The organism is Duganella phyllosphaerae, assembly GCF_001758785.1.
In the GTDB taxonomy this organism is placed as follows: Bacteria; Pseudomonadota; Gammaproteobacteria; order Burkholderiales; family Burkholderiaceae_D; genus Rugamonas; species Rugamonas phyllosphaerae.
The window spans coordinates 1-46,523 of the sequence record NZ_LROM01000040.1 but is presented as its reverse complement, the minus strand read 5'-3'; the positions used below and the strand labels follow the sequence as shown (position 1 = coordinate 46,523).

General features: G+C 64.1%; 40 protein-coding genes and 2 tRNA genes. 26 read left to right on the top strand and 16 right to left on the bottom strand.

All coding sequences use genetic code 11. The features are described from left to right. The first annotated feature begins 148 nt into the window (after positions 1-148). The 4 genes from DUPY_RS02835 to DUPY_RS02820 all read left to right on the top strand — a co-directional run bounded on the left by DUPY_RS02835 (position 149) and on the right by DUPY_RS02820 (position 3,862). Positions 149-224, top strand: a tRNA-Glu gene (locus tag DUPY_RS02835). 63 nt (positions 225-287) lie between these two features. Continuing rightward, complete coding sequence (gene earP, locus DUPY_RS02830) at positions 288-1,427, top strand: elongation factor P maturation arginine rhamnosyltransferase EarP (RefSeq protein WP_070246202.1); 1,140 nt, start codon at positions 288-290, stop codon at positions 1,425-1,427. Positions 1,428-1,559: 132 nt separating this feature from the next. Next, complete coding sequence (locus DUPY_RS02825; protein WP_070246200.1) at positions 1,560-2,135, top strand: elongation factor P; 576 nt, start codon at positions 1,560-1,562, stop codon at positions 2,133-2,135. Between the two features lie 116 nt (positions 2,136-2,251). Beyond that, the gene (locus DUPY_RS02820) at positions 2,252-3,862 is read left to right on the top strand and encodes an amidase (protein ID WP_070246199.1); all 1,611 of its coding nucleotides are present in this window, start codon (positions 2,252-2,254) and stop codon (positions 3,860-3,862) included. A gap of 2 nt (positions 3,863-3,864) precedes the next feature. On the opposite strand, the gene DUPY_RS02815 is transcribed toward DUPY_RS02820, so the two are convergent. Then, positions 3,865-4,599 carry a hypothetical protein gene (locus DUPY_RS02815; protein ID WP_070246197.1) on the bottom strand — a complete coding sequence of 245 codons (735 nt, stop codon included), beginning with the start codon at positions 4,597-4,599 and terminating at the stop codon, positions 3,865-3,867. Positions 4,600-4,614: 15 nt separating this feature from the next. Next, on the bottom strand, positions 4,615-5,418 hold the full coding sequence (locus DUPY_RS02810) for an AraC family transcriptional regulator (protein WP_070246195.1): 804 nt from the start codon (positions 5,416-5,418) through the stop codon (positions 4,615-4,617). Positions 5,419-5,570: 152 nt separating this feature from the next. Here DUPY_RS02810 and DUPY_RS02805 point away from each other — a divergent pair, with 152 nt between their 5' ends. Further along, positions 5,571-6,725, top strand: a complete 1,155-nt coding sequence (locus tag DUPY_RS02805) for an MFS transporter (protein ID WP_275531532.1) — start codon at positions 5,571-5,573, stop codon at positions 6,723-6,725. A gap of 144 nt (positions 6,726-6,869) precedes the next feature. Here DUPY_RS02805 and dbpA read toward each other — a convergent pair whose 3' ends face one another. The 10 genes from dbpA to DUPY_RS02755 form a co-directional block, all read right to left on the bottom strand. Then, positions 6,870-8,315, bottom strand: a complete 1,446-nt coding sequence (dbpA, locus tag DUPY_RS02800) for an ATP-dependent RNA helicase DbpA (RefSeq protein ID WP_070246191.1) — start codon at positions 8,313-8,315, stop codon at positions 6,870-6,872. A gap of 100 nt (positions 8,316-8,415) precedes the next feature. Continuing rightward, the gene (locus DUPY_RS02795; RefSeq protein WP_070246190.1) at positions 8,416-8,640 is read right to left on the bottom strand and encodes a hypothetical protein; all 225 of its coding nucleotides are present in this window, start codon (positions 8,638-8,640) and stop codon (positions 8,416-8,418) included. Between the two features lie 132 nt (positions 8,641-8,772). Then, positions 8,773-10,446, bottom strand: coding sequence for an acid phosphatase (locus tag DUPY_RS02790; RefSeq protein ID WP_070246189.1), 1,674 nt, complete (start codon positions 10,444-10,446; stop codon positions 8,773-8,775). Between the two features lie 156 nt (positions 10,447-10,602). Then, positions 10,603-10,679: transfer RNA gene (locus tag DUPY_RS02785), tRNA-Met, on the bottom strand. Positions 10,680-10,753: 74 nt separating this feature from the next. After that, positions 10,754-11,923, bottom strand: a complete 1,170-nt coding sequence (locus DUPY_RS02780) for a 50S ribosomal protein L11 methyltransferase (RefSeq protein WP_070246187.1) — start codon at positions 11,921-11,923, stop codon at positions 10,754-10,756. Between the two features lie 261 nt (positions 11,924-12,184). Continuing rightward, positions 12,185-13,096: a hypothetical protein gene (locus DUPY_RS02775; RefSeq protein ID WP_070246185.1), complete on the bottom strand. Its 912-nt coding sequence runs from the start codon at positions 13,094-13,096 to the stop codon at positions 12,185-12,187. A 77-nt stretch (positions 13,097-13,173) separates the two neighbouring features. Beyond that, positions 13,174-13,383: a hypothetical protein gene (locus DUPY_RS02770; RefSeq protein ID WP_056153853.1), complete on the bottom strand. Its 210-nt coding sequence runs from the start codon at positions 13,381-13,383 to the stop codon at positions 13,174-13,176. A gap of 43 nt (positions 13,384-13,426) precedes the next feature. Then, a complete protein-coding gene (locus DUPY_RS02765; RefSeq protein WP_070246183.1) occupies positions 13,427-13,969 on the bottom strand; it encodes a putative metalloprotease CJM1_0395 family protein in 543 nt (180 codons plus the stop codon). 43 nt (positions 13,970-14,012) lie between these two features. Then, positions 14,013-17,846 (bottom strand): AAA family ATPase, encoded by a 3,834-nt coding sequence (locus DUPY_RS02760; RefSeq protein ID WP_070246182.1) that lies wholly within the window; start codon positions 17,844-17,846, stop codon positions 14,013-14,015. Beyond that, entirely contained in the window at positions 17,843-19,084 is a 1,242-nt protein-coding gene (locus DUPY_RS02755; RefSeq protein ID WP_070246180.1) for an exonuclease SbcCD subunit D C-terminal domain-containing protein, read from the bottom strand. The genes DUPY_RS02760 and DUPY_RS02755 overlap by 4 nt, the downstream gene beginning before the upstream one ends. A gap of 149 nt (positions 19,085-19,233) precedes the next feature. Between DUPY_RS02755 and DUPY_RS02750 the strand changes: the two genes are divergently transcribed. The 6 genes from DUPY_RS02750 (at position 19,234) to clpB (ending at position 29,428) form a co-directional block, all read left to right on the top strand. After that, entirely contained in the window at positions 19,234-20,223 is a 990-nt protein-coding gene (locus tag DUPY_RS02750; protein WP_070246178.1) for a DUF2804 domain-containing protein, read from the top strand. 32 nt (positions 20,224-20,255) lie between these two features. Further along, positions 20,256-22,754: a bifunctional acetate--CoA ligase family protein/GNAT family N-acetyltransferase gene (locus DUPY_RS02745; RefSeq protein WP_070246176.1), complete on the top strand. Its 2,499-nt coding sequence runs from the start codon at positions 20,256-20,258 to the stop codon at positions 22,752-22,754. 159 nt (positions 22,755-22,913) lie between these two features. Then, entirely contained in the window at positions 22,914-23,618 is a 705-nt protein-coding gene (locus DUPY_RS02740) for a hypothetical protein (protein WP_070246174.1), read from the top strand. Positions 23,619-23,716: 98 nt separating this feature from the next. Beyond that, positions 23,717-26,272 (top strand): DUF349 domain-containing protein, encoded by a 2,556-nt coding sequence (locus DUPY_RS02735; RefSeq protein WP_070246172.1) that lies wholly within the window; start codon positions 23,717-23,719, stop codon positions 26,270-26,272. After that, complete coding sequence (locus DUPY_RS02730; protein ID WP_070246170.1) at positions 26,269-26,742, top strand: molybdenum cofactor biosynthesis protein MoaE; 474 nt, start codon at positions 26,269-26,271, stop codon at positions 26,740-26,742. Before DUPY_RS02735 ends, DUPY_RS02730 begins: the two co-directional genes overlap by 4 nt. A gap of 88 nt (positions 26,743-26,830) precedes the next feature. Further along, positions 26,831-29,428, top strand: coding sequence for an ATP-dependent chaperone ClpB (gene clpB, locus DUPY_RS02725; protein WP_070246168.1), 2,598 nt, complete (start codon positions 26,831-26,833; stop codon positions 29,426-29,428). 141 nt (positions 29,429-29,569) lie between these two features. Here clpB and DUPY_RS02720 read toward each other — a convergent pair whose 3' ends face one another. Then, the gene (locus DUPY_RS02720; protein ID WP_070246166.1) at positions 29,570-30,355 is read right to left on the bottom strand and encodes a helix-turn-helix transcriptional regulator; all 786 of its coding nucleotides are present in this window, start codon (positions 30,353-30,355) and stop codon (positions 29,570-29,572) included. A gap of 107 nt (positions 30,356-30,462) precedes the next feature. Here DUPY_RS02720 and DUPY_RS02715 point away from each other — a divergent pair, with 107 nt between their 5' ends. Together DUPY_RS02715 and aceA are read left to right on the top strand one after the other, a co-directional pair. Next, positions 30,463-31,686 (top strand): MFS transporter, encoded by a 1,224-nt coding sequence (locus tag DUPY_RS02715; RefSeq protein WP_070246164.1) that lies wholly within the window; start codon positions 30,463-30,465, stop codon positions 31,684-31,686. Positions 31,687-32,052: 366 nt separating this feature from the next. Continuing rightward, positions 32,053-33,348: an isocitrate lyase gene (gene aceA / locus DUPY_RS02710; RefSeq protein ID WP_070246162.1), complete on the top strand. Its 1,296-nt coding sequence runs from the start codon at positions 32,053-32,055 to the stop codon at positions 33,346-33,348. A gap of 95 nt (positions 33,349-33,443) precedes the next feature. On the opposite strand, the gene DUPY_RS02705 is transcribed toward aceA, so the two are convergent. Further along, the gene (locus tag DUPY_RS02705; protein WP_070246160.1) at positions 33,444-33,644 is read right to left on the bottom strand and encodes a hypothetical protein; all 201 of its coding nucleotides are present in this window, start codon (positions 33,642-33,644) and stop codon (positions 33,444-33,446) included. A gap of 220 nt (positions 33,645-33,864) precedes the next feature. Here DUPY_RS02705 and DUPY_RS02700 point away from each other — a divergent pair, with 220 nt between their 5' ends. Both DUPY_RS02700 and DUPY_RS02695 read left to right on the top strand, forming a co-directional pair. Beyond that, the gene (locus tag DUPY_RS02700) at positions 33,865-34,998 is read left to right on the top strand and encodes a 23S rRNA (adenine(2030)-N(6))-methyltransferase RlmJ (RefSeq protein WP_229255218.1); all 1,134 of its coding nucleotides are present in this window, start codon (positions 33,865-33,867) and stop codon (positions 34,996-34,998) included. A 106-nt stretch (positions 34,999-35,104) separates the two neighbouring features. Next, positions 35,105-36,370, top strand: a complete 1,266-nt coding sequence (locus DUPY_RS02695) for an EAL and HDOD domain-containing protein (protein WP_070246157.1) — start codon at positions 35,105-35,107, stop codon at positions 36,368-36,370. Between the two features lie 176 nt (positions 36,371-36,546). On the opposite strand, the gene DUPY_RS02690 is transcribed toward DUPY_RS02695, so the two are convergent. Both DUPY_RS02690 and DUPY_RS02685 read right to left on the bottom strand, forming a co-directional pair. Then, on the bottom strand, positions 36,547-37,284 hold the full coding sequence (locus DUPY_RS02690; protein ID WP_070246156.1) for an SAM-dependent methyltransferase: 738 nt from the start codon (positions 37,282-37,284) through the stop codon (positions 36,547-36,549). Between the two features lie 14 nt (positions 37,285-37,298). Next, positions 37,299-37,919: a Maf-like protein gene (locus DUPY_RS02685; protein WP_070246154.1), complete on the bottom strand. Its 621-nt coding sequence runs from the start codon at positions 37,917-37,919 to the stop codon at positions 37,299-37,301. A 149-nt stretch (positions 37,920-38,068) separates the two neighbouring features. Between DUPY_RS02685 and DUPY_RS02680 the strand changes: the two genes are divergently transcribed. The 11 genes from DUPY_RS02680 to DUPY_RS02630 form a co-directional block, all read left to right on the top strand. Continuing rightward, entirely contained in the window at positions 38,069-38,560 is a 492-nt protein-coding gene (locus DUPY_RS02680; RefSeq protein ID WP_070246152.1) for a YceD family protein, read from the top strand. Between the two features lie 297 nt (positions 38,561-38,857). Continuing rightward, entirely contained in the window at positions 38,858-39,040 is a 183-nt protein-coding gene (rpmF, locus tag DUPY_RS02675; RefSeq protein ID WP_008449924.1) for a 50S ribosomal protein L32, read from the top strand. A gap of 179 nt (positions 39,041-39,219) precedes the next feature. Continuing rightward, positions 39,220-40,323, top strand: a complete 1,104-nt coding sequence (gene plsX / locus DUPY_RS02670) for a phosphate acyltransferase PlsX (protein ID WP_070246151.1) — start codon at positions 39,220-39,222, stop codon at positions 40,321-40,323. Between the two features lie 15 nt (positions 40,324-40,338). Next, a complete protein-coding gene (locus DUPY_RS02665) occupies positions 40,339-41,343 on the top strand; it encodes a beta-ketoacyl-ACP synthase III (protein WP_070246149.1) in 1,005 nt (334 codons plus the stop codon). Between the two features lie 91 nt (positions 41,344-41,434). Further along, positions 41,435-42,376, top strand: coding sequence for an ACP S-malonyltransferase (gene fabD, locus DUPY_RS02660; RefSeq protein ID WP_070246148.1), 942 nt, complete (start codon positions 41,435-41,437; stop codon positions 42,374-42,376). Positions 42,377-42,424: 48 nt separating this feature from the next. After that, complete coding sequence (gene fabG, locus DUPY_RS02655; protein ID WP_070246146.1) at positions 42,425-43,183, top strand: 3-oxoacyl-ACP reductase FabG; 759 nt, start codon at positions 42,425-42,427, stop codon at positions 43,181-43,183. Between the two features lie 133 nt (positions 43,184-43,316). Next, on the top strand, positions 43,317-43,556 hold the full coding sequence (gene acpP / locus DUPY_RS02650; protein WP_008449912.1) for an acyl carrier protein: 240 nt from the start codon (positions 43,317-43,319) through the stop codon (positions 43,554-43,556). 30 nt (positions 43,557-43,586) lie between these two features. Beyond that, entirely contained in the window at positions 43,587-44,834 is a 1,248-nt protein-coding gene (gene fabF, locus DUPY_RS02645; protein WP_070246144.1) for a beta-ketoacyl-ACP synthase II, read from the top strand. Between the two features lie 194 nt (positions 44,835-45,028). Continuing rightward, complete coding sequence (locus DUPY_RS27720) at positions 45,029-45,457, top strand: hypothetical protein (protein WP_141749398.1); 429 nt, start codon at positions 45,029-45,031, stop codon at positions 45,455-45,457. A gap of 71 nt (positions 45,458-45,528) precedes the next feature. Then, on the top strand, positions 45,529-46,131 hold the full coding sequence (gene rpoE / locus DUPY_RS02635) for an RNA polymerase sigma factor RpoE (RefSeq protein ID WP_071651573.1): 603 nt from the start codon (positions 45,529-45,531) through the stop codon (positions 46,129-46,131). A 73-nt stretch (positions 46,132-46,204) separates the two neighbouring features. Next, a partial coding sequence (locus DUPY_RS02630) for a sigma-E factor negative regulatory protein (RefSeq protein WP_141749397.1) occupies positions 46,205-46,523 on the top strand: 319 nt, incomplete at its 3' end.

Here is a 46,523-nt window from a genome sequence, read left to right as displayed (position 1 = left end):
GGACATCACCCTTTCACGGTGAGTACGGGGGTTCGAATCCCCCTGGGGACGCCAGATATTTCCAAGTAGTAGTATGTAATTGGCCAGTACGGACAGATTTCCGGATAGTTCGAAAAACCGTAGCAGTAGGTTTGTCGGACTAACCATTGTCCCCATCGTCTAGAGGCCTAGGACATCACCCTTTCACGGTGAGTACGGGGGTTCGAATCCCCCTGGGGACGCCAGACAGCAAGAAGAAAAAGCCGCCTCGTGCGGCTTTTTTCCATTTCGCCTTTAACTTCTCCACCATGACCATGCGCCTCGACCTGTTTTGCCGCGTTATCGACAACTATGGCGACATCGGCATCTGCTGGCGCCTGGCGCGCCAGTTGCACGCCGAGCATGGCATCGCCGTGCGGCTGTGGGTGGACGACCTGGCCAGTTTCCAGCGCCTGTGTCCCGACGTCGATACCAGCGCCGAAAACCAGGTAGTGCAGGGCGTGGCCGTGCGCCACTGGCGCGACCAGGATGGCATGTACACGCCGGAGGCTGTGGCCGATATCGTCATCGAATTTTTTGCCGTCGATCTGCCGCCGCACTACGTGGCCGCGATGGCGCAATGCACGCCGCGCCCGGTGTGGTTCAACTTCGAAGGTTTGACGGCGGAAGAGTGGGTGGAAGGCTGCCACCGCCTGACGTCGCCGCATCCGCAACTGCCGCTGACCAAGCACTTTTTCTTCCCTGGCTTTACGGACAAAACCGGCGGCCTGCTGCGCGAGGCGGCGCTGTTCGACGAGCGCCGCGCCTTCCTGGCCGATCCCGCGCTCGCCAGCGATTTTTTGCAGTCGCTCGGCGCCAGCCCGGCCGAATTGGCGGCCACGCGCGTGTCGGTGTTTTGCTATCCGTTTGCACCGGTGGCGCCGCTGTTCGAGGCGTGGCAGGGTGGCGCTGAAGCGATTACCTGTTTCGTGCCCGAGGGCGTGGCGACCCAGGCGGTGCAAGGCTTCCTTGGTGGCGATGCGGTTGCCGGGGCGGTGGCCACGCGGGGACACCTGACCGTGCGCGTGCTGCCGTTCGTGCAGCAGCCGGACTACGACAAGCTGCTGTGGGCGTGCGATGTCAACCTGGTGCGCGGCGAGGATTCCTGGGTGCGCGCGCAGTGGGCGGGCAAGCCGTTCGTGTGGCATATCTACCCGCAGGACGACAATTTGCACCACAAGAAACTGCGCGCCTTCTTGCAGCGTTACGCCGTGGGACTCGATGCCATCAGCGCTTTTACGCTGGCGTGGAATGGCGTACACCTTGACGCCGACTGGCCTGCCTTGTGGCGTGGCCTGCGCGCCGAGGCGCCGCAGATCGCCGCGCGGGCAGTCGCATGGGAGCGGGAGGTGACCGCGTACGGCGACTTGACCGGCAACCTGGTGGCTTTCGCGCAGTCGCTAAGATAGGCTCAGCCAGAAAAGCCGGGTATAATGCCGGGTTAATCTCTAGAACATTTTTTACCCTGATCAATCGTGAGCTGATGGCCCCGCGCCCGGCGCAGATGATTTTTACGCAACTTAAATTTTTAAGTAACTACTATGAAACCAGCAAAAGAAATTCGTGTCGGCAACATCATCATGGTCGATGCCAAGCCATTCATCGTGCTGCGCTCGGACGTCAACGGTTCGAGCCGCACCGGCTTCACCTACAAGTGGAAGATGAAAAATCTTCTGACCAACAGCCCGCTGGAAAACGTGTTCCGCGGCGACGACAAGTTCGACGTCGTGGTTCTGGACAAAAAGCCAGTGACCTACTCGTACTTCGCCGACCCGCTGTACGTCTTCATGGACGCTGACTACGAACAGTACGAAATCGAAGAAGAGAACCTGGGCGACGCACTGAACTACCTGAAAGACGGTATGGAATGCGAAGCGGTGTTCTACGATGGCAAAGCCATCTCGGTCGAACTGCCAACCACCATCCAGCGTCAGATCGTGTACTCGGAGCCTGCAGTCAAGGGCAATACCTCGGGTAACGTACTGAAAGAAGCGCGCATCGAAAACGCCATCGAATCGAAGCAGCACACGGTTCAAGTGCCGCTGTTCGTGAGCCAGGACGACGTCATCGAAATCGACACCCGCACCAACGAATACAAGAAAATCGTCCGCAACTGATCGACCCTGTCGAGCGACGATCACAAAAACGCCCTCCGGGGCGTTTTTTTTCGCCCATGCAGTTAATGCTTTGCTATATTAATGCAGCGCAGCAAATTTAATTGACAGGGGTGGGCATGGATCGCAGGCAGTTCGTTCGGATGGGCGCGGTATTGGGTTCTACTGTGAGTGCTGCTGCGGGAGCGGTAGCGGGCAGCGGCAACGCCTTGGCGGCAGCCAGGCCGGCCAGCGCCAGCATTCTCGAAGCTGGCGTGCGCGAGCAGCAGCAGCAGATGGAAGCCGGCAAGCTGACATCGCATGCACTGACCTCGCAGTACCTGGCGCGGATCCGCCACATCGACAAGGCCGGCCCGCGCATCAACGCCGTTATCGAGGTCAATCCCGAAGCGCTCAAGCTGGCGCTGGAGATGGACCGCGAGCGTACCGCCGGGCGCGTGCGCGGTCCGCTGCACGGCATCCCCGTCCTGCTGAAAGACAATATCGCCACCGGCGACCGCATGAGCACGACCGCCGGTTCGCTGGCGCTGGCCGGCGTGCGGGCCAAACGCGACGCCCACGTGGCTGCGCAGCTGCGCGCCGCCGGCGCCATCATCATTGGCAAGACCAACCTGAGCGAGTGGGCCAATATGCGCTCCACCCAGTCGGTGAGCGGCTGGAGCGCGCGGGGCGGCCTCACGCGCAACCCGTATGCGCTCGACCGCAATTGCAGCGGCTCGAGTTCCGGCTCCGGCGCGGCGATCGCCGCTGGCCTGGCCACGCTGGCCGTGGGCACCGAGACCGACGGCTCGATCGTCTCGCCGGCGTCGATCTGCGGCGTGGTGGGCATCAAGCCCACGCTGGGACTGGTGAGCCGCAGCGGCATCATCCCGATCGCCCATTCACAGGACACTGCCGGACCGATGGCGCGCACCGTGGCCGATGCGGCGGCGCTGTTGACCGCGCTGGCCGGTGTCGATCCGCGCGATGCGGCCACCCGTGATGCGAAACCGGTCAACTACCTGGCCGCGCTCGAGCAGGGCGGCTTGCAGGGCAAGCGCCTGGGCGTGGCGCGCAATTTCTTCGGCCACAGCGTGGAGGTCGATGCCGTCATCACCAAGGCGCTCGATGTCTTGAGCGCACAGGGCGCGGTGCTGGTGGATGTGGAAGTGCCCAACACCGACAAGTATGGCGACTCCGAGACCGAGGTGCTGCTGGTCGAATTCAAGACCGACCTGGCGGCGTACCTGAAGGAATATGCGCCGCATGCGAAGGTGGCCACCATGGCCGACGTGATCGCCTTCAACCGCGAGCACGCGAAAGAAGAGATGCCGTACTTCGGCCAGGAATACCTGGAACGGGCCCAGGCCAAGGACGGTCTCGACGCGCCGGCCTACCGTGCGGCGCTGGCCAACAACGACCGCTATGCGCGCGCCGAAGGCATCGACCAGGTGATGCAAGAGCATCGGCTCGACGCGCTGGTGGCGCCCACCGGCGGCGTGGCCTGGCTGACTGACTTCATCAACGGCGACCATTACGGCGGCAGCTTCTCGTCACCGGCGGCGGTAGCCGGCTACCCGCACATTACCGTGCCGGCAGGGCAGGTGCACGGCTTGCCGGTGGGGCTGTCGTTCGTGGGTGCGGCCTACAGCGAGGCGGCGCTGATCCGCATGGCGTATTCGTACGAACAGGCCACGCTGCACCGGCGCGCGCCGCAGTTCAAGGCCAGCGTGTCGCTGGCGGTGCGCTGATTCTATTTACCGAGCACGTGGCGCAGCGTCGGTTCGATGTTGCGGCGGTGAAGTTCGGCGACGATGTCTTCCAGCGTGGCGTGCTGCAGCAGCAGGCCTGATGGCGACGCCTGGCGCGTTGCTGCTGCTTGCGGTGCCGGCGCTGCTGCCGGCGCCTCGGCATCGAGCACCTGCAAGGCATGCTCGAACTGCTCGGCGGTGATGCTGTCGAGGCCATGCAGGAACGCCGCTTGGGCGCTGATCGGCGGCGGCATCTCCAGGCCCAGGTCCCCGGCCAGCGACGCGCCCATGGCGGGATTGATGAAGGCCGCCCACAAGCCGCTGCCCTGGTGCAGGCAGGGCGGCAGTTCCACCACGGTGGCGCCGGGCGCAGCATCCAGGTCGGCAAAGTAGGCCTGGTGCAGCAAGGCGTGCAAGCGGCGCAGTCGCGCCAACGGCACCGGCTGCGCAAACGACAGCCACAGGTTGTACTTGTCGGCGCCGTTGACGCTGACGGCCGGCGCCGGCAATTTCAGATCCTGCTGCAGCGCGTTGGCCACCTCGCACAGCAGCAGCCAGTGCTGCTCGTCCGGCAAACGCGGAAAATCGAGCACCAGTGCGCGCGCCATGCTGGTGTTGGTGGCCAGGTCGATGGCCAGCGTGGTGTTGGCGCGCAGGTGGTCTTCCAGCGCGGCGGTGGCCGGGTGCTGGCTGTCGGGGAGGTAGAGCCTTCTGAGCTCGGCGATGAGTTTTTCCATCGCTGCATTGTAGTGCTATTCGGCTTGGACCGGGGTGCGCCACTCGGTCAGATAATGCTGCGGCGTCCTGCCCAGGATGCGGCGGAACATGGCGGTAAACGCACTGGGGCTGGCATAGCCCAGCGCCGCCGCAATCGCCCCCACGCTGTGGCCTTGCGCGAGCCGCCCGAACGCCTCGGCCAGGTGCACCTGCTGCACCCACTGGCGGTAATGCAGGCCGGTCTCCTGCGGGAACAGCCGGATCAGGGTGCGTGCGCTGGCGCCCACGTCGGCGGCATGGTCCTCGATGGTGCGGGTGCTACCCGGATCGGCCACGATCGCTGCGCACACGGCCACCAGGCGCCGGTCGCGCGGCCACGGGATGGCAATCGGCACCGTCTCCGCTGCCTCCAGTTCGGACAGGATCAGCATGGCCAGGTGTTCGCCGCGGCCGGGCATCGGGTATTCGATCGGCTCTTCCAGCAGCGCCAGGATCAGCTGGCGCAGCAGGGCGGATACTTCGATCACGCGGCAGGCGTCGCCGTACTGGCGCACCGCGTCGGCCTCGATGTAGATGGTGCGCATGGTCACGGTACCGATCGAGGTCCAGTAGTGCACCACGCCGGGCGGGATGAACAGCGCGCGGCGCGGCGGCAGGATCCACACCCCGAGGTCGGTCGTCACGCGCATCAGGCCTGACGTGGCGTACAGCAGTTGCGCGCGCTCGTGGCTGTGCGGCCGGGCGGTCACGCCATGGCGTTCGTCGCGCGCCATGGCGGTGACCACGCGTGGTACGCGCTGGTAGTCGCGGTGGTCGCTGCTGCGTTCGGGGTGCGTCATTTGTCACTTTCTCGACGAAGATTGGAATATCCGGGATTCCCGACCATATTACACTGCCAGTTCTTGATAGAAAGGCTTTCCCCATGAACTCCACTGCTGCCACAGCCTTGGCGCCGCCCGCAAGCGCGCCTGCTACCCAGTCCCAGACCGTGATGCAAATCCTCGGCGCGGTCGCCTTTGCCCACCTGCTCAACGACCTGGTGCAGGCCATGCTGCCGTCGATCTACCCGATGCTCAAGGCCGAATTCGGCCTGTCGTTCACCCAGGTCGGCCTGATCACGCTGACCTTCCAGTGCACCGCTTCGCTGCTGCAGCCGTGGATCGGACTCTACACCGACCGCCGCCCCATGCCGTACCTGCTGCCGGCCGGAATGGTGTCCACCTTTATCGGCGTGCTGATGATGGCGGTGGCGCACAGCTTCCCGGCGCTGCTGGTATCGGCCGCGCTGATCGGCGTCGGTTCGTCGACGTTCCACCCGGAGGCCTCGCGCGTAGCGCGCACGGCGTCGGGCGGACGCTTCGGCTTTGCGCAGTCGCTGTTCCAGGTCGGGGGCAACGTGGGTTCCGCATTGGGACCTGTGCTGGCTGCCGCCATCATCATCGGCCGTGGCCAGGGCAATATCGGCTGGGTCGCGGTGCTGGTCGGCGTGGCGTTCGCGGTGCTGGTGTACGTGAGCCGCTGGCACAGCGCCCACCTGGCCAGCCTGCCGCGCAAGAAGGCGGTCGTGGCGCAGTCGCCGCTGCCGAAGGCGCGCGTGTATGCGGCGCTTGGTGTGCTGGCGCTGCTGGTCTTCTCCAAGTACATCTACATGTCGAGCCTGAGCAGCTACTACACGTTCTACCTGATCGATAAATTCGGCGTCTCGGTATCGTCGGCGCAGATGTATCTGTTCCTGTTCCTGGCGGCGGTGGCGGCCGGCACCTTCATGGGCGGCCCGATCGGCGACCGCATCGGCCGCAAGCGCGTGATCTGGATGTCGATCCTGGGCGCGGCGCCGTTCACGCTGGCGTTGCCATACGTCGATCTGTTCTGGACGGCCGTGCTGACGGTGGTGATCGGCTTCGTGATCTCGTCGGCGTTCTCGGCCATCGTGGTGTTTGCCCAGGAGCTCATGCCGGGCAAGGTGGGCATGGTGGCCGGGATCTTCTTCGGCCTGATGTTTGGCGTGAGCGGGATCGGTGCGGCGGCCATGGGTCACCTGGCGGACGTGGCGGGGATCGCGTACGTATATAAACTGTGTTCGTACCTGCCGCTGCTAGGTATCCTGACGGTGCTGCTGCCGCATGTCGAAGGGCAGAAGCGGTAAGGCGGAAAAATGAGATTCCCGCCTTCGCGGGAATGACGGAATTAATGCCGTGGGCCTTAAGCCGCGACCACGGATTTCATTGCGTCGGCCGTCAAGTCGTCATGTCGCATCGGCGGACCGCCGCGCAGGCGGGCATCCAATTGTTTAGACTTCGATAAACCGCATCTTGAAGTTGCGCCCCTTGATGGCGCCGAAGTCGCCACCCAGCGGGTTGTTCTTGCTCAGGCGGTCAAAGGCCTCGTACGCCACCCGGCGATCGAGCGCCACGTAGGTCTGGAACTCGAACACGTTGATCTTGCCCACCTGCTCCTTGCTCAGGCCAGCTTCGCCGGTGAGGGCGCCCAGCAGGTCGCCGGGGCGCAGCTTGTCCTTCTTGCCGCCGCTGATCACCAGCGTCATCATCGGCGCCGGGTCGACGCCGTAGTCGCCGCCGTCCAGGCTTTTCAGGTCGTACCATTCCACCGGCGCGCTCTGGTATTCCTCGATCAGCTTCACCCATTTCTTTTCGTTCGGCGCGCATAGCGAAAGCGCCAGGCCTTTTTCACCGCCTCGGCCGGTACGACCCACGCGGTGGATGTGCACTTCGGTGTCTTTCGAGACGTCGACGTTGATCACCGCTTCCAGGTTCGGGATGTCGAGGCCGCGCGCGGCGACGTCGGTGGCCACCAGCACCGAGCAGCTGCGGTTGGCGAACAGCACCAGGATCTCGTCGCGCTCGCGCTGTTCCAGTTCGCCGTACAGCGCCAGGGCCGTGAAGCCCTGCTCGCGCAGGTGCTCGGTCAATTCGCGGCACTGCACCTTGGTGTTGCAGAAGGCGATCGCCGACACCGGCTTGTAGTGGCCCAGCAGCGTGGCCACGGCCTGGTTGCGGTTGTCGAAGCCGATCTCGAAGAACAGCTGCTCGATCTGGCTGTTGTCGTGCTGCGCCTGCACCGTCACTTCGACCGGATCGACCAGGAAGGAATCGGTGGCGCGGCGGATGTCGTCCGGGTAGGTGGCCGAGAACAGCAAGGTCTGGCGGCGCTTCGGGCAGGCGCTGACGATGCCGGCGATTTCGTCGTAGAAGCCCATGTCGGTCATGCGGTCCGCTTCATCGAGCACCAGGGTTTCGACCTTGGACAGGTCGAGCGTGCTGCGGCCCAGGTGATCGCGCACGCGGCCCGGCGTGCCGACGATGATGTGGGCGCCGTGTTCGAGCGACGCGATTTGCGGACGCATCGGGGAGCCGCCGGTGAGCACCAGCACCTTGACGTTGCCGGTACTGCGCGCCAGGCGGCGCAGCTCATTGGCCACCTGGTCAGCCAGCTCGCGGGTAGGGCACAGCACCAGCGCCTGCACCGCGAACCACGCCGGATTGAGCTTGTTCAGGATGCCCAGGCCAAAGGCGGCGGTCTTGCCGCTGCCGGTCTTCGCTTGCGCGATCAGGTCGCGGCCAGCGAGCACCGACGGCAGGCTCTGGGCCTGGATGGTGGTCATCTCCTTGTAGCCGAGCGTGTCGAGGTTTTCCAGCAGCGCGGGAGTGAGCGCCAGGCTGGCGAAGGAAGTGGCGTCGTCTTGCTGTTCGGGCGTGAAGGTGTCGGTGGATGTCATGGTGTCAGACCTGTTCAAAAAGGACGTTGGCACAGTCTAACAGGCTCCGTTCCGGCCCTGATGCTGTGTGAGGGAATGCTGAAATTGATACTGGTAAAGCTTAATCTGGCGCCCAAACGGGCAGGCCGGTGAGATCGAGCTTGTCGTCGCGCACCCAGACCGGCAGGCCCGAGTTGTCGGTCGGCTCGAGCAGTTCGAGCTGTTCCTGTTTGGCGCCAGGTCGCCGAACACGCGGCGCCGGTGGCCGCTTGGCTTCCGGTTCGAGCGGCGCGGCCGGGCCGAAACCGGGCAGGTCGAACGTGGCGTTGTCTTTTTTATCTCTCATTGCGCAATCTCGTGCCCACGACGCGCTTTTTCGAAGCTTCCCAAAAGGCGTCGCTCAAAACAAAAGCCCGGCTGCGAGAGTCGGGCTCAGTGAAGCGCGCAGTGTATCACAAAGCGCCATGCCAAAAAACCTTTAGCGGAAGCTCAATGCCCCGGTCAGGTCGCCCGGCGGTGTGGCGTGGTTGGCTGCGAACGCCTCGTTGCGCGTTTTGAGTCCCTGCAGCAGCGGCAGGCCGTGCAGGCGCGTGATGAAGCGCAGGATCGACGTGGTGTCGTAGAAGCTGTGATCGACCTGGCCCTTCTTGGAAAATGGCGAGATGACGATGGCCGGAATGCGCGAACCCGGGCCCCAGCGGTCGCCCTTGGGCGGCGCCACGTGGTCCCACCAGCCGCCGTTTTCGTCGAACGTGATCACCACCACCATGTTGTTCCATTGCGGTGACTTTTTCAGGTGCTCGATCACGTTGGCGATGTGGGCGTCGCCCGACTCGATGTCCGAGTAACCGGCGTGCAGGTTCAGGTTGCCCTGCGGCTTGTAGAACGTCACGGCCGGCAGCTTGCCTGCCACCGCTGCGGCGATGAACTTGTTCGAGATCGGGCTGTCACCGAGGCCGCCGTCGCGCAGGTGCTCGGCGCGCGCGGCGGTGCCCGGCGCGAACTGCTTGAAGTAGTTGAGCGGCTGGTGGTGGAACTGGAAGTTCGGCCTGCTGCCGCCGCCCTTGCTGTCGAGCGCCGCCTGCCAGCCACCGCCGTACCACGCCCAGCTCACGCCCTTGCGCGAGAGCAGGTCGCCGATGGTGTCATAGGTTTGCGGCGGCAGCGTGTTGGCGTCGGCCGGATCGGCAGCCAGCGGGTCGCCGTCGTAGGCGGGACGAATATAGCTGGGCTGGTACGGTGGTGCCATGGTGTTGACCACGTAGCCGTCGGGCGTGATGGCGCCGTCGTTGACGAAATGCGGTTTGCCGTCCAGTGCCGATTTGGGCGAGTCGGGCGCGGTGGCCAGGCGCACGCCCTGCGGGCCGTCCGCCAGTACCGCGATCTTCTTCCTGGCGGCGGTGTCGGCGGCGTTGAAGTATTCGTTGGCGCGGCCGGTGACCAGGAACTGGTGGTTCATGTACGAGCCGCCGAAGGCCGCCATGAAGAAGTTGTCGCACAGCGTGTACTGGCGCGCGATCTGCCACAGGTTGAGGTTTTTCGACGTCTCGCCGTAGTGACCCATCACCAGGCCGCCGCTGTCGGCCCACGCGGCAAAGCCGTCGTTCTTGCCGCCGTTGATCTGCATCTGGTTGTTATAGAAGCGATGCACCAGGTCACGCGTGATGATCGCCTCGGGCAGCGGCTTGCCTGCGGTGTCGCTCAATTTGAAGGGCGCGTTGGGCAGGTCCTTGATCTGGTCTTCCTTGATCAGGTAATCGGTGCCGCCGATATTCTGCTGCTCGGGCACCATGCCGCCCCATACCTTCGGCAGCACGGGCAGCACCGAACCATCGCGGTCGCGCTGCACATAGGCGGCGGCCGGCACGTCCGACAGCGGCGCGGCGGTGCCGGGGAAGTTGGCAAACAGGTTGTTGAAGCTGCGATTTTCCAGGTAGATCACGACCACGGTCTTGACGTTGGCCTTCAGTTTGGCGTCGAGCGAGCCCCTGGTGACGGCCGGCTTGCTGGCCGCTTCGGCCATCATCGGCAGGGTGGTGGCGATGCCGGAGGCGGCAGCGGCCTGGAAAATGCGCCGGCGCGAAGGGCTGGCGGGGGCATCCTGCTGCGCTGCGGTTTGTGCGGGTCCCGGTTGCTTGTCCTGATCGTTCACCGTCTGCTCCTCGAATGACTGAAAGCAGCGATTGTGACAGTTCTGGATGAGTTTGGATATGTGCCGGGTTTCATCTTGCAAGGTCGTAATGATGAAAGCGGGAGCCCAATGCAAAAACCGTTGATCTTCTGATGAAAATCAACGGTTTGCTGTATCTGGTTGCGGGGACAGGATTTGAACCTGTGACCTTCGGGTTATGAGCCCGACGAGCTGCCAGACTGCTCCACCCCGCGTCTGAGGCATGAATTATATACAGGTTCAGCCAATTGTGCAAGGACCGCTTTTAACGCTGCCCTTGGGCAAGTGATCAGGCGGCCGCCAGGCGCCACAGTGACGTCACCTCGGCGGCGCGTGCCTTGTGCAGCGGGTCGCTGGCATCGGCGGCGCGCGGGTGGGTGGGGCGCACGTCGATGCGGTCCACCACCTTCAGGCCGGCTGTCTCTATCCACGCCAGCAGTTCGGCGCGCGGACGCAGGCCCAGGTGCTCGGCCAGGTCGGACAGGATCAGCCAGCCTTCGCCACGCGGCGCCAGGTGGTCGGTCAGGCCGGAGAGGAAGCCGCGCAGCATGCGGCTCTCGGGATCGTACACCGCGTGTTCGATGGCCGAACTGGGGCGGGCTGGCACCCATGGCGGGTTGCAGACTATCAGCGGCGCGCGGCCTTCGGGGAACAGGTCGGCGACCTTGAGCTCGATCCGCTGTTCGAGTTCAAGTCGGGTGATGTTCTCGCGGGCGCAGCTTAGCGCGCGCGGGTCCTGGTCGGTGCCGATCACGCGCTTGATGCCGCGCTGCGCCAGCACGGCCGACAGCACGCCGGTGCCGACGCCGATGTCGAACGCCAGCGAGGTATCTTGGGGCAGCGGCGCCTCGGCCACCAGTTGCACATACTCGCCACGCACTGGCGAGAACACGCCGTAGTACGGGTGGATGCGCGCGCCCAGCGCCGGTATCTCGACGCCGGTGCGGCGCCATTCGTGGGCGCCGATGACGCCCAGCAGTTCACGCAGCGACGCGACGAACGGTTCTTCGAAGCGGCCGTAGGCTTCGTTGCACGCCAGTTGCACGTCCGGCGCGCGGCGCAGCGGCAGCGTGTAGCCGTCTTCGAACGGCAGCAGCAGCATGGCCAGGGTGCGGGCGCGCTGTGATTGGGCCTGGCGGTGCAGGTGGAAGGCTTCGGTCGGCGTGGCCGGGGCTTTTGCCGGCTTGGTTTTCTTGGCCGGTTTGCTTTTATGGTCGGCGCGGCGGGCCAGCGCTTGCAGCAGCTGGCGCGCGTTCTGGAAGTCGCCGCGCCACAGCAGGGCCGTGCCTTCGCATGCCAGGCGGTACGCCACGTCGGCATTGGTGCGGTCGTCGGCGATGACCACGCGCTTCGGTGGCGGCATGCCGGCCTCGGAGCGCCAGCGGGCGGTGTGCTGCACGCCGTTTTCCTCCCAGTGGATCTGCTGTGGCGTTGGGGAGGTAGAGGTATTTGCGGACATGGCGGGCGATCGGTAAAAGTAATAAGCGGATGAACCAGGCAAGGCACGCAAAAAACGCCGGCGACGCGTTGCGTTCATCCGGCGTTGGCGTGCATCGTGCGTGAACCTGGTGCGTGATGCAGGTGCGTGACACGGTGCGTGACACGGTGCGTATTATACCGGGCCGCAGGCGTGGGGATATCGAGGCCGATTCCGGCCAGCCGGTTGGCTGATGGCGGGCCCCTCCGAGGGTGCGGGTAGCGGGCCGTGGGCGTGCGGCGTTTAACTGGCCGGAGCGTCCGGCTTTGCTGCAGCAGCCGTTTCCAGCACGGGCGCCTCCGCAATCGCTTCCGGCGGCGCCTTGACCGGCATCGTCACGTCGTCCACCGGCGCCTGCTCGCCGTAGGCGGCGGCCGATTTGGCCTTGTCGGCTGCCGACGGCATCGTGTAGGTGTCGGCGTTTTTGCTATCGACCAGGTTGAGCAGGCGCAGCGACAGGCCGCGCAGGGTGTTGCGGTCGATATTGTCGCTGGCCTGGTCGGACTGGTCGGCGCTGCTGGCCAGGGCCGATTGCAAATCGCGGCCGATCAGCTGGAACAGGTCGGCCAGCGTGCCCGGGAAATCGATATTCGGCACCTTGACGGTGGGCAGGTCGGCGAGGTTGCCGTTCTGCGGCTTGGCGTCGGTCTTGTCGGCGGCCGGTTTGCCGGTCTGGCTGCCGGCAGCGACGTCGAGCTGGAACTCGTACTTGACTTCCACCTCGAAATCGAACTTGCGGCCATCGGCAGTGGTGATGGTGCCCTTGCCGATGAAGTGCGAGCTGTCGGACAGGCTCAAGCCGGCCAGGGTGCGCACGCCGTTGGCGTCGGACGTCTGCTGCACCCCCATGGCGATGCTGGACGAGGCTTCCAGGCTGGCCGAATCGAAATCGATGGTGGCGCCCTTGGCGTCGTCGCCGAACAGCGCCTGGGTAAAGCTGTTGACGAAGTTCTGCGCGAAATCGACCGTGGCATTGCCCAGCGAGGCCACGCGCTGCTGCATGTCCAGCGCATTGCTCGACAGCTTAGACAAGCTCGACGCTGTCCCCGCCTGTTGGGTGGCGGGGGTGTTGGCGGGCTTGCCGTCGGCCCGGGGCGCGACTGGAGTGTAGTTGGCCGGCAGGTTGCGGGCGCCGAGTGCGGGGATGGTGGCCATGGCAGCTTCCGTTTGATAATACTTCTATAACGGCCGCACGTGACGGAACTTGAGGGCTTGCAGTTTTTTTAATGAAATCAGTGGTGGTGGGTCCAGCCTTCCGGCGCGGCCAGGTACGACGCCACGGCGTCTTTCTGGCCGATGGCGTGGTGCTTGACTTCACCGCAGGCGCACACGCCCAGGTAAGGCTGGATGTGCGAGCAAGCCGACACTTTTTGCAGGCGGACCTGGACGGCCTTGGCGCATTTTGCGCATTTGAAGGTGAGGGTGCGTGGTGCTTTTAACATGATTGATCTGTGCAGGTTGGCGCGAAAGGCGCGATTTTATCACTCACGCCGTGACATCGATGGTGGGCGCCGCGCCGGGGGCGATGCTGTAGCCGCGCTGGACCTTGTCGCCGGTCGCGCCATCCTGCCTGGCCAATTCGGCCCTGGCCTGGGCCGCCATCTGCTGCGCCTGGGCGGCCACTGCGCGATCGGCCCCGGAAGGATCGGCCGGCGCGGAAGCCGCCGCCTGGATCGACGCCGCGCGGGCGATGGTTTCCTCGGGCGTGGCGCCGGGCGACGTATCGATCTGGACCTCGCCGCCGATGGCGTAATTGACGCCGTTGGGGCCGCGCTGGTAGGTGTAGGTGGCGCCGGAGATGGCCAGGCCGCCGGCTGCGGCCAGGTGGGCTTGCTCGTGCTGGCGTACTTCGGTGTCGCGGGCCTTGAGTTCTTCCACCACTTTGAGCGCTTCGGGCGAAAGCGTGGTGGTGCTCGATTCCTGTGGTGCCGTGTTCGACTGGGGCGCAGGCGCGTCGGCGCGCGCCGCAGGCGTAAAACGCTCGGGCTGGCTGACGGCGGGGCTGACAGTGATGGCGCCTATGCTCATGGTGAACTCCCAGGCAGGAGCTCAAATCATAGCATGGTTATATTTACACCACGCTGATGGTGCTGCGCCCGCCGGCGGCCGGTTGCACCAGGATCTTGGTGGAGATCCGCTCCGTCATCTCCTGCACGTGCGAGATCACGCCCACCTTGCGACCCATCGCCTGCAGGCCGTCCAGCGCATCCATCGCCACCCGCAGGGTTTCCGCATCGAGGCTGCCGAATCCTTCGTCGATGAACAGCGACTCCACCCGCACCCGGTTCGACGACAGCGAGGCCAGTCCCAGCGCCAGCGCCAGCGACACCAGGAACGATTCGCCGCCCGACAGCGAATGGACCGAGCGCATCTCGCCGCCCATGTCCTGGTCGCGCACCAGCAGCGCCAGCGAAGGGCTGGCCGGATTCTGGATGCGCTCGAGCTGGTAGCGGCGCGACAGGTGGTTGAGGTGGGCATTGGCGTAACCGAGCAGCACGTCCAATGTGAACTGCTGGGCGTAGTTGCGGAACTTCTTGCCGTCGGCCGAGCCAATCAAATCGCTCATGCGCGACCAGCGCTGCTCGATCGCCTCCTGCTGCGCGATCTCGGCCAGCATCGATTGCGAGCGCTGGCGCTTGGCGTCGTCCTGCGCCAGCGCCAGTTGCACGGCGGCGGCGCTGTCCTGGGCGGCTTTGCGTTCGGCCAGCAGGGCGTTGAGTGCGGTCGCCAGCACGGCTACTGGGGCCGCTGGAGCTGCCACCGGGTCGGCCGTTGCATCGGCCGCTGCATCGGTATCCACATCGGCAACGCGCGCTGGCGGCGCCGCCAACTGGTGCTGCGCGCGCTGGCGCTGGCGTTCGGCCAGCACCGTGGCGGCATGGTCGGCGGCGCGGTCGATTGCGGCCAGCGCTGCGCGTTCGGTGTCGATGGCGGCGGCGGGCTGCGCCAGCAGTGCGTGCAACTGCTCGAGATCTTCCACCTCGGCACCGGGTTCTCGTTGCCGGAAGTCGGCCAGCCATTGCACCAGTTGCCGGCGCGCGGAATCGGCCGCCGTGCGCAGGGCAGTCAGGCGGTTGCCGGCCTGGGTTTGCGCCTCGTCGGCACGCACGCGTGCTTGCGCGGCCTGCTGCGCTTCGTGCTGGCGGCTGGCCAGCCGCGCGCGCGCCTGTTCGATGGCGGCGGCCAGCAGGCGTTCCACCGCGCCCACTTCGCGCCCTTCCCATAGCGCCATGCGCTGGTCCTGCGTTTCCCTCAGTGCGGCGTCGGCCTGGGCGTAAGCGTGGCGCACGCCCAGCGCATCTTCGCCGGCGCGGCTGACGGCGTCGTGCAGCGCTTTCATTTCTACATCGAAGGTGGCCAGCGAGGTGCTGCGCTGGTCATGGGCGTCGCGCTGCGCCAGCCATTGCCGGCTCTCGGCCTGGCGCGCCTCGTAAAAGCGCGCCGGCGCTGCGCTCCAGTCGTCCTTCCAGTCATCGTTGGGCAGGTCGCCGCCGGTAAAGGCCGGGTCCAGGTCGGCCAGCAGGTCGGCCAGGGTGATCATCACTTCGCCGCGCTGGTCTTCCAGCGCCTTGGCTTCGGCAGACGCTTGCGCCAGCGCGGTGCGGGCCTGGGCTGCCGTATCGTTCAACTGCTTCATCTCGGCCGCTGCCGCTTCGTAAGCGGCTTGAGCCTGGTCGCGCGAGGCGCGCGCCGCGCTCAGTGCGCGGTCCTGCTGCTCGATCGCCTGCAGGTTGGTGCGGGCGGTGTCCAGTTCGGCCGCGAACCAGTCGCGGCGCAGGTGCTCGGCCGGTGGCGGCGCCGGGCCGTCATCGGCCAGCAAGGGATGGTCGCGCCAGGCGGCGCTGGCGTGTTCCAGCGCCTGCGCTACATCACCGGCTTGCGCTGTCAGCGCAGTCAGTTGTTCGCCACTGGCCTGGACGGTGGCGCGTTGCACCGCCTGCTGGCTGACGTTGGCGTCGAACTGGCGGCGGCAGCGCGCCACTTCCGCTTGCAGCGTATCGAGCATGCCCCGCTGGGCCGGGTCGTTGTGGCGGTACGGGTGGTCGTGGGCGCCGCACACGGGGCAGGGCGCATCGGCGGTGAGCGCGGCGCGCAGCTTTTCCACGGTTTCGCCCGATGCGGCTTGCGCCAGCGCCAGCGAGCGTTCGGCTTGGGTGAAGGCGGCAGCCAGGCCGGCACCTTCCTGCTGCGCCGCCGCCAGCAATTGTTCGGCGGTGGCGATGGCGGTGCGCAGTTGCTTGCCCTGGGCGTCGAGCTGGGCGTGGCGCTGCTGGCGCGCATCGAGTTCGAACCACAGCTTTTCGCCACTGGCCAGCAGCTCGCGATGCTGCTGCCAGCCGCTGCGCGCGGTGTGCAATTGCTCGGCGTCGAAGGCGGCCAGTGCGGCGTTGGCGTCCTGGCGCCGTGCTTCCAGGGTTTCAAGCACGGTGGCCGACTTTGCCAGCCTGGCGGCCGCTTGCGCCTCGTCGTCGCGGTGGGCCTTGGCGGCGCGCTGCACGCGGGCCAACTGCTCGTTCAGACGCTCGGCCTGGCCGGCGGCATGGCCGGCCTGCACGAACAGCACATCCCAGCGTTCCCACGACTGCGCCAGGGTTTGCCATTGGCGGTGCTGCGCCAGCCACGTGGCGCCGGCTTCCACCTGCGCTTCCAGGCGGCGGCGTTCATCCTGCCGCGCTTGCAGTGCTGCCCTGGCGGTGGCCTCTGCCTGGTTGGCTTTCTCGCAGGCGCTGGACGCCTGGCGCCACGCCGGCAGCATTGCTTCCACGCGGGCGTCGAGCGCCTTGGCCTGGTCGAGCTGTGGCCCGGCCGTGCGCTGCGCGTTTTCCGCTTGCTGCACCTGCACGGCGGCCTGCTCCTGGCTGGCATTGGCGCGGTCCAGTTGCAGCGCGGCGTCGGCCATGGCCTGGGCGCCGGCAGCCAGCGCCGCTTCGGTGGCGGCGATGTCGGCGTCGATGCGGGCGATGTCATTGGCCAGCGGTCGCGCCGCCTGCACGGCCACCAGGTTGGCCAGGGCGGCGCGGCGCGGGGCGGACGCCGCCACGTCCGCAGCCGTTTGCTCGCAGGCCTGGCGCGCGGCCAGTTCGTCCTGTTCCAGTTGCTCGGCCTGGCGATGCCAGCGCAGTTCCTGTTCCAGGTCGGCCTTGCGCTGTTCCAGCACGTGCAGCGCTGCGGTGGCGGCTGCCGCCTGCGCTTCGATCTCTGCGCGTTCGTCGGCGGAGAGTGGCTTCTGGTCGGCCAGGCGTGCGTTGAGCTTTTGCAGCGCCTGTTGTTCGAGCTTGGCGCGCTCGAACGCGCGCATCGAGATCTCGGTATAGACGGTGCTGCCGGTGAGGGTTTCCAGCAGTTCGCCGCGTTCGTTGTCCTCGGATTTGAGAAAGGCGGAAAACTCGTTCTGCGCCAGCAGCACGGCGCGCGTAAATTGTTCGAACGACAGGCCGATGCGGCGTTCGATCTCGCCTTTGACTTCGGTCTTGGTGGCGCCGATCGGTTGCAGCGCCGGCAGCAGGTGCAAGGTCATGGCGGTCGGTTGCAGCGCGCCTTCCACCCGGGTGCGCGAACGGCGCACGCTCCAGCGCGCGCGGTATGCCGCGCCGTCGTTGCCGATGAAGTCCACCTCGGCGTAGCCATCTGCCGTGCCGCGCCGCAGCAGCGTGCGGGTATCCTGCGTGGACACGGTCTCGGTGCCCACGTCGGCCAGCATGCTGCGGCCGGACACCTTGAGCAGCCGTGGCGTGTCGTCGTACAGTGCCAGGCACAGGGCGTCGAGCAGGGTGCTCTTGCCGGCGCCGGTGGGGCCGCTGATGGCGAACAGGCCGGTGGAGGCGAGCGGTTCCTGCTCGAAGTCCACGGAAAATTCTCCGGCCAGCGACGCCAGGTTTTTACCGCCGATGCGCAAAATTCTCATGGCAGCATCAGCTCCGCAAAGGCGCTCAACTGGTCGGGCGGCGCCTGGTTGCCGAAGCGCTGCTGGTACAGCTGGCGGAAGATGTCGTCGGGTTTCAGCTGCTCCAGGCGGTCGAGCGTCATCACTTCCGCATCCACTGCCGATCCGCGCGCCGCGCTCGACGTTTCGATCTTTGCCAGCCGTACCGGCTTGCCATCCAGCGCCGCCTCGATGCGGGCGCGCAGGCCCGGCTCGGGCGCATCGAGCCGCACGCGCACTTCCAGGAACGGCTGTTCTTCGGTCGGTGCGTCCGGCACATCCAGTGCCGCCAGTTCTTCCAGCACCTGTGCGATCAATGCCGGCCTGGCGGGCACGCGCAGCAGTTGCACTGCGCGCGGAATCGCAATCGGCGCGATCTCGCGCACCGCATCGCCATCGAGGTCGATGCGCAGCACCTGGTGCTGGTAGCCTACCTCGGCGAACGACAGCGGGATCGGGCTGCCGCAGTAGCGGATGTGGTCTTGCTTGCCCACCGCCTGCGCCAGGTGCAGGTGGCCCAGCGCCGCGTAGGCGATGGCCGGATCGAAGATCCCGGCCGGCAGCATCTCGGTGCCGCCGATGACGATGCGGCGCTCCGAGTCGGCCGACATCTGGCCATCGACCATGTGGCAGTGGCCCATGGCGACGATGGCCTGGCCGGGCTGGCGCCTGGACAGCGCCAGTTCCAGGGCTTGCTTGTACAGCAGGGCGATGCCGGCCAAATAGGGATCGGCTGCGTTCTCGGAAGGATAGTCGTGGGCGGTCTTGCGCGGCACATCGCCCGGGCGCAGGAACGGCACCGCCAGGCACCATGCCTGCACCGAGCCGTCGGCGCCAGTGAGCGGCAGCACCAGGGCATCGAGGTCGATGGCGCCATCGGCGTGGCGCTGCACGGCGCCGATCACCCGGGTGCCGTGCGCTTCGAGCAGCGGACCCGGTGCTTCCAGCCGGCCCGGCGAATCGTGGTTGCCGCCCACGACCACCAGGTTCAGGTGCGGCATGCGCTCCTTCGCGCGTTGCAGGAAGCGGTACAACTGCTTTTGCGAGGCCGACGAGGGGTTGGCATTGTCGAAGATGTCACCGGCGATCAGGAGGGCGTCCACGCGCTCGGTCTCGATGGTATCGAGCAGCCAGTCGAGGAAGCGCTGGTGTTCGTAATGACGTTCGAAATTGTGCAGGGCTTGGCCCAGATGCCAGTCGGAGGTGTGCAGCAGACGCATGAATTAAGAATAAACAACCGGGAAAAACACAATATAGCGCATCCGGGCCGCAAGCCAGCCTAAAATATCGCGTGTGCCGGACGTTCGGCAGTGCGCAGTTACCCGAGTAAAGGATCGATCTTGAACAACACCGGTACGGTGGAAACACCATGAGTTTGCCCCCAGCGCCTGCCCGCCTGCTCGGCGCCGACGGCCAGCCGCTGCTGGGCCGCTATGCCGGGCAAACCGGCCAGATCGACTGGACCGGCCTGGCGCCGCCGTTCGCGCATGGCGCGCTGTGGCGCCGCCTGCACCACAAGCGCTGGCATTACGTGGCGCTGTGCACCGAGCGCGTGTTTTGCGGCGTGGCGATCGTCGATCTGGGCTGGACCAGCACCGCGTTTGCCTATGCGTTCGACCGTAACGACGGCGACATGCTGGCCAATTTCTCTGCCGATGGCCGCCTGGGCCGGCGCGGCCGGGTGGCCGACCACTCGGGCGGTGCCAGCTATTTCGAGTCGGCCAAGGGCCGCATTGCACTCGAACCGTCGGGCGCGGCCAGTTTCAGCTTGTCGGTCGCTTGCGACTACCTGGAAATCGACGCCGAATTCGGTCCACCCAATGCGCCGCTGCTGCTGGCCGTGGGCGCGGTGGCCGGCGGCGCGGTCCATTCCACCCAAAAATCGTCGGGCATGCCATTGACCGGCGAAGTGCGCACCTGGCGCGAGGAATACGACCTGGCCGGGGGCGTGGCCAGTTTCGACTACTCGAACGGCCTGTTGGCGCGCAATACCGCGTGGCGCTGGGCGTCGGCGCACACGCTCGATATGGGCTTCAACCTCCAGGCTGGCTACTTTGGCGCCAACGAGAACGCGCTGTGGCTCGACGGCCAGGTGCACGCGCTGGCGCCGGCCCGCTTCCTGTACGATGCCAAGGATCCGCTATCGACCTGGCATATCTTTACCGAAGACGATTTGCTCGAACTGCACTTCACGCCCGAGGGGGCGCGCCGCGACAACCGCAAGAAACTGGTCGCGGCCACCCGCTTTTTGCAACCGGTCGGTACTTTCACCGGCTGGGTGCGGGGCACGCCGGACGAACCGAAGCGCATCGTCACGCAGATGATGGGCGTGACCGAGGACCACCGGTCGCGCTGGTAGCAACCCTGGTAGCAGCATATGAAGAGGGCCACATGAGCATCAAGCATCTCGACCGGTTGTTGGCTCCTCGATCGGTGGCCGTGATTGGCGCGTCGAACAAGCCGCACCGCGTGGGCACCCGCGTGCTGGCCAACCTGGCCGCCGGCGGCTTTGTCATGACCGGCGCCATCTGGCCCGTCAACCCCAAGTACACCGAATTGCGTGGCATGGCTTGTTACCCGCGTGCGGCGGCGCTCCCCGAGGCGCCCGACCTCGCCATCATCTGCACGCCGGCGGCCACCATCGCCGGCCTGATCGAGGAACTGGGTGCGCGCGGCACCCGCGCCGTGATCGTCATGACGGAAGTGAGCGGGCGGGCGCAGCGCCAAGCCCTGCTGGCCGCCGCACAGCCGTACCAGCTGCGCATCCTGGGACCGGGCAGCATTGGGCTGCAAGCACCGGCGGTGGGGCTGGACGCCAGCTTTAGCCATTTGCGGGCAGGCGCGGGCAAACTGGCGTTCGTCTCGCAATCAGGCGCGCTGGCAGGGGCGGTGCTGGACTGGGCCGGCCAGCGCGGCATCGGCTTTTCGCAGTTCGTCACGCTGGGCGACAACGTGGACATCGATTTCGGCGACCTGCTCGACTACCTGGCCGCCGATGCCGCCACCGAGGCGATCTTGCTGTGCGTGGAAGACCTGCGCTCGGCGCGCAAGTTCATGTCGGCCGGACGGCTGGCGGCGCGCGCCAAGCCGGTGATCGTGTTCAAGTCGGGGGTACGGCAGGATCTCGATGATGGCGCCGACCTGGTGTTCGACGCTGCCATCCGCCGCGCCGGCATGCTGCGCGTGCACTCCACCGAAGACCTGTTCGATGCCGTGGAAACGCTGGTGCGGCGCCGTCCGCAACAAGGTGAGCGGCTGGCGGTGCTGACCAACGGCGCCGGCCTGGCGGTGATCGCGGCCGACGCGCTGGCAGCCGGCGAGATCCGTCCGGCGCCGCTCTCCGGTGTTACGCGCAAACGCCTGGGGCAGCAGGGCATGGCGATCGCAGTCAATGCTGGCGCCCATTCGGCTGCTGACTCGGCGATCAACCTGCCGGCTGACGCGCCGGTCGAGCTGTATGTCGCGGCGGCAGAGGCGCTGCTGGCCGACGACCAGACCGACGCGCTATTGCTGCTGCATGCGCCCACGCCGATGGTGGCCGCCGACGCCATCGCGCAGGCCCTGGCGCCGTTGTTCCAGGCGACCGGCCGCAATGTGCTGACATGCTGGCTGGGCGGCGCCTCGGCAGCCCGGGGGCGGCGCCAGTTTGCCGACGCTGGCCTTGCCACTTTCGACACGCCGGAAACAGCGGTCCATGGCTTTTTGTACATGGCGCAATACCGCCGCAACCAGGCCTTGCTGATGGAAGTGCCGGCCGGCGTGCCCGGTACCGCAGCGCCACCGCGGGCGGCGGCGCGTTCGCTGGTCAAGGCGGCGCTGGCGGCCCACCGTGAGGAGCAGGAAAAGAACAAGGAACAGAACAAGGAAAAGAACAAGGGAACGGTGATACTGAGCGACGACGAGGCGCGCAGCCTGCTGGCCGCGTACGGCATCGCGTTGGCCACACCGCAGCAGGCCGCGCTGGCCGGCCATACGCCGGCGGCAGTGCGCATCGAGATCGGTATCGACCGGGTGTTCGGGCCGGTGGTGTTCTTCGGCCAGGGCGGCCCGGCGGCCGACGTGTCGTCCGGCCTGGCGGCCGACCGTACCGCCGGGTTGCCGCCGCTGAACATGGTGCTGGCGCGCGACATGGTGGGCCGCACCCGTATCGCGCGCCTGCTGGCGCAAGGCCAGACCGCCGCCGACGCCGAAGCGCTGGTGCGCACGCTGGTGCAGGTGGCCGACATGCTGACCGATCTGCCGGAACTGGCCCAACTTGACCTCAACCCGGTGCTGGCCATCGGCGGCGCGGTGGTGGCGCTGGGCGCGCGACTGCAACTGGCCGCGCCGCGCAGCCGCCGAACGCTGGCGATCCGGCCGTATCCGCAGGAGCTGGAGCAAACGGTGGCGTGGGGCGGCGGCGAAATCGTGCTGCGGCCGATCCGCCCCGAGGACGCGGCCCAGCACCAGGCCTTCTTCCACGCGCTCGATGCCGACGACGTGCGGCTGCGGTTTTTTACCGCCATGCGCGAGCTGCCGCCGTCTCAACTGGCGCGCCTCACCCAGATCGACTACGACCGCGCCATGGCCTTCATCGCCACCCGGCCCAACCCCGTTGCCGCTGCCGGCGGCGGCGCCGAAACCCTGGGCGTGGTGCGCGCGGTGATCGATCCCGCCAATCAGAGTGCCGAGTTCGCCATCATCATCCGCTCGGACCTGAAGGGCCAGGGACTAGGCTATATCCTGTTCGGCAAGCTGGTCGATTACCTGCGCTCACGCGGTACTGCCGAGATCGTTGGTGATGCGCTGGCCGAGAACCTCGGCGTGCAAAAAATGGTGCGTCATTTCGGCGGCGTGGTTTTGCCGCACCAGGAAGCTGGAATGGTGCGGCTGCAACTGCCATTGCAGTAGATTTCGCTTTTTGGTTGTTATATATTGGCTACTAATTCATGCACTGTCTTGGGCCGGGTTTGTCCTGGGTCAAGGCATTGGTGTCGGAATTATTTACACTTTCTTCTTCCGCTCTCGCTGTCTCGCCATGGGCGCGCAACTTCAGTTTTGGGAGTCAGAATGTTAACAGCCACATATACCCTGGTCGCGCTGTCGGTGGAGCAAGCCAGCGTCCGCCTCAGTCTGCAATCGTTCCAGCAATACGTCCGTAATACCTTGCTGCAGCAAAACAGCATCACGCTCTCGCAGCTCGAATTCGCTTGCGAATCTCTGCACAAGCTCTACCAGGCATGTCACTGGCGCAAGACCGAAATGTATTTGATCCCCGCGCTGCGCCAGACCACCGAGCGCGCCGACCACCTCTTAGACGAGCTGAACCGCTTGAACCAGTCAGCGCTCACCGCGATTCGCAACCTGCAGGAAAAGATGGGCATTTTTGCGGGCATGCAGGACTTCCGCGTCGAACAGGTGTGCGACAGCATCGAAACCTTTTGTTCGTCGATGTTGAAGCGGCTGGAAAAAGAAGAGCAGGAACTGTTTGCGATTGCCCGTGCAGCGTTTGCCGGCGATACCTGGTTTTCCATCGCCAACCAGCTGATGATGCACGACAAGCACCTGGAAGAGATGAAGCGTTGCGCGCCGGCAGCCGTGGCGCCCCGTGCTGCGGCCAGGCAACTCACCGACGCGCAGATCACGATTCCTGGGCTGCAGGTATTGCCGATCGTCGAGGAAGACGCCTCCGATGAAACGTCACCCCGCACCGGCCCGGTCCGCGTGCGGCCGGCGGCGCGTCATGGCCTGCTTGACGAAGCCCTTGCCAAATAAGAAGCTCATGACCCGATACGGTCCCGAATCGTACGCCCGCCGGGCAAATTCTCCCTGCTTTGCTATGATGGTGGTTTCTCCCACCTCCATAGCGCCCCATGTTCGATTTCATCTTTAAGCGCACTACAGCCCAAACCCAGGCCACGCCCAATGCTCCGGGCGCAGCGGAGACGGGCGCTGCCGCGTCTGCGGCTGCGGATTCGACCAGCCGCCGTGACGAGCAGGCGCAACGCGCCGCCGCGCTGGCGGGTGACGAAGCTGGCGCCGTGGCCCTGATCCTGCAAAGCGAATTTGCCGGCGTGCGCCTGGCCGCTGCCGAGCACGTGCAATCGCAGGCCGCGCTGGAACAGGTGCTGGCCGCGATGCGCAACACCGACCGCCGCGTGGCCAAGCTGATGCAGGGCCGGCTCGACGCCATCCGCTACCAGCAGGCCGAGCTGAAAAAAGCCGAGGCTTGCCTGGACCAGGCGCAGCGCCTGCTCAAGGAAGAAAAACTCACCCCCAACCAGGTTGCCGAACTCGACCGCCAGTGGGCCATCACGTCGGCGGTGCCGGCCGTGGCCGAGCCGTACGCGGCCGCCCGCGCGGCGCTCGGTGCTCGGTTGGAGGCACAGGTCGCGCTGCAACGCACGATCATCGACGCCATGGCCGTGGTGCGCCAGCTGCCGGACGCCGGATTGCCGGCGGACCAGGCCGAGCAAACGCTGGCGCGCCACGCTGCCGACCTGGCCGACTACCAGCAGGCGCCCGAGCACGCGGCGCTGCCACGCCATTTGCTGTCCGATTACAACCAGGCGATCGAGCAGGCGCGCACCGCGCTGTCCGCTGCCGCCCGCCAGGCGACGGCTGCGGCTGCGACTCCTGCAACTCCTGCACCTGCCGCTGGTGTAGCCAGTGCTGCCGGCGCCACTGCTGCGCCAGCCGGTGCCGCTGACGCCGGCGCCACTGCGCCAGCCGCCACCGATGCCGCAACCGATCCTGCAGGCAATGCCGGCACCGATACCTCAGCACCGGCCGCACCCCCGGCCAAAAAGGAACGCCCACCGAAACCCCAGCAATCGAAGGAAGTAGAAAAGAAATTCCTCGAAACACTGGAAGCGATGGAAGCTGCCCTCGAGCAAGGCTCGCTGCACGCCGCCGCCGAGCACGACAAGTGGCTCAAGGATCACAAGATTCGCCTCTCGCAACAGCAGACCGACCACCTCAACCACGTCCGCGCTCAACTCAAGCGCCTGGCCGACTGGGCGCGCTGGAGCGGCAATGTCTCGCGCGAAGAACTGGTCAAGGCAGTGGAAGAGTTGCCCGCGCAGGGCCTGTCGATGAGCGAACTGGCCCAGAAGGTGGGCAGCATGCGCGAACGCTGGAAGGAACTCGACGCCGTCTCCGGCCACGCGCCCAAGGGCCTGTGGGAAAAGTTCGACGCCGCCTGCACCGCCGCCTACGCGCCGGCCGCCGCCCACTTCAAACACCTGGCCGAAGAACGCCACGCCAACGCCGCCAAGGCCCAGGCCCTGATCGATGAAACCCTTGCCATGGCCGAAGCCGCCGCCGGTGGCGCCGACCTGAAGAACGTCGCCGCTGCCGTGCAGCGCCTGCGCCAGGTGTGGGGCCGGCTGGGCGCCATCGACCGCAAGGAAAAGCGCAAGCTCGACCAGGCCTTCGACAAGGCCCTGGCGCACATGCAGGCGCCGCTGTCCGAGCAGCGCAAGATCGAAGCGGCCAAACGCGAGGAGCTGATCGCCGAAGCCGAGCAGTTGCAGCCAGCCGACCGCCACACGCTCGACAAGCTGCGCCGCCTGCAGGAACGCTGGCAGGAACTGGCCAAGGCGCTGCCGCTCGAGCGCAAGATCGAGCAGGCGCTGTGGCAGCGCTTCCGCAGCGTGTGCGACGCGATTTTTGCCAAGCGCAAGGAAACCGCGCACGCCGCCGACCACGAGCGCAAGGCCCACCTGCATGCGCGTGAGGACATCTGCAAGACGCTGGAAACAGCCACCTTCAGCGGCGAAGACAAGGCGCAACTGGCGGCCATCGCGCAAACTTTGCGTGACGCCCAGTCGGCGTGGAATGGCGCCGGCGTGGTGCCGCGCGCAGCCGAGGCCCGCATCAACGAGCGTTACCAGGCCGCAGTGGCCAGTGTGCAAGCGCAGGCCGACGCCATCAAGCGCCGCGCCGGCGCCGCCCAGGCCAATGCACTGCGCGACAAGCTGCGCCTGGTGCAGGCGCTGGAACAGTCGATTGCAGGGCACGGCGAGCAACTCGATGCCGATGCCTGGCAAGCGCGCTGGACTGCGCTACCACCGTTGGGCGGCGATTACGACAAGGCGCTGCAAGGCCGCTTTGCCGCCGGTGTGACCGCGCTCGAAGCCGGCCGCGAAGCGTACGCCAAACAGCTGGAAGCCAATCGCACCAAGCTGCTTGACGAAGTGCTGAGGCTGGAAATCGTGGCCGGTGTCGATTCCGGCGCCGAGTTCGCGCGCGAACGCTTGAAAATGCAGGTGGAAGTGCTGCAATCGTCGCTCAAATCGGGCCAGAAGCCGCTGTCGGCCACCGCCGCGTACCTGCAACTGTGCGCGATGCCGGCGCTGGCCGACGACCGCACGGTCAGCCGCATCGAGCAGCTGCTGCGCCGGATCGGCGGTTCGGAGCGGGCATGAGTCTGAATGACGTCCGGATCCAGGCCGAAGACTTCGACCTCACCACCGAGGTGGCGCGCCTGCGCGCCGCCAACCCGAAGATCGGCGCGGTGGTGACGTTCGTCGGCGCCGTGCGTGATTTGAACGAGGGCGCGTCGGTTGCCGAGATGGAGCTCGAGCACTACCCGGGCATGACCGAGCAGTCGATCGCCGCCATCATCGAGCAGGCGAAATTGCGCTGGCCCACCTTCGGCGCGCTGGTGATCCACCGCGTGGGGCCGCTCAAGCCGCTCGACCAGATCGTGCTGGTGGCGGCCACTGCCGCGCACCGGGGCGAGGCCTTTGCCGCCTGCGAATTCATCATCGATTACCTGAAGACCGAAGCGCCGTTCTGGAAGAAGGAAATCACGCCAGGCGGCGCGCGCTGGGTCGATGCGCGCGTCAGCGACGACGCGGCGCTGGCCAAATGGCAGGGGGCTGCCTCAGCCTGATGTTGTCTGAAGTATCTTGCCGCTGCCCTTGAAAATGTGATCGTACAACCCTATCTGTGCGCTAACCTAAATCTATCGGAGCATCACCATGCGGCAAGATAAACTCACCACCAAACTCCAGGAAGCGCTGTCGGACTCGCAGAGCCTGGCAGTGGGCAACGACAACCAATACATCGAACCAGCACACCTGCTGCTGGCGCTGCTGAACCAGGATGACGGCAGCGCCCGTTCCATCCTGCAGCGCGCCGGCGTCAATGTCGGCGGCCTGACCAAGTCGCTCAAGGATGCGCTCGACCGCAAACCCAAGGTTTCGGGCACGGGCGGCGATGTCCAGGCCAGCCGCGAGCTGGTCAGCGTACTCAACCTGGCCGACCGCGAAGCGCAAAAACGCGCCGACCAGTTCATCTCCAGCGAAATGGTCCTGCTCGCGCTTACCGAAGACAAGTCCGACGCCGGCACCCTGGCCCGCGAAAGCGGCCTGACCCGCAAGGCGCTGGAAGCGGCCATCGACGCCGTGCGCGGCGGCGGCAAGGTCGATTCGCAAGAGGCCGAAGGCCAGCGCGAGGCGCTCAAAAAATACACCTTGGACCTGACCGAGCGCGCCCGCGCCGGCAAGCTCGACCCGGTGATCGGCCGCGACGACGAAATCCGCCGCGCGATCCAGGTGCTGCAACGCCGCAGCAAGAACAACCCGGTGCTGATCGGTGAGCCTGGCGTGGGTAAAACCGCCATCGTCGAAGGCCTGGCGCAGCGCATCGTCAACAATGAAGTACCCGATTCGCTCAAGGGCAAGCGGGTGCTGGCGCTCGACATGGCCGCGCTGGTGGCTGGCGCCAAGTATCGTGGCGAGTTCGAAGAACGGCTGAAAACGGTCTTGAAAGAATTGGCCATGGACGAGGGCCAGACTATCGTCTTCATCGATGAAATGCACACGATGGTCGGCGCCGGCAAGGCCGATGGCGCCATGGACGCGGGCAATATGCTGAAACCGGCGCTGGCGCGGGGCGAGCTGCACTGCGTGGGTGCCACCACGCTCGACGAGTACCGCAAGTACATCGAGAAGGATGCCGCGCTCGAGCGCCGCTTCCAGAAAATCCTGGTGGACGAGCCGAGCGTGGAAGACACGATTGCGATCCTGCGCGGCTTGCAGGACAAGTACGAGCTGCACCACAAGGTCGCCATTTCGGACGCCGCCATCATTGCGGCGGCGGAATTGTCGCACCGGTACATCACCGACCGCTTCCTGCCCGACAAGGCCATCGACCTGATCGATGAAGCGGCGTCGAAAATCAAGATCGAGATCGACTCCAAGCCCGAGGTGATGGACAAGCTCGAACGCCGCCTGATCCAGCTGAAGATCGAGAAGGAAGCGGTCAAAAAGGAAAAGGACGAAGGCTCGCGCCGCCGCCTGGACCTGATCGAGGAAGAGATCGAGCGCCTGCAACGCGAACTGAACGACTACGAGGAAATCCTCAAGGCCGAAAAAGCGGTGGTGCAGGGCAGTACCCATATCAAGGAAGAGATCGAGCGCATCAAGCTGCAAATGGAGCAGGCCACGCGCGAGAGCAACTGGCAGCGCGTCTCGGAACTGCAATACGGCCGCCTGCCCGAACTCGAAGCGGAACTGAAGCAGGCGGAAACGGCTGCGGCCAACGGCGTGTCGCTGGAAAAGAACACGCCGCCAAAACAGCGCCTGCTGCGCACCGAGGTGGGCGCCGAGGAGATCGCCGAAGTGGTGTCGCGCGCGACCGGGATTCCCGTTTCGCGCATGATGCAGGGCGAGCGCGACAAGCTGCTGCACATCGAGGAAAAGCTGCACGAACGCGTGGTGGGCCAGGACGAGGCGATCAATGCCGTGTCCGACGCCATCCGTCGCTCGCGCGCCGGCCTGTCCGATCCGAACCGGCCATATGGTTCGTTCATGTTCCTGGGACCGACCGGCGTCGGTAAAACCGAGCTGTCGAAGGCGCTGGCCGGCTTCCTGTTCGACACCGAGGAGTCGATGATCCGCATCGACATGAGCGAATTCATGGAGAAGCACTCGGTCGCCCGCCTGATCGGCGCGCCGCCCGGCTACGTCGGTTACGACGAGGGCGGGTATCTGACCGAAGCCGTGCGCCGCAAGCCGTATAGCGTGATCCTGCTCGACGAGGTGGAAAAAGCCCACCCGGACGTGTTCAACGTGCTGTTGCAAGCGCTGGACGATGGCCGCATGACCGACGGCCAGGGCCGCACCGTGGACTTCAAGAACACGGTGATCATCATGACGTCCAACCTGGGTTCGCACAAAATCCAGGCGATGGAAGATTCCGATCCGTCGGTAGTCAAGTTGTCGGTGATGGCCGAGGTGCGATCGCACTTCCGTCCGGAGTTCATCAACCGGATCGACGAGATCGTGGTGTTCCATGGCCTCGACGAGAAGAACATCGGTGCGATTGCCAAGATCCAGCTGGCGATCCTGGAAAAACGCCTGGCCAAGATGGAAATGGCGCTCGAAATCACCGACGCCGCGCTGCAAAAGATTGCCGAGGCGGGCTACGATCCGGTGTACGGCGCGCGTCCGCTCAAGCGCGCGATCCAGCAGCAGATCGAAAATCCGCTGTCCAAGCTGATTTTGCAAGGGCGGTTTGGTCCGAAAGACGTGATTCACGTCGATGCGGAAAACGGCGAGCTGACGTTCAAGTAACAGGTAGCGGCTAACAGTCAGCCGCAGAGCCGTCATCCCCGCGCAAGCGGGGATCCATAGACATGCTGCGCCGTCGAGCAAACACTGTTCAACGGACGCATGGATCCCCGCGTTCGCGAGGATGACGGAGCTCCGTACAACTTAGCTAAAAAACGCCGTCGGCGTACTGCCGAACGTCTTCTTGAACATCGCCGAAAACGCCGACTGGCTCGCATATCCCAGCTGCGCGGCCACCTGCGACAACGGCATCCCGCGCGCAATCAGCGGCGCCGCGTGCGCCAGCCGCACCTGCTGGCGCCACTGCACGAAACCCATCCCCAGCTCCCGCTCGAACAACCGCGTCAAGGTCCGCTCCGACGCGCCTACGCGCCCGGCCCAGTCCTGCAAGGTCAACTCCACGCCCGGGTCATCGATCAGCGCATCGCACAGCGCTTTCAGGTGCTTGTCCACCGGCAGCGGCACCCTCATCGGCCGCACCGCGCAGCGCGTGACTTCGTCGAGGATTGTTTCGCTCAGCAGCCGTTCGCGGTCCGACTGTTCGTTCTCGTCGTGTTGTTCGAGCGCGGCAATCAGCTCGCGCAGCAGGTTCGAAACATGCACCACCTTGCAGTCGTCGCCGGCAAACGGCGAGCGGCTGGCGTGGACGAATACGGGCCGCAGCAGCGTCGGTTCGAGCACCGTCACCGTGTGCTCCATGTTGGGCGGAATCCAGATTGCCCGCTGCGGCGGCACGATCCAGCTGCTGTTGTTGGCGGTTACCCGCACCATGCCCTGCATCGCATACGTGAACTGGCCGTACGGATGGTGGTGCGGCAGCAGCACCGCGTTGGCGGCCAGGTTGCGCCCGGCAATGGTGACCTGGCGCTCCGGCGTGGGATAGACGCCGTGGCGGTCGAACCGGGTATGCGTGACGATGGGGGCTGGCATGGCGGCGAGGTTGTGGCGGATTTGCGCTAAAAGATGTCGTTCTATCTTAAATCCGACGGCGCGGTTTCACCTACACTGGCGTTTCAAAATAACAACAGGAGCGCACGATGGATGACCGACAACTGTTCCGGCAAGACGCACGTGTGATCGGCCTGGTAGGGCTGGCGCACGGCACTTCCCACTTTTATCACCTGATATTGGCTGCGTTGATCCCGTGGCTCAAACCCGAGTTCGACCTGTCCTACGGCGAGCTTGGTTTGCTGATGACGGTGTTCTTTGCCGTGTCCGGGGTGGGGCAGGCCATGGCCGGTTTCGTGGTCGATCGCTTCAGCGCGCGGGTGGTGCTGATGAGCGGGGTGGCGCTGCTCGGTATTTCGGCCGTGGTGCTGTCGTCGGCGCAGAACTACGTCCAGCTGATGGGCGGGGCCTTCCTGGCCGGTTGCGGCAACTGCGTGTTCCACCCGGCCGACTACACCTTGCTTAACCAGCGCGTATCGAAAAAGCGGCTGGCGCACGGGTTCTCGGTGCACGGCATCAGCGGCAATATCGGCTGGGCGCTGTCGCCGTTGTTCCTGACCTCGGTGGCAGGGCGTACCGACTGGCGCACCGCGCTGCTGTGCGCGTCCTTGCTGCCGTTGTGCGTGCTGGCGCTGCTGCTCTGGAACCGCCTTGCCCTGCGGCCGGAACCGGTGGCTGTGCCCGCGGACGATGCGGCGGCGGTTGCAGGAGCGAGTGCGCTCGGTTTCCTGCGCCTGAAAGTGGTGTGGATGTGCTTTGCCTTCTTCGTGATTTCATCGATTGCCCTCGCTGGCGTGCAAACCTTCGCTTCAACCAGCCTGGTAAGCCTGTACGGCATGTCGCTGGCGTGGGCCACCTCGGCTTACACCTGCTTCATGCTGTCGTCGGCGGTGGGGATGTTGTATGGCGGCTTCCTCGGTGCAGGCAATGGCCGCCACGACCGCATTATCATCGGCGCCTTTGCGGCAGCGGCAGTGTTCGCCCTGGTACTGGCGGCGGCGGTCGTGCCGGCCTGGATGGCGATCGTGCTGATGGGCCTGGTTGGCTTTGCCACCGGCATCGCCGGGCCGTCGCGCGACCTGATGATACGGGGCGCCGCGCCCGCCAACGCCACCGGCCGCGTGTTCGGCGTGGTGTACTCGGGGCTGGACACCGGCCTGGCCGTCGGTCCGTTGATGTTTGCCGCGCTGATGGATGCCGGCCACCCTGCGGGCGTGTTCGTCGGCATTGCCATCTTCCAGGCGCTGGTCATCTTCACGACCATAGGCGTGGGCAACAACAGCCGTTCCATGATCGCGGCCAAGGCAGCCTGACACCACGCCGCGCTCGCTTGAACCGCCACTGTTGTTGGATGGTTGCGTCACTTTTGCGAATTATTTTTTACATAAGTCCATCGGTGGACCAAGATAAAGGCGCTTTTTGCGCCTTTTTTTCATCTGGCGAAAAATAGATTTCACATCGTGGAATTTCATGTGAGTTTGCAGCATCGACTTCTTTCATGCTGAGAAAAGCCTTTCCGTATCATGAAAGATGGTTTTTATCTCATTGATTAATAAGGAATATATTTTAGTTATATGTCTTATAGAAGACTGCTCGTGCGCTGCACAAAAAGGACTACTATAGTTCCAACGCCGCAGCATTCTTTTGTCATTTACTGAATCAACCTGAGGAGAACCACCATGGCAACTCGTGAACAGCAAATCGCCGCCCTGCAACAAGACTGGGACACCAACCCGCGCTGGAAAGGTGTCACCCGTACTTACACGGCGGAAGACGTGGTGCGCCTGCGCGGCTCGCTGCAGATCGAGCACACGCTGGCCAAGCGCGGCGCCGAAAAACTGTGGGACCTGGTCAACAACGAACCGTTCGTCAACGCACTGGGCGCGCTGACCGGCAACCAGGCCATGCAGCAAGTCAAAGCCGGCCTGAAAGCGATCTACCTGTCGGGCTGGCAAGTGGCGGGCGACGCCAACGTGGCTGGCGAAATGTACCCGGACCAGTCGCTGTATCCGGCCAACTCGGTGCCGCTGGTCGTGCGCCGGATTAACAATACCTTCCAGCGCGCCGACCAGATTCAATGGTCCGAAGGCAAGGACGACATCGATTACTTCGCACCGATCGTGGCCGATGCCGAAGCCGGTTTCGGCGGCGTGCTCAACGCCTACGAACTGATGAAGTCGATGATCGACGCAGGCGCCGCCGGCGTCCACTTTGAAGACCAGCTCGCTTCGGTCAAGAAATGCGGCCACATGGGCGGCAAGGTGCTGGTGCCATCGCGCGAAGCCGTGGAAAAACTCACGGCAGCGCGCCTGGCAGCGGACGTCATGGGCACCTCCACCCTGGTGATCGCCCGTACCGACGCCGAAGCGGCCGATCTCCTGACGTCCGACGTCGATGAAAACGACCGTCCGTTCTGCACCGGCGAACGCACCGTGGAAGGCTTCTATAAAGTCAAGCCGGGTATCGAACAGGCCATTTCCCGCGCGCTGGCGTATGCGCCGTACGCCGACCTGGTGTGGTGCGAAACCGGCAAACCGGACCTGGCCTTTGCCAAGCAGTTTGCCGATGCCGTGCACGCCAAGTTCCCGGGCAAGATGCTGGCCTATAACTGCTCGCCGTCGTTCAACTGGAAGAAAAACCTCGACGACGCCACCATCGCCAAGTTCCAGAAAGAACTGGGCGCCATGGGTTACAAGTTCCAGTTCATCACGCTGGCCGGTTTCCATGCACTGAACTACGGCATGTTCAACCTGGCGCACGGTTATGCCCGCAACCAGATGACGGCTTTCGTGGAATTGCAGGAAGCGGAATTTGCTGCCGCCGAGAAGGGGTTTACGGCGGTCAAGCACCAGCGCGAAGTCGGTACCGGTTATTTCGACGCCGTCACCCAGACCATCCAGAACGGCCAGTCGTCCACCACGGCGCTGCACGGCTCCACCGAGGACGAGCAATTCTTCGACAAGAAGGTGGCATAACAGTTTAAAACCCGCACAGCCAAGCGGGGTCGGACCCGATAGGGTCCGACCCCAGGCAGTGACGCTTGCATTTCGCCAAAAGCGGGGTAGAAGGGTTATTGCTTGCCGTGCTGCGCCTGCAAGGCTTCTTGCAGGCGCTTCTTCAATTGCTCGCCGTCGGTAATCGCGCCGGTGTCATCGGCCACGTCCACCACGTGCGACTGGAATTCCTTCAATATCACGTGCTCCGGCACGGTGTCTCCCGGTATCGCCCCCAAAATTTCGCCCTGGTCGTCGGTCACGATGGTCATCTTCATGTTTGCCTCCCCGTTGGTGGATTTGCCATCTTAGATTTGCCCGAACAGGGCGCCTTGATGCAAACGAGGTGCAACCCTTTTTGGGGCTGGCGCCGGTTCTGGTGGATAATGCGGGATTGCGCAGGCCAGTCTGCATTACCTATTTAGAAAGTCCCCCACCATGTTCAGCTACCGCCACGCCTTTCACGCGGGAAATCACGCCGATGTATTGAAGCATTTCGTGACCATCCAGATGCTGCAATACCTGAATCAAAAAGACACCGCCTACACGTATATCGACACCCACTCGGGCGCCGGCGTGTACGCGCTCGATGGCGCTTTCGCGTCCAAGAATGCGGAATATGATACCGGCATCGGCCCGTTGTGGGACTTGAAGGACATGCCGGCGCCGGTCAGGGAATACGTTGACCTGATCAAGGGCATGAACCCGAGCGGCAAGATGCGCCAGTACCCGGGCTCGCCGTTCATCGCCGACCTGGTGGCGCGCGAGCACGACCGCCTGCGCCTGTTCGAGCTGCACCCGGCCGACTTCAAGCTGTTGACCGATAACTTCCGCAAGCTCGACGAGCACGCCGCCCAGCAGGGCATTCGCCCGACCACGCGCGGCAAGCGCGTGCTGGTGACCAAGGGCGATGGCTTCCAGTCGCTCAAGGCGCTGCTGCCGCCGCCGTCGCGCCGCGCCTTGGTGCTGATCGACCCGCCGTACGAAGACAAGCAGGACTACAAAAAGGTCAAGGACACGCTGGCCGATTCGCTGCTGCGCTTCCCGGGCGGCACCTATGCGGTCTGGTACCCGCTGCTGCAACGGATGGAATCGCGCGAATTCGCCGACAAGCTCAAGCAACTCCAATGCAACGACTGGCTCAACGTGGTGCTGACCACCCACACCCCGATGCCCGACGGTTTCGGCTTGCACAGCAGCGGCATGTTCATTCTCAATCCACCGTACACGCTTGAGCCGATGCTCAAGGAAGTGATGCCGTGGCTGGTCAAGGCGCTGGGCAAGGACAGCGGCGCCCGCTTCACGCTCGAGAGCGGCAAACCGCTGCCGGTCGGCAAATCGATCCGCACCCGCACGCCACTGGCGCGTCCCGGCGTGGGCGAGGGCACTGCCGCCGGTCGTCCGGGCGGCACCGGTCGTCCCGGTGGCCGTCCGGGCGCCAGCACCAGCGCACCGTTCAACGCCAAGCCTGGTGTTGGTCCCAAGCCGGCATTCGGCGCCAAGGCCGCGCCGGCAGCCAAACCCGCTGGCACCCGCCCAGCCCCGGCCAAGCCGGCTGCCGCCAAACCGGCCGGCAGCGACCAGCCGGCTGTTGCACGCAACACCGGTCCGCGCCGCTCCGGTACGCGCTAAGAACGGGTCTTGAGTTGTCATTTCGGTAGCATCGGGTATAGTGGAGTTTCGTGGGCGTCCACTGCATGTGGGCGTCTCGTTGCAGTCGTTGAAATGAGGAGATCTCATGCTTTCGGCTACTGAGCTGCCATCGAGGCTTGCCGATAATTTCTTTCTGGCCCGCCAGCCCATCCTCAACCGGGGCCAGCGGCTGGTCGGTTACGAATTGCTGTTCCGCGATGCCCACACCGCCACCACGGCGCAGTTCCGCGACGACGCGGCCGCCACCGCCACGGTGATCGCCCACGCGTCCGAGCTGGGCATGGAGCACGTGGTGGGCGACCAGCTGGCCTTTGTCAATATCGATGAGGTCGGCCTGATGAGCGACTTCATCCGCTTTCTGCCGCACGACAAGGTCATTCTTGAAATCCTCGAAACCGTGGAAGCCACGCCGGCCGTGCTCGAGCGCGTACGCGAACTCAAGCGCGCCGGTTTCCGTTTCGCCCTCGATGACGTCATCGGCGAGACCGAGGACGTGCAAAAGCTGCAGCCGCTGTGCGACGTGATCAAGGTCGACATCAAGCAGATGAAGCCCGGCACCTTGCCGGCATTGGCCCGTGTTCTTAAAAATCCCAGACAGAAGCTGCTGGCCGAAAAAGTTGAGACGGTGGAAGAGTTCCGCCAGTGCATGGATCTCGGTTTCGAGTACTTCCAGGGCTATTACTTTGCCCGTCCCGTCATCCTCAGCGGCAAAAAGATTTCGCCATCGCAGCGCAGCGTGCTGCACCTGCTGGACCTGATCGATACCGATGCCAGCAGCCACGAAATCGAATCGATGGTCAAGCATGATGTCCTGATCACCCTCAATTTGCTACGGCTGGTCAATACCCCGGCGGTGGGCACGCGCTACCGCATCAATTCGGTGGGCCATGCCTTGATGGTGCTGGGGCGGCGCCAATTGCGGCGCTGGCTGCAGATTTTGCTGTACGTAAAAAGTGGCGGCCCGCAGGAATTCACCTCGCCACTGCTGCAACTGGCCACCACGCGCGGCAAGACCATCGAACTGCTGGTCGAGCATACGCGGCCGGGGGAGCGGATCAGTGCCGACATCGGCTTTACGGTGGGCGTGATGTCGCTGATGGACACGCTGTTTTCGATTCACATGCAGGAATTGCTCGACAGCGTGAACGTGCTCGACGAGGTGCGCACGGCGCTGCTGGAGCGGGCCGGCGAGTATGGCTTGCTGCTGAGCTTGATCGAGAATATCGAGCGCGGCCGCGATACGGTGGCGCTGGGGCAGATGCTCGAGCAGATTGCCGTCAGGCCGGCCGAATTGTATGCGATACAGCTGGCGGCGATCGAGTGGGTGACCGAGTATTCGCGCGGGTTTTGATGCTGCATTGGATCCCCGCCTGCGCGGGGATGACGACTCAAATGCCGCAGTTTAACGTCAAACCAACGGCTGTCGATCCGTCATTCCCGCGCAGTCGGGAATCCGGCACCGCAGTTTAACGTCAAACCAACGGCTGTCGATCCGTCATTCCCGCGCAGGCGGGAATCCAGTTTGACTCACTGCCCCAGCAACAAAAACACCGTCGGCTTCTTGTGAAACTCCGGCGCTTTCCCGGCTCCCAGCTGACTCTTCCACTGCGCCCCGGTCTGGGTACGGATCGTCTCGGTCGCCAGGCTGAGGTCGGTCGCCACGCAAATCAGCGTGCCTGGCGCACAGGCGCCGACCAGGGCTTCCAGCATGGCCGTATTCCGATACGGCGTCTCGATGAACAGCTGGGTCTGCTTTTCCTTGCGCGAACGCGTTTCCAGTTCCTTGATGCGGGCGGTGCGTTGCGCCGCATCGGTAGGCAGGTAACCGTTGAAAGCAAAACTCTGGCCGTTCAGGCCGCTCGCCATCACGGCCAGCAGCAGCGACGACGGCCCCACCAGCGGCCGCACCGGGATGCCGTGCTGATGCGCCAGTCGCACCAGGTCGGCGCCGGGATCGGCCACGGCCGGCACGCCTGCCTCCGACACCAGGCCGCCATCGCGGCCGGCCAGCAGCGGCGCCAGCAGGCCGGCCAGCGCGGCTGGCGGCGTGTTGACGTTCAGTTCCGAGATGGTGATTTCCTGCAGCGGTTTGGCCAGCGGGTGGCTGGCGTTGACCAGCTTGAGGAAAGCGCGCGCGGTTTTGGCGTTCTCGGCCACAAAATAATCGAGTTGCGAGGTGATGTGCTGGACCTGTTCAGGCAGCACAGAGGCGAGCGCTTCGGTCTCGCCCAGGGTATTCGGGATCAGAAATAAGGTGCCGGGCATGGGTCAGTGTTCAACTATCTAAAAAAAGAAATACCAAGATTGCGCAGCATGCCTGTCAGGGCGATCAAAGGCAAGCCGGTGAGGGCGGTGGGGTCGGTGCTGTCGATGCGTTCGAGGATGGCGATGCCGAGCGCTTCGTTCTTGGCGCTGCCGGCGCAGTCGTACGGCTGCTCGATGCGCAGATAGGCGTCGAGCTCGGCATCGGGCAGGTCGCGGAAGGTCACGCGGGTCTGGATGTTGGCCAGTTGGGCGGCGCTGTCGGGATGTTCGGCGCGGCCATCCCACACGCATAGTGCTGTATGAAAAATCACTTCGCGTCCGCGCATTTTTTGCAGCTGCGCCAGGGCGTTGGCGTGGTTGCCTGGCTTGCCGATCTGTTGCTCGCCGAGCGTGGCGACCTGGTCGGAGCCGATCACGATGCTGCCCGGCAGTTTTGCAGCGACCGCAGCAGCCTTCTCGCGCGCCAGCCGCACTGCGGTGGCGCTCGGCGTTTCGCCGGGCAGCGGACTTTCGTCGATGTCGGGAACAGCCACCTCGAATGGCAATTGCAGGCGCGAGAGCAACTCTTTTCGATAGGCGGAGCTGGAGGCCAGGACCAGGCGGAACGGTAAACTTGATGTCAGGCTTGATGTCATAAGGGGAATGTTATATGCTCTGTCGCCGGCGTTCGCTGATGCGCGCCGGGCACACTAAAAACCTGAAAAAAGCGCGAAATGCACGCAGCTTTTGACTTGCGGGTGAAAACCCTGCTATTATCGCAGGTTTTCCGGGGAATTTTTCTGTAATGAATGCTACGGTCATCGACGCTTTTGATTTTTGTCGTCACAATGGCAGCGAACACGGCGTAACGCCTGTTGCTCAAATGACCCGTCTGGCCAAGGACTGCGCTGACGCGTCCGGCGAGATTACCTGGAAGGTAGAGGGCGGCGCCGGCAAGATGGGCTACCCGCAGTTGACCCTGTCGGTTGCCGGCACGGTGCAACTGGTCTGCCAACGGTGCTTGACGCCTTATGCCCACACCCTCGATTCGTCGACCGTGCTGGTGCTTGGTAAGGATGATCAGGAAGCCGATGAAATCGAAGAAATAATTGCCGACGAATCGATCGATGTGATCGTCGGCACCCGCAGCATGCCGGTGATGGACCTGGTGGAAGACGAAGCATTGCTGGCCCTGCCGCAATCGCCGCGCCACGTGGTCTGCCCCGATGCGTCGCTGCTGGACAAGGCGAAAAGCGCCAAGATCTCGCCCTTTGAAGCACTCAAGGGCCTGAAGTAAAGTCTCGGAAGCTCGATAAACCTACTGCGCGTCATGCTGTCGCCTTTCCGTTGCTCAGCGTACAGCCGTACGCCTCCGCTACTCAAGACGACAGCAAGCCGCTCGCTACGGTTTCTCGAACCTCCGTATAAAGAACGTGTCATGCGCGTGCAGTAATCGAGTATTGGCAAGTTGTAGTAAAGGTAGTACCCGCATTTAACGTCGCCGGGCCGTATTGCTGGCGGGATACTCGATTCGCATGTATTTGCTGATCGATTGTGTTAAAATTTTAGAACTTATGTATTAGGAGTCATTAACATGGCAGTTCAACAGAACAAGAAGTCCCCTTCGAAGCGCGGTATGCACCGTTCGCACGATTTCCTGGTAGCTCCACAACTGGGTATCGAGCCAACCACCGGTGAAACCCACCTGCGTCACCACATCAGCCCTAACGGCTTCTACCGTGGTCGCAAAGTCCTGAAAACCAAAAACGACGAGTAATCGACGCTTTTGCTGGACACGGAAACAGGCGGTGCTGAGTTATTGAGCATCGCTTTTTCTTTTTTCATCGGCTGCAAACCACTTTTGCACACCGTCATGTTGATACGGCGGCCGTTACAGGTCCGCAGCTTGCCGCAGCTCGCCCCGCAAGGGTTGGAGCGTGGTACTGAACCCAAACAATGACAATCAAAATTTCTATCGACTGCATGGGCGGAGATCACGGTCCATCGGTCACCATCCCCGCAGCACTCTCCTTCGTCAACCGCGAACCAGACGCCGAGCTGATCCTTATCGGTCTCGAAGACGTCCTGCGCGCCGAACTCAAAAAGCATCACGCCGACACCCATCCGCGCCTGTCCATCGTCCACGCTTCCGAGCAGGTGACCATGGACGATCCGCTGGAAGTGGCGCTGCGCCGCAAAAAAGATTCGTCGATGCGCGTGGCGATCGAGCAGGTCAAGTCCGGCAATGCCCAGGCTGCCGTCTCGGCCGGCAATACCGGCGCGCTGATGGCCGTGGCCCGCTACGTGCTCAAGACCATGAGCGGGGTCGATCGTCCGGCGATCTGCTCGATCATGCCGAACCAGAAGAACGGCCCGACCTATATGCTCGACCTGGGCGCCAACGTCGATTGCGAACCGCATCACTTGCACCAGTTCGCCATCATGGGCTCGGTGCTGGTGTCGGCCATGGAAAACATCGAACGCCCGACCATCGGCCTGCTCAACGTGGGCACCGAGGACATCAAGGGCAACGAGGTGGTCAAGGCCACCGGCAAGTTGCTGCAGCTCGATCACGAGCGCGGCGCGCTCAACTTCTTCGGTAACGTCGAAGGCAACGACATCTTCAAGGGCACCACCGACCTGGTGGTGTGCGACGGCTTTACCGGCAACGTCACGCTCAAGGCAGTCGAGGGCGTGGCCCGCTTCTTCGCCGACACCGTCAGAACCGAATTCAAGCGTACACCGCTGACCATGCTCAGCGCCTTGCTCGGTCGCGGCGCGCTCACCGCCATCAAGAACCGCCTGTCGCCATCGCGCTATAACGGCGCCAGCCTGCTCGGTTTGCGCGGCCTGGTGTTCAAGAGCCATGGCGGCGCCGACGCGTATTCCTTTGAGTGGGCGATCAAGCGCGCGTATGATGCTGCCAAAAACGACGTGTTGCCGCACATTTCGACCCTGATCGCCGAGCTGATGCCGCGCAACACCGAAACGCCCGAGGTGGCAACCGCTCCGGCGATTGTCTCCAGCGCCGCCGGCCTAGTCGCCGGCTCAACTATTTAGTGGACGGTAGACTGCATGGCTTTGTATAGCAAAATTATCGGTACCGGCAGCTACTTGCCGGCCCAGCGCGTGACCAACGCCGACCTGGCTGCGCAACTGGCCGCCAAGGGCATCGAAACGTCGGACGAGTGGATCGTCAGCCGCAGCGGCATTTCGGCGCGCCACTTTGCCGCCGCCGACGAAAAATCGTCGGACCTGGCCGCCAACGCCGCCAAGAAGGCGCTGGAAATGGCGCGCCTGGCGCCCAACGATATCGACCTGATCATCGTTGCCAGCTCCACCCCCGACTTCTTCGGCAGCTTCCCCAGCACCGCCTGCATCGTCCAGCAAAAACTCGGGATCACCAACAACGGCGCGGCTGTCGATGTCCAGGCCGTCTGCAGCGGTTTCGTGTATGCGCTGTCCACCGCAGATGCGTTCATCCGCGCAGGCGTGCACAAGAACGTGCTGGTGATTGGTTCGGAAGTGTTTTCGCGCATCCTCAATTTCAACGACCGCACCACCTGCGTGCTGTTTGGCGACGGCGCCGGCGCCGTGGTGGTGACGGGCTCGGACGAGCCTGGCATCCTGGCCACCGCGCTGCACGCGGACGGCAGCCACTCGGGCATCCTGTGCATGCCCAACTCGTTTGGCGGCGCCACCGCCGGCGAAGCCTACCTGTACATGGATGGCCCGGCAGTGTTCAAGCTGGCCGTTTCGGTACTGGAAAAAGTCGCCCATGAAGCGCTGAACAAGGCTGGCATGACCGCCGCCCAGATCGACTGGCTGGTGCCGCACCAGGCCAATATCCGCATCATGAATGGCACTGCCAAGAAGATGGGCCTGCCGCTGGACAAGATGGTGGTCACCGTCGATCAGCACGGCAATACGTCGGCCGCCTCGATCCCGCTGGCGCTGGACGCCGCCGTGCGCGACGGCCGCATCAAGAACGGCCACAACGTCATGATGGAAGGCGTGGGCGGCGGCTTTACCTGGGGCGCGGTACTGGCCACCATGAGCGGCTTGCCGGACACGCTGTAAGCTGCGCCTGTCTGGTCGGAATTAGAGTTAGAGTTCTAACCGCTACAAGCGTAGACGCGACAAGATTAGATTCCCTTCGAATGGATGACGTATGACTAAATTTGCATTTGTATTCCCGGGCCAGGGTTCGCAGGCGATTGCCATGCTCGACGGCTTCGCCGGCAACCCGGTGGTGGCAGAGACCATCGCCGAAGCTTCGGCTGCGCTCGGTTTTGACCTGGGCAAGCTGATTGCCGAAGGTCCGAAAGAAGAGCTCGACCTCACCACCAATACCCAGCCGGTGATGCTCACCGCTGCCGTGGCGGTGTATCGCGCGTGGATCGCTGCCGGCGGCCCGGCGCCAGCCATTGTTGCCGGCCACAGCCTGGGCGAATACTCGGCGCTGGTCGCTGCCGGTGTGATCTCGTTCAAGGATGCCGTGCCGCTGGTGCGCTTCCGCGCCCAGGCGATGCAGGAAGCCGTGCCGGTCGGACTCGGTACCATGGCTGTCGTGCTCGGTTTGTCGGACGACGACGTTCGCGCCGCCTGTGCTGAAGCTACCGCTGCCGTGTCGGACTCGGTGGTGGAAGCCGTCAACTTCAACGCCCCGGCGCAAGTCGTGATCGCCGGCCATACCGCTGCTGTCGAGCGCGCCTGCGATATCGCCAAGGCCAAGGGCGCCAAGCGCGCCATGAAACTGCCGGTCTCGGCGCCATTCCACTCGTCGCTGTTGAAGCCCGCCTCGGACCGCCTGCGCACCTACCTGGCCGACCTGGCGTTCTCGGCGCCGCAAATTCCGCTGATCAACAACGTCGACGTCGCCGTGTTGAACGACGTCGATGCGATCAAGGATGCGCTGGTACGCCAGGCTGCCGCACCGGTGCGCTGGGTGGAAACCATGCAGCAGGTCGCCGCGCAAGGCATCACCCAGGTGATCGAATGCGGTCCGGGCAAGGTGCTGATGGGCTTGACCAAGCGCATCGACGCCACCCTGGTCGGCGACGCCATCACCGATCAGGCCTCTTTGGAGCGCATCTTGACCTCGCTCAAATAAGAGCACAGGGCAGGGCACTATCGTTACGTACCACCACGAAGGACATACATGAATTTAGCAAATCAAGTTGCGCTGGTGACTGGCGCCTCGCGCGGCATCGGCAAGGCCATCGCCCAGCAACTGGCGCGCCAGGGTGCGCGCGTGATCGGCACCGCCACCACCGAAGCCGGCGCTGAAGCGATCTCCGCCTACCTGGCCGAAGTGGCAGCAGAGGTCGGCGCCGAGCCTGGCAAAGGCCTGGTCCTGAACGTGACCGACGCCGAGCGCTGCGCCGCCGTCGTCGACGACATCACCAAGACGTACGGCGCGGTCGCCATCCTGGTCAACAATGCCGGCATTACCCAAGACAACCTGGCCATGCGCATGAAAGACGACGAGTGGGACAGCGTGATCGCCACCAACCTGTCCGCCGTCGGCCGGCTGTCGCGCGCCGTGTTGCGCGGCATGATGAAGGCGAAAGCTGGCCGCATCATCAACATCACCTCGGTGGTGGCCTCGTCGGGTAACCCGGGCCAAATGAATTACGCTGCCGCCAAGGCTGGCGTGGAGGGCATGGGCCGCGCGCTGGCGCGTGAAATCGGCAGCCGCAACATCACCGTCAACAGCGTGGCGCCGGGCTTTATCGACACCGACATGACCAAGTCGCTGGGCGACGACCAGCACGCCGCGCTGCTCACGCAAATCCCGCTCGGACGCCTGGGCAAACCTGAAGATATTGCCGCTGCGGTCGCCTTTTTGGCATCGCCGCAAGCGGCTTATATTACCGGCACCACGTTGCACGTGAATGGCGGTATGTATATGAACTGATGGGAATTCCCATCTTTTACCAGCGATTTCGGTGCACTTATGGGGAAACTCGTAGCAAACACCGAAATTAGTTTTTCAGTGCGCAAACCTGATAAAATGCGCGCTTTCCGTAACAAACAAATGGAGCCATAACATGTCGGATATCGAACAACGCGTTAAGAAAATCGTCGCAGAACAACTGGGCGTCGCAGAAGCAGACATCAAAATCGAATCCTCGTTCGTTGACGATCTGGGCGCTGACTCCCTGGACACCGTGGAACTGGTGATGGCCCTGGAAGACGAGTTCGAAATGGAAATCCCTGACGAACAAGCAGAAAAGATCACCACCGTGCAGCAAGCCATCGACTACGCTACTGCGCACGTCAAGGCCTAATAGCCGCCCGATCGACTTTAGGAGAATCGCTTGAGAGGTTCTAAAAACCGTCGTGTTGTCATTACCGGCCTGGGCGCCGTTACCCCGATCGGCAACAATGTTGCCGAGACCTGGGCAGCGGCACTCGAGGGTAAATCCGGCATTGCCACCATCACCAAGTTTGACGCACAAGCTTTCAGCACCCGTTTTGCCGGTGAAGTCAAAGGCTTCAATATCGAGGACTACATCTCGGCCAAGGAAGCGCGCCACATGGATACGTTTATCCATTACGGCATGGCGGCCGGCATCCAGGCGGTGCAGGATTCGGGTATCGAAGTGACCGACGCCAACGCCGATCGTATCGGTGTGATCATCGGTTCCGGCATCGGCGGCTTGCCGATGATCGAAGAGCAGAAGGAAGACTACGACAAGCGCGGCCCGCGCCGGATCTCGCCGTTCTTCGTGCCAGCTTCGATTATCAATATGATTTCGGGCAACCTGTCGATCAAGTACGGCATGCGCGGTCCTAATCTGTCGATCGTCACCGCTTGTACCACCGGCCTGCATTGCATCGGCGCCGCCGCTCGCATGATCGAGTATGGCGATGCCGACGTGATGATCGCCGGTGGCGCCGAGTCGACCGTTTCGCCGCTGGGTCTCGGTGGCTTTGCTTCGGCAAAAGCCCTGTCCTCGCGCAACGACGACCCGGCCACCGCGTCCCGTCCCTGGGATACGGACCGCGACGGCTTCGTGCTGGGCGAAGGCGCCGGCGTGATGGTCGTGGAAGAGTACGAACACGCCAAGGCACGCGGCGCCAAGATTTACGCCGAGCTGGTCGGTTTCGGCATGAGCGCCGATGCTTACCACATGACGTCGCCCCTGGAAGACGGCAGCGGTGGCAGCAAGTCGGCGCAAGCCGCGCTTGCCAACGCCGGCCTCAACCCGGACCAGGTGCAGTACGTGAACGCGCACGGCACCTCGACGCCGCAAGGCGACGTGGCTGAAGTGCAGGGCATCAAGCGCACCTTCGGCGACCACGCCAAGAAGCTGGTAGTCAACTCGACCAAGTCGATGACCGGCCACCTGCTGGGCGGCGCCGGCGGCCTGGAAGCGGTGTTTACGGTATTGGCGGTGCACCACCAGGTGTCGCCACCGACCATCAACATCTTCAACCAGGATCCGTCGTGCGACCTGGACTTCTGCGCCAATGTTGCCCGCGACATGAAGATCGAGTATGCAGTCAAAAACTCGTTCGGCTTTGGCGGTACCAACGGCAGCCTCGTGTTTGGTCGTATTTGAGTCGTCAAATAAGTAGTAAAAAAGTTTAACTTTCGGTTGAACTAATCCCGCGCCCGCCATGTCAAAGCATGGTGGGCGAGGATTAGGCGCTGGCATTCGCCAGCGCCTGAATTGCCCGGCCCCGCGCCGGCGCATCCAGTTGTATCGCTCCCCATCCGTATAAATTTTTGGTTGTCTCTATCCGTGTTGCAGTCATGTCGATCGCGGTGTCCGTCATCGTTCGTCCCTCGCCTGGTTTGCGTTTGCTGCACGCCGGGTTGTGCTGTTGCGTGCTGGCGTCCGCTGCTGCCTGTCCTGGCGTGCTGGCGCCGCTGGCGTGTGTGGTCGCTGCCATCTGTGGCTATGTCTGTGGGCAACCAAGCGCTTTTGCAATGGCGGTTGATATAACCGCAGTCGGGCAATTCCGCACTGCGCTATACCAACAATCGGGAGCGCTGCTGAGCCTGCTTGACGACTCGACTCTGTGGCGCGGCTTGCTGCTGCTGCGCTTAGGTAGTGCGGACGGCGGCGTGCGGTCGGTGCTGGTATTGCCCGATTGCGTAAGCGGGGCGGAGTTGCGCGCGTTGACGCTGGCCTGTCGGGCCGCCGCCGCGCGCAGCGAAATAAATACGCCAACACTGTGAACTTCTTGCAGCGGGCTAACTCTATAGCATAAGGGTTCCGGCAACGCTGCAGGTTACCGAGGAATGCCCGAGTGACGACAGAACGTGAGTGTGACCAGATGCTGGTCGACCGGGTCCGGGCCGGCGACAAGCAGGCATTCGATATGTTGGTGGCGAAGTATCAGCGCCGCCTCATGCGCCTGCTGTCGCGTATCGTGCACGACCCGGTGGAAGCCGAAGACGTGGTACAAGAGACATTTATCAAGGCCTATCGGGCGCTGCGGCATTTTCGCGGCGACTCGGCCTTCTATACGTGGCTGTATCGCATCGGGATTAACACGGCCAAGAATTTCCTGATGACGCAGGGCAGGCGCACGCCCACGACGACGGAAACCGACGCCGAACATGCCGAGGGTTTTTACGATGGCGATAATTTGCGCGACATCAATACGCCGGAATCCATGTTGGCCAGCAAGCAAATTGCCCAGACCGTCAACGCGGCCATGGACGCCTTGCCGCTCGATTTACGGACTGCGATCGCCTTGCGCGAAATAGAAGGGCTGAGCTACGAAGAGATTTCCGATATCATGGCTTGCCCCATCGGCACGGTCCGCAGCCGCATCTTCCGAGCCCGAGAAGTCATCGCTGAAAAGTTAAAGCCTCTGCTCGATATGCCGGTTGACAAGCGCTGGTAAGGCAGGAATGATGGCATTGGCGCCCGGCAATTTGTCGGCCAAGGTGGCAATGTATTGACAGGCGGAGCACGCGATGGATACCCATAAAAGACTGCACGAAAATATCTCGGCGCTGGCAGATGGCGAGCTGGCCCAGAGCGAGCAGGAACTTGCCTTCGCGGCGCTGCAAACCGCCGAGGGCAGGGCGGCCTGGCAGGCCTACCACGTGGTCGGCGACGTGTTGCGCGATAGCGCCCAGGGCGCGCTCAGCGCTGGGTTCAACGCGGCGCTGGCGGCGCGGCTGGCGGCCGAAGCCGCGTACGAACTGTCGCCACTCACCCCGGGCGTGAATGACGCCGCTGCGCCGCCGTTTCCAGGTGCCGCCAACGGTGCCGCTGCCAGCGCCGCCACCG

Excerpts from the sequence above, each read along its gene's own strand:
- DUPY_RS02815 (WP_070246197.1), bottom strand. The coding sequence starts at position 4,599 with ATGGAAAAACTCATCGCCGAGCTCAGAAGGCTCTACCTCCCCGACAGC.
- DUPY_RS02665 (WP_070246149.1), top strand. The coding sequence starts at position 40,339 with ATGGCTTTGTATAGCAAAATTATCGGTACCGGCAGCTACTTGCCGGCC.
- earP (WP_070246202.1), top strand. The coding sequence starts at position 288 with ATGACCATGCGCCTCGACCTGTTTTGCCGCGTTATCGACAACTATGGC.
- DUPY_RS02750 (WP_070246178.1), top strand. The coding sequence starts at position 19,234 with ATGAGTTTGCCCCCAGCGCCTGCCCGCCTGCTCGGCGCCGACGGCCAG.
- DUPY_RS02810 (WP_070246195.1), bottom strand. The coding sequence starts at position 5,418 with ATGACGCACCCCGAACGCAGCAGCGACCACCGCGACTACCAGCGCGTA.
- DUPY_RS02705 (WP_070246160.1), bottom strand. The coding sequence starts at position 33,644 with ATGAAGATGACCATCGTGACCGACGACCAGGGCGAAATTTTGGGGGCG.
- DUPY_RS02695 (WP_070246157.1), top strand. The coding sequence starts at position 35,105 with ATGCTTTCGGCTACTGAGCTGCCATCGAGGCTTGCCGATAATTTCTTT.
- DUPY_RS02740 (WP_070246174.1), top strand. The coding sequence starts at position 22,914 with ATGTTAACAGCCACATATACCCTGGTCGCGCTGTCGGTGGAGCAAGCC.
- acpP (WP_008449912.1), top strand. The coding sequence starts at position 43,317 with ATGTCGGATATCGAACAACGCGTTAAGAAAATCGTCGCAGAACAACTG.
- DUPY_RS02690 (WP_070246156.1), bottom strand. The coding sequence starts at position 37,284 with ATGCCCGGCACCTTATTTCTGATCCCGAATACCCTGGGCGAGACCGAA.
- fabG (WP_070246146.1), top strand. The coding sequence starts at position 42,425 with ATGAATTTAGCAAATCAAGTTGCGCTGGTGACTGGCGCCTCGCGCGGC.
- DUPY_RS02745 (WP_070246176.1), top strand. The coding sequence starts at position 20,256 with ATGAGCATCAAGCATCTCGACCGGTTGTTGGCTCCTCGATCGGTGGCC.
- plsX (WP_070246151.1), top strand. The coding sequence starts at position 39,220 with ATGACAATCAAAATTTCTATCGACTGCATGGGCGGAGATCACGGTCCA.
- DUPY_RS02805 (WP_275531532.1), top strand. The coding sequence starts at position 5,571 with ATGCAAATCCTCGGCGCGGTCGCCTTTGCCCACCTGCTCAACGACCTG.
- DUPY_RS02760 (WP_070246182.1), bottom strand. The coding sequence starts at position 17,846 with ATGAGAATTTTGCGCATCGGCGGTAAAAACCTGGCGTCGCTGGCCGGA.
- DUPY_RS02765 (WP_070246183.1), bottom strand. The coding sequence starts at position 13,969 with ATGAGCATAGGCGCCATCACTGTCAGCCCCGCCGTCAGCCAGCCCGAG.
- DUPY_RS02825 (WP_070246200.1), top strand. The coding sequence starts at position 1,560 with ATGAAACCAGCAAAAGAAATTCGTGTCGGCAACATCATCATGGTCGAT.
- DUPY_RS27720 (WP_141749398.1), top strand. The coding sequence starts at position 45,029 with ATGTCGATCGCGGTGTCCGTCATCGTTCGTCCCTCGCCTGGTTTGCGT.
- DUPY_RS02720 (WP_070246166.1), bottom strand. The coding sequence starts at position 30,355 with ATGCCAGCCCCCATCGTCACGCATACCCGGTTCGACCGCCACGGCGTC.
- DUPY_RS02680 (WP_070246152.1), top strand. The coding sequence starts at position 38,069 with ATGAATGCTACGGTCATCGACGCTTTTGATTTTTGTCGTCACAATGGC.
- DUPY_RS02820 (WP_070246199.1), top strand. The coding sequence starts at position 2,252 with ATGGATCGCAGGCAGTTCGTTCGGATGGGCGCGGTATTGGGTTCTACT.
- DUPY_RS02770 (WP_056153853.1), bottom strand. The coding sequence starts at position 13,383 with ATGTTAAAAGCACCACGCACCCTCACCTTCAAATGCGCAAAATGCGCC.
- DUPY_RS02780 (WP_070246187.1), bottom strand. The coding sequence starts at position 11,923 with ATGTCCGCAAATACCTCTACCTCCCCAACGCCACAGCAGATCCACTGG.
- clpB (WP_070246168.1), top strand. The coding sequence starts at position 26,831 with ATGCGGCAAGATAAACTCACCACCAAACTCCAGGAAGCGCTGTCGGAC.
- dbpA (WP_070246191.1), bottom strand. The coding sequence starts at position 8,315 with ATGACATCCACCGACACCTTCACGCCCGAACAGCAAGACGACGCCACT.
- DUPY_RS02735 (WP_070246172.1), top strand. The coding sequence starts at position 23,717 with ATGTTCGATTTCATCTTTAAGCGCACTACAGCCCAAACCCAGGCCACG.
- DUPY_RS02685 (WP_070246154.1), bottom strand. The coding sequence starts at position 37,919 with ATGACATCAAGCCTGACATCAAGTTTACCGTTCCGCCTGGTCCTGGCC.
- rpmF (WP_008449924.1), top strand. The coding sequence starts at position 38,858 with ATGGCAGTTCAACAGAACAAGAAGTCCCCTTCGAAGCGCGGTATGCAC.
- fabD (WP_070246148.1), top strand. The coding sequence starts at position 41,435 with ATGACTAAATTTGCATTTGTATTCCCGGGCCAGGGTTCGCAGGCGATT.
- DUPY_RS02795 (WP_070246190.1), bottom strand. The coding sequence starts at position 8,640 with ATGAGAGATAAAAAAGACAACGCCACGTTCGACCTGCCCGGTTTCGGC.
- DUPY_RS02755 (WP_070246180.1), bottom strand. The coding sequence starts at position 19,084 with ATGCGTCTGCTGCACACCTCCGACTGGCATCTGGGCCAAGCCCTGCAC.
- DUPY_RS02775 (WP_070246185.1), bottom strand. The coding sequence starts at position 13,096 with ATGGCCACCATCCCCGCACTCGGCGCCCGCAACCTGCCGGCCAACTAC.
- DUPY_RS02715 (WP_070246164.1), top strand. The coding sequence starts at position 30,463 with ATGGATGACCGACAACTGTTCCGGCAAGACGCACGTGTGATCGGCCTG.
- DUPY_RS02730 (WP_070246170.1), top strand. The coding sequence starts at position 26,269 with ATGAGTCTGAATGACGTCCGGATCCAGGCCGAAGACTTCGACCTCACC.
- aceA (WP_070246162.1), top strand. The coding sequence starts at position 32,053 with ATGGCAACTCGTGAACAGCAAATCGCCGCCCTGCAACAAGACTGGGAC.